General features: G+C 40.0%; 56 protein-coding genes, 4 tRNA genes, 1 pseudogene and 1 riboswitch (1 of these 62 running past the window's edge). Of the genes and pseudogenes, 58 read left to right on the top strand and 3 right to left on the bottom strand.

Annotated features, from left to right (window positions below; all coding sequences use genetic code 11):
• Both rpoD and EO111_RS00775 read left to right on the top strand, forming a co-directional pair.
• A protein-coding gene (rpoD, locus tag EO111_RS00780; protein WP_127010209.1) for an RNA polymerase sigma factor RpoD crosses the window boundary here: on the top strand, positions 1–911 show its 3' portion. It extends 322 nt beyond the left edge of the window; only the last 911 of its 1,233 coding nucleotides appear in the window; its start codon lies beyond the left edge, outside the window; its stop codon occupies positions 909–911.
• Between the two features lie 303 nt (positions 912–1,214).
• Positions 1,215–1,997, top strand: a complete 783-nt coding sequence (locus tag EO111_RS00775) for a basic amino acid ABC transporter substrate-binding protein (RefSeq protein ID WP_127010208.1) — start codon at positions 1,215–1,217, stop codon at positions 1,995–1,997.
• 567 nt (positions 1,998–2,564) lie between these two features.
• Here EO111_RS00775 and EO111_RS00770 read toward each other — a convergent pair.
• Positions 2,565–3,512, bottom strand: coding sequence for an L-lactate dehydrogenase (locus EO111_RS00770; RefSeq protein WP_126940595.1), 948 nt, complete (start codon positions 3,510–3,512; stop codon positions 2,565–2,567).
• A gap of 426 nt (positions 3,513–3,938) precedes the next feature.
• Between EO111_RS00770 and EO111_RS00765 the strand changes: the two genes are divergently transcribed.
• The 39 genes from EO111_RS00765 (at position 3,939) to EO111_RS00575 (ending at position 40,105) form a co-directional block, all read left to right on the top strand.
• Positions 3,939–4,832, top strand: a complete 894-nt coding sequence (locus EO111_RS00765; RefSeq protein WP_126940544.1) for an epoxyqueuosine reductase — start codon at positions 3,939–3,941, stop codon at positions 4,830–4,832.
• A complete protein-coding gene (locus EO111_RS00760; RefSeq protein WP_126940543.1) occupies positions 4,819–6,003 on the top strand; it encodes a multidrug effflux MFS transporter in 1,185 nt (394 codons plus the stop codon). Before EO111_RS00765 ends, EO111_RS00760 begins: the two co-directional genes overlap by 14 nt.
• Before the next feature lie 353 nt (positions 6,004–6,356).
• The gene (rplU, locus tag EO111_RS00755) at positions 6,357–6,668 is read left to right on the top strand and encodes a 50S ribosomal protein L21 (RefSeq protein WP_009352881.1); all 312 of its coding nucleotides are present in this window, start codon (positions 6,357–6,359) and stop codon (positions 6,666–6,668) included.
• Positions 6,669–6,673: 5 nt separating this feature from the next.
• The gene (locus EO111_RS00750; RefSeq protein ID WP_127010207.1) at positions 6,674–6,988 is read left to right on the top strand and encodes a ribosomal-processing cysteine protease Prp; all 315 of its coding nucleotides are present in this window, start codon (positions 6,674–6,676) and stop codon (positions 6,986–6,988) included.
• A gap of 12 nt (positions 6,989–7,000) precedes the next feature.
• Positions 7,001–7,288, top strand: coding sequence for a 50S ribosomal protein L27 (gene rpmA, locus EO111_RS00745; protein ID WP_009353004.1), 288 nt, complete (start codon positions 7,001–7,003; stop codon positions 7,286–7,288).
• A 296-nt stretch (positions 7,289–7,584) separates the two neighbouring features.
• The gene (gene hydG, locus EO111_RS00740; RefSeq protein ID WP_127010206.1) at positions 7,585–9,003 is read left to right on the top strand and encodes a [FeFe] hydrogenase H-cluster radical SAM maturase HydG; all 1,419 of its coding nucleotides are present in this window, start codon (positions 7,585–7,587) and stop codon (positions 9,001–9,003) included.
• A gap of 82 nt (positions 9,004–9,085) precedes the next feature.
• The gene (guaA, locus tag EO111_RS00735) at positions 9,086–10,621 is read left to right on the top strand and encodes a glutamine-hydrolyzing GMP synthase (protein WP_126940540.1); all 1,536 of its coding nucleotides are present in this window, start codon (positions 9,086–9,088) and stop codon (positions 10,619–10,621) included.
• Positions 10,622–10,735: 114 nt separating this feature from the next.
• Positions 10,736–11,770 carry a rod shape-determining protein gene (locus EO111_RS00730; protein ID WP_127010205.1) on the top strand — a complete coding sequence of 345 codons (1,035 nt, stop codon included), beginning with the start codon at positions 10,736–10,738 and terminating at the stop codon, positions 11,768–11,770.
• The gene (gene mreC, locus EO111_RS00725; protein ID WP_009352838.1) at positions 11,770–12,687 is read left to right on the top strand and encodes a rod shape-determining protein MreC; all 918 of its coding nucleotides are present in this window, start codon (positions 11,770–11,772) and stop codon (positions 12,685–12,687) included. The genes EO111_RS00730 and mreC overlap by 1 nt, the downstream gene beginning before the upstream one ends.
• The gene (gene mreD / locus EO111_RS00720; protein WP_127010204.1) at positions 12,684–13,175 is read left to right on the top strand and encodes a rod shape-determining protein MreD; all 492 of its coding nucleotides are present in this window, start codon (positions 12,684–12,686) and stop codon (positions 13,173–13,175) included. The genes mreC and mreD overlap by 4 nt, the downstream gene beginning before the upstream one ends.
• A 12-nt stretch (positions 13,176–13,187) precedes the next feature.
• Complete coding sequence (gene mrdA / locus EO111_RS00715; protein ID WP_127010203.1) at positions 13,188–15,086, top strand: penicillin-binding protein 2; 1,899 nt, start codon at positions 13,188–13,190, stop codon at positions 15,084–15,086.
• Positions 15,087–15,095: 9 nt separating this feature from the next.
• Positions 15,096–16,199, top strand: a complete 1,104-nt coding sequence (rodA, locus tag EO111_RS00710; RefSeq protein ID WP_127010202.1) for a rod shape-determining protein RodA — start codon at positions 15,096–15,098, stop codon at positions 16,197–16,199.
• A 37-nt stretch (positions 16,200–16,236) separates the two neighbouring features.
• Complete coding sequence (locus tag EO111_RS00705) at positions 16,237–18,120, top strand: TIGR03960 family B12-binding radical SAM protein (protein WP_127010201.1); 1,884 nt, start codon at positions 16,237–16,239, stop codon at positions 18,118–18,120.
• Complete coding sequence (locus tag EO111_RS00700; RefSeq protein WP_127010332.1) at positions 18,092–18,781, top strand: TIGR03936 family radical SAM-associated protein; 690 nt, start codon at positions 18,092–18,094, stop codon at positions 18,779–18,781. The genes EO111_RS00705 and EO111_RS00700 overlap by 29 nt, the downstream gene beginning before the upstream one ends.
• Positions 18,782–18,790: 9 nt before the next feature.
• Positions 18,791–20,209 (top strand): Rne/Rng family ribonuclease, encoded by a 1,419-nt coding sequence (locus tag EO111_RS00695; protein ID WP_127010200.1) that lies wholly within the window; start codon positions 18,791–18,793, stop codon positions 20,207–20,209.
• Positions 20,210–20,321: 112 nt separating this feature from the next.
• On the top strand, positions 20,322–20,885 hold the full coding sequence (locus tag EO111_RS00690; RefSeq protein ID WP_127010199.1) for a manganese efflux pump MntP family protein: 564 nt from the start codon (positions 20,322–20,324) through the stop codon (positions 20,883–20,885).
• 467 nt (positions 20,886–21,352) lie between these two features.
• Positions 21,353–21,443: transfer RNA gene (locus EO111_RS00685), tRNA-Ser, on the top strand.
• Between the two features lie 212 nt (positions 21,444–21,655).
• Entirely contained in the window at positions 21,656–22,294 is a 639-nt protein-coding gene (locus tag EO111_RS00680; RefSeq protein WP_126940533.1) for a trimeric intracellular cation channel family protein, read from the top strand.
• Positions 22,295–22,356: 62 nt separating this feature from the next.
• Positions 22,357–24,087 carry a DUF4127 family protein gene (locus EO111_RS00675; RefSeq protein ID WP_206168565.1) on the top strand — a complete coding sequence of 577 codons (1,731 nt, stop codon included), beginning with the start codon at positions 22,357–22,359 and terminating at the stop codon, positions 24,085–24,087.
• Positions 24,088–24,139: 52 nt separating this feature from the next.
• The gene (locus EO111_RS00670) at positions 24,140–25,243 is read left to right on the top strand and encodes an acyltransferase (RefSeq protein ID WP_127010198.1); all 1,104 of its coding nucleotides are present in this window, start codon (positions 24,140–24,142) and stop codon (positions 25,241–25,243) included.
• A 494-nt stretch (positions 25,244–25,737) separates the two neighbouring features.
• Positions 25,738–26,592, top strand: coding sequence for a D-amino-acid transaminase (gene dat / locus EO111_RS00665; RefSeq protein WP_009352893.1), 855 nt, complete (start codon positions 25,738–25,740; stop codon positions 26,590–26,592).
• Entirely contained in the window at positions 26,592–27,113 is a 522-nt protein-coding gene (locus EO111_RS00660) for an ECF transporter S component (protein ID WP_009352874.1), read from the top strand. The genes dat and EO111_RS00660 overlap by 1 nt, the downstream gene beginning before the upstream one ends.
• A 282-nt stretch (positions 27,114–27,395) precedes the next feature.
• The gene (locus EO111_RS00655) at positions 27,396–28,442 is read left to right on the top strand and encodes a methionine ABC transporter ATP-binding protein (RefSeq protein WP_062401334.1); all 1,047 of its coding nucleotides are present in this window, start codon (positions 27,396–27,398) and stop codon (positions 28,440–28,442) included.
• Positions 28,423–29,076, top strand: coding sequence for a methionine ABC transporter permease (locus EO111_RS00650; protein WP_126940530.1), 654 nt, complete (start codon positions 28,423–28,425; stop codon positions 29,074–29,076). Before EO111_RS00655 ends, EO111_RS00650 begins: the two co-directional genes overlap by 20 nt.
• Before the next feature lie 10 nt (positions 29,077–29,086).
• Positions 29,087–29,896 carry a MetQ/NlpA family ABC transporter substrate-binding protein gene (locus EO111_RS00645; RefSeq protein WP_052847057.1) on the top strand — a complete coding sequence of 270 codons (810 nt, stop codon included), beginning with the start codon at positions 29,087–29,089 and terminating at the stop codon, positions 29,894–29,896.
• Positions 29,897–30,095: 199 nt separating this feature from the next.
• A complete protein-coding gene (locus EO111_RS00640) occupies positions 30,096–30,359 on the top strand; it encodes a YerC/YecD family TrpR-related protein (protein ID WP_127010328.1) in 264 nt (87 codons plus the stop codon).
• Between the two features lie 52 nt (positions 30,360–30,411).
• The gene (locus EO111_RS00635) at positions 30,412–31,188 is read left to right on the top strand and encodes a TSUP family transporter (RefSeq protein ID WP_126940529.1); all 777 of its coding nucleotides are present in this window, start codon (positions 30,412–30,414) and stop codon (positions 31,186–31,188) included.
• A gap of 11 nt (positions 31,189–31,199) precedes the next feature.
• Positions 31,200–31,970 (top strand): SDR family NAD(P)-dependent oxidoreductase, encoded by a 771-nt coding sequence (locus EO111_RS00630; RefSeq protein WP_009352933.1) that lies wholly within the window; start codon positions 31,200–31,202, stop codon positions 31,968–31,970.
• A 78-nt stretch (positions 31,971–32,048) separates the two neighbouring features.
• A complete protein-coding gene (locus EO111_RS00625; RefSeq protein ID WP_127010197.1) occupies positions 32,049–33,224 on the top strand; it encodes a hypothetical protein in 1,176 nt (391 codons plus the stop codon).
• A 17-nt stretch (positions 33,225–33,241) separates the two neighbouring features.
• Positions 33,242–33,586: a YkvA family protein gene (locus EO111_RS00620; RefSeq protein ID WP_009352977.1), complete on the top strand. Its 345-nt coding sequence runs from the start codon at positions 33,242–33,244 to the stop codon at positions 33,584–33,586.
• 52 nt (positions 33,587–33,638) lie between these two features.
• The gene (locus EO111_RS00615; RefSeq protein ID WP_062401323.1) at positions 33,639–34,049 is read left to right on the top strand and encodes a thioesterase family protein; all 411 of its coding nucleotides are present in this window, start codon (positions 33,639–33,641) and stop codon (positions 34,047–34,049) included.
• A 3-nt stretch (positions 34,050–34,052) separates the two neighbouring features.
• Positions 34,053–34,871 (top strand): glutamate racemase, encoded by an 819-nt coding sequence (murI, locus tag EO111_RS00610; RefSeq protein WP_062401321.1) that lies wholly within the window; start codon positions 34,053–34,055, stop codon positions 34,869–34,871.
• An 8-nt stretch (positions 34,872–34,879) separates the two neighbouring features.
• Entirely contained in the window at positions 34,880–35,419 is a 540-nt protein-coding gene (locus EO111_RS00605; protein WP_009352952.1) for a hypothetical protein, read from the top strand.
• 10 nt (positions 35,420–35,429) lie between these two features.
• Positions 35,430–36,086 carry a coenzyme F420-0:L-glutamate ligase gene (locus EO111_RS00600; protein ID WP_009352865.1) on the top strand — a complete coding sequence of 219 codons (657 nt, stop codon included), beginning with the start codon at positions 35,430–35,432 and terminating at the stop codon, positions 36,084–36,086.
• 50 nt (positions 36,087–36,136) lie between these two features.
• Positions 36,137–36,236: riboswitch (TPP riboswitch) on the top strand.
• Positions 36,237–36,508: 272 nt separating this feature from the next.
• Positions 36,509–36,700, top strand: a complete 192-nt coding sequence (gene thiS, locus EO111_RS00595; RefSeq protein WP_009352953.1) for a sulfur carrier protein ThiS — start codon at positions 36,509–36,511, stop codon at positions 36,698–36,700.
• Positions 36,701–37,276: a sulfur carrier protein ThiS adenylyltransferase ThiF gene (gene thiF / locus EO111_RS00590; protein WP_127010196.1), complete on the top strand. Its 576-nt coding sequence runs from the start codon at positions 36,701–36,703 to the stop codon at positions 37,274–37,276.
• Between the two features lie 10 nt (positions 37,277–37,286).
• On the top strand, positions 37,287–38,078 hold the full coding sequence (locus EO111_RS00585; RefSeq protein ID WP_009352895.1) for a thiazole synthase: 792 nt from the start codon (positions 37,287–37,289) through the stop codon (positions 38,076–38,078).
• A gap of 16 nt (positions 38,079–38,094) precedes the next feature.
• Positions 38,095–39,291 carry a 2-iminoacetate synthase ThiH gene (thiH, locus tag EO111_RS00580; protein ID WP_127010195.1) on the top strand — a complete coding sequence of 399 codons (1,197 nt, stop codon included), beginning with the start codon at positions 38,095–38,097 and terminating at the stop codon, positions 39,289–39,291.
• Positions 39,278–40,105 (top strand): thiamine phosphate synthase, encoded by an 828-nt coding sequence (locus EO111_RS00575; RefSeq protein ID WP_164723936.1) that lies wholly within the window; start codon positions 39,278–39,280, stop codon positions 40,103–40,105. The genes thiH and EO111_RS00575 overlap by 14 nt, the downstream gene beginning before the upstream one ends.
• 200 nt (positions 40,106–40,305) lie before the next feature.
• On the opposite strand, the gene EO111_RS00570 is transcribed toward EO111_RS00575, so the two are convergent.
• Positions 40,306–41,847: an RNA-binding domain-containing protein gene (locus tag EO111_RS00570; RefSeq protein ID WP_127010194.1), complete on the bottom strand. Its 1,542-nt coding sequence runs from the start codon at positions 41,845–41,847 to the stop codon at positions 40,306–40,308.
• Between the two features lie 364 nt (positions 41,848–42,211).
• Between EO111_RS00570 and EO111_RS00565 the strand changes: the two genes are divergently transcribed.
• The 16 genes from EO111_RS00565 to EO111_RS00490 all read left to right on the top strand — a co-directional run bounded on the left by EO111_RS00565 (position 42,212) and on the right by EO111_RS00490 (position 55,451).
• Complete coding sequence (locus EO111_RS00565) at positions 42,212–43,150, top strand: glycosyltransferase family 2 protein (protein WP_062401317.1); 939 nt, start codon at positions 42,212–42,214, stop codon at positions 43,148–43,150.
• Between the two features lie 22 nt (positions 43,151–43,172).
• Positions 43,173–44,021: an NlpC/P60 family protein gene (locus EO111_RS00560; protein WP_127010193.1), complete on the top strand. Its 849-nt coding sequence runs from the start codon at positions 43,173–43,175 to the stop codon at positions 44,019–44,021.
• A 75-nt stretch (positions 44,022–44,096) separates the two neighbouring features.
• Positions 44,097–44,807: a metal ABC transporter ATP-binding protein gene (locus EO111_RS00555; RefSeq protein ID WP_009352919.1), complete on the top strand. Its 711-nt coding sequence runs from the start codon at positions 44,097–44,099 to the stop codon at positions 44,805–44,807.
• Between the two features lies 1 nt (position 44,808).
• Complete coding sequence (locus EO111_RS00550; RefSeq protein WP_127010192.1) at positions 44,809–45,612, top strand: metal ABC transporter permease; 804 nt, start codon at positions 44,809–44,811, stop codon at positions 45,610–45,612.
• A gap of 127 nt (positions 45,613–45,739) precedes the next feature.
• Positions 45,740–48,349 (top strand): alanine--tRNA ligase, encoded by a 2,610-nt coding sequence (alaS, locus tag EO111_RS00545; protein WP_127010191.1) that lies wholly within the window; start codon positions 45,740–45,742, stop codon positions 48,347–48,349.
• A gap of 53 nt (positions 48,350–48,402) precedes the next feature.
• Positions 48,403–48,663, top strand: a complete 261-nt coding sequence (locus EO111_RS00540) for an IreB family regulatory phosphoprotein (protein ID WP_009352873.1) — start codon at positions 48,403–48,405, stop codon at positions 48,661–48,663.
• Positions 48,663–49,073 (top strand): Holliday junction resolvase RuvX, encoded by a 411-nt coding sequence (ruvX, locus tag EO111_RS00535; RefSeq protein ID WP_126939628.1) that lies wholly within the window; start codon positions 48,663–48,665, stop codon positions 49,071–49,073. Before EO111_RS00540 ends, ruvX begins: the two co-directional genes overlap by 1 nt.
• A gap of 10 nt (positions 49,074–49,083) precedes the next feature.
• The gene (locus EO111_RS00530) at positions 49,084–49,356 is read left to right on the top strand and encodes a DUF1292 domain-containing protein (RefSeq protein ID WP_009352989.1); all 273 of its coding nucleotides are present in this window, start codon (positions 49,084–49,086) and stop codon (positions 49,354–49,356) included.
• A 233-nt stretch (positions 49,357–49,589) separates the two neighbouring features.
• On the top strand, positions 49,590–50,597 hold the full coding sequence (mltG, locus tag EO111_RS00525; RefSeq protein ID WP_127010190.1) for an endolytic transglycosylase MltG: 1,008 nt from the start codon (positions 49,590–49,592) through the stop codon (positions 50,595–50,597).
• Entirely contained in the window at positions 50,587–51,183 is a 597-nt protein-coding gene (locus EO111_RS00520) for an O-methyltransferase (RefSeq protein ID WP_127010189.1), read from the top strand. The genes mltG and EO111_RS00520 overlap by 11 nt, the downstream gene beginning before the upstream one ends.
• Before the next feature lie 4 nt (positions 51,184–51,187).
• Positions 51,188–52,420, top strand: a complete 1,233-nt coding sequence (locus EO111_RS00515; protein ID WP_009352930.1) for a U32 family peptidase — start codon at positions 51,188–51,190, stop codon at positions 52,418–52,420.
• Positions 52,421–52,447: 27 nt separating this feature from the next.
• Positions 52,448–52,672, top strand: a complete 225-nt coding sequence (locus tag EO111_RS00510) for a DUF4911 domain-containing protein (RefSeq protein ID WP_127010188.1) — start codon at positions 52,448–52,450, stop codon at positions 52,670–52,672.
• Between the two features lie 78 nt (positions 52,673–52,750).
• Entirely contained in the window at positions 52,751–54,838 is a 2,088-nt protein-coding gene (locus EO111_RS00505; RefSeq protein ID WP_127010187.1) for a DUF4261 domain-containing protein, read from the top strand.
• A 268-nt stretch (positions 54,839–55,106) separates the two neighbouring features.
• A tRNA-Pro gene (locus EO111_RS00500) sits at positions 55,107–55,183 on the top strand.
• Positions 55,184–55,194: 11 nt separating this feature from the next.
• A tRNA-Gly gene (locus tag EO111_RS00495) sits at positions 55,195–55,268 on the top strand.
• A gap of 106 nt (positions 55,269–55,374) precedes the next feature.
• Positions 55,375–55,451 (top strand) — tRNA-Arg (locus EO111_RS00490).
• A 1,136-nt stretch (positions 55,452–56,587) separates the two neighbouring features.
• Here the strand turns inward: EO111_RS00490 and EO111_RS00485 are convergent.
• Positions 56,588–57,223 (bottom strand): nicotinamide mononucleotide transporter, encoded by a 636-nt coding sequence (locus tag EO111_RS00485; RefSeq protein WP_240642196.1) that lies wholly within the window; start codon positions 57,221–57,223, stop codon positions 56,588–56,590.
• 214 nt (positions 57,224–57,437) lie between these two features.
• On the opposite strand from EO111_RS00485, the pseudogene EO111_RS00480 reads away from it, so the two are divergent.
• A pseudogene (locus EO111_RS00480) lies at positions 57,438–57,671 on the top strand (Abi family protein); the annotation flags it as partial.

Genomic DNA, 57,671 nt, shown 5'->3' with positions numbered 1-57,671 from the left:
ATGATGAAGAAAAAGAGATTAATCTTGATTTATCTATTCCTGAGGGGATGAATATTGATGATCCAGTGCGTATGTATTTAAAAGAAATTGGACGTGTTCCATTGCTATCTGGTGACGAAGAAATCATTTTGGCACAACAAATTGAGGCAGGTAATCAAGAAGGAGCTACCTATAAAGAAGTTCGTTTAGGTAGTAGCGCGAAACAGAAATTAATTGATGCTAACTTGCGTCTTGTGGTAAGTATTGCAAAACGCTATGTAGGCCGTGGTATGTTGTTCTTGGATTTAATTCAAGAAGGCAATTTGGGGCTTATTAAAGCAGTCGATAAATTTGACTATACAAAGGGATATAAATTTTCTACCTATGCCACATGGTGGATTCGCCAAGCCATTACAAGGGCGATTGCTGACCAAGCTAGAACCATTCGTATTCCAGTACATATGGTAGAAACGATTAATAAATTGGTGCGTATTCAACGTCAATTATTACAAGACTTAGGCCGTGAACCAAGTCCAGAAGAAATTGCTGAAGGTATGGGCATCACAGTGGAGCGTGTTCGAGAAATTCAAAAAATTTCTCAAGAGCCAGTCTCTTTAGAAACGCCAATTGGGGAAGAAGAAGATTCCCATTTAGGAGATTTCTTGGAAGATAAAGATGCAGTAGCTCCAGATGATGCGGCTAGCTTTATTCTATTGCGAGAACAAATTGTTGAAGTATTTAGTTGTTTAACAGATCGAGAACAACAAGTGTTAGAATTACGCTTTGGTTTGAAAGATGGGAAGCCACGTACATTGGAAGAAGTTGGTCAATTCTTTAATGTGACACGGGAACGGATTCGTCAAATTGAAGGAAAAGCTTTAACAAAACTGCGGAATCGTGGGAAACGAGATAAAATTAAAGACTTTTTATAATGCCTAATATTAAGTAATAGTAGTTAGTATTGTAGGTAGGGATTGTAACTAATTGTGAAATAATTATGCTGTTATAGTCTTACGTATTAAAATAATGAACCTAGGGGGAAGTTGATATGTTTTGTTCAACTTCCCTTTGATGTATTTGATGGTATTATAGTAAATATCTTTTGTAGAGTAAAATAAAAATAGTGATATACTTATAAAGAGAAACTTTATAAAAAATACTTGCTATTTAATAATTGTGTGGTATAATTTATGTATAAATAATCATAAGTAGTGAATATATTCTGGGAGGTAATTATGATTAGCATGAAAAAACTAGGTCTTATCCTATGTACAGCTGTTCTTAGTGTAGGTTTGCTAGCTGGTTGTGGTAGTGATAAAAAAGAAGCGCAGTTAACACAAACAGCAGGGGTGTTGAAAGTTGGTTCTGAAACCACATTCCCTCCATTTGAATTTGCAGAAGAAAATACTAATAAATATATTGGTTTTGATGTAGATTTAAGTGAAGAAGTAGCCAAACGGTTAGGCTTAAAATTAGAGTTTGTCAGCATGGGATTCGATGCGTTGATTCCTGCTACACAATCTGGCAATATCGATATGATTGCAGCTGGTATTAATGCAACTCCAGAACGTGAAAAAGCATTAGCATTCTCTGAGCCATACTTCAAAGAAGGCGGTTTCATCACTATCGTTCGTAAAGATAATACAGATATCAAAAAAATGGATGATCTTGCTAATAAACGTGTAGGGGTTCAAATTGGTACAGTACCTGTGGAAATGGCAAAAGCAATCCCTGGTACAGATGTAAAAGAAATGGATTCTAATAGCAATATCTTCATGGCATTACAAGCAGGTACGATTGATGGTGCTATCATTGACCAAGCAGTGGCTATGTATTACTTGAAACAAGGTGCAGACAAAGATCTTAAATTGGTAGGAGAAGGCACAGATGCACCTCCATTCGTATTAGGGTTCAATAAATCTAACACAGCATTACGTGATAAAGTTAATGAAGCTTTGAAAGCAATGCGTGAAGATGGAACATATGATAAAATTTACTCCAAATGGTTCGCTAAGTAATTCCGCTATGTAGCCTGTGGCGCGTTTATTAGCAAATGGAAGACCGCAACATATTCCTTCTCAAACTGATACAGTGGTTAGGTTTGTTCAGGAACATGTTGCGGTCTTCTTGCGTTTGTGTGAGTTAGTAAAAAGGGGGCCACAATGGCTACTACTCGTAACGGCACCGCTCAGGGGGTGGAAGAGCACGACATATTCCGACCCGAACTGATACAGTGGTTAGGTTTGCTCCGGAATATGTCGTGCTCTTCTAGCATTTGTCTTATTTTGGCATAGGGAATACCACAAAGGCTACTACGCATAAGGGCCTTGCTCAGGGGTGGGGGATGTGGAAGAGCACGGTATACTCCTCACAAACGGTATTTCATAATGTGTCGTCTCTTGTTCAGCTATGTAGCTCGTGGCGTTCTATCCGATGTAGTGAAAGGAAAGACCGCAATACACCTCCTCAGAAACGGTATTTCATAATGTTTCTTCGGAGGTATATTGCGGTCTTTTAGGTTTATAATATAGTATTCATAAAGGATCGCCACAGGGCTACTACGCATGACTGCGTTCCTCAGGGAATTATAGTGTGTGTGCTAGTTTAATATATTCCCGAATGCGTTCGCAAGAGTTGTGGAAGGCTTTTTGTTCGTCAGCGGTTAGGTGCAATTCCAAGATTTCTTCGATGCCGTTTTTGCCGATGATGGCAGGGACGGAGGCAAAGACGTTGTGTTCGCCGTATTCGCCTTCTAGTTTACAGGATAGAGGTAATACTTTTTGTTCATCGTGGAAGTAAGCACGGATGATTTCTGTAACGGATGCAGCGATACCAAACTCTGTGGATCCTTTTCCGATGAGGACGAGGTAGCCACCGTATTTCATTTGTTCTACTAGGGCATTTTCATCAAAGGTTGGGAAGCGGTGAGGAAGCTCCTGTTGGAGTTCTTTTAAAGGTTTGCCAGATACTGTGACGTGAGACCAAGGGACCATAGCGCTACCACCGTGTTCACCCATAGCATAGCAAGATAAAGAGCGACGATGTACGTGGATTTGTTCAGCTACTAATCGTTGCAAACGAGCAGAGTCTAAGGATGTGCCAGAAGAGATGATTTTGTGTTTTGGGTAGTTTAGATATTCTTGTACATAGGCCGCTACTACGTCAGCTGGGTTGGAAATGCTCACGATGAAACCGTTGAATCCCGATGCTTTCACACGAGGAAGGAATTCACGCAATACTTCTATGGTGGACCCTAGTGTATCTAGTCGATCTTGTTCTGGGGATGGTAGAGGGCCTGCAGAAATAACGAGGATATCGCAGTCTCCGATATCTTCAGGTTCGCAAGGGATAGCTTCTACACGATGTGGTAAGTAACTTACCGCATCATTAATATCGGTGGCTTGAGCAATAGCTTTGTCTTTATCGATGTCTACCATGTATAATTGGTCAACCTCACCTTGTGTAGCAAGGGAAAATGCCACGTGGGAGCCCACATGACCAGTGCCGATAATGGCAACTTTACGTAGTTCTATAGACATATTGTTCCTCCTGTGTTGAATAATTAAAGTAATTAGTAATATGTTATAGGATAAAACTTTTGAGTTCATTTAGTCAATACGTCACTTGCTAATCTATGCAGCTTGCAGCGTGTTAATTGAATAGGGCAATGGGAAGAGCACGGTATACTCCTCACAAACGGTATTTCATAATGTTTGTTCGGAGCACACCGTGCTCTTCTTGTTTTTTGATTCGGTCAGTAAATCTCGCAGCAAGGCTGCTACGCTTAACTGCATTCTTTAGTGAGCGGGATTAGTTTTGAGTTTTTTGGTAGTACTTCCATAGAAAACTGTGAGTTAAAATAAAGTTTCTTGAAATACATAGTCTTTGTTCGTAATTAGTATGATATATGAGTGGCTGTTTATATATAAAACCTATGGATTGTATAGTATAATGAATGCATGACAAATTTAGAACTTGAAGAATTAGCGATACAATTAAATATTCCTGCGGTGGGGGTGGCGTCTTGGCCTTTGCCGGCGGAGGCGTCGTTACATTTGGATACGCCCTATCCTTGTCCGTTTACGAATGGAAGTATTGAAGAACGATTGCAGGGGTCCACGACTATTGCTTCACCGAAGTCCGCGATAGTCTGTTTGTTTCCTTATTATATGCCTAGGGAAGGAGTGACGAATTTAGCTAGGTACTGTTGGGGCGATGATTATCATGTTGTGGTACGACAGTATTTGGAACGACTGGTGGATATTTTGCGTGAGCGCTATCCTGACGAAATATACGAGATTCATTGTGATACGTCACCTTTAGCGGATCGGTATATGGCATACTTGGCAGGCTTAGGGTTTTATGGGTGGAACCAAACATTTATCAACCCTACGTGGGGCTCCTATACTGTTATTGGGACTATTATGACGACGTTGGAATTGTCTCCTTCTGTACCGCTTGCACAGAGCTGTCTGCAATGTGGTGCTTGTTTGCGTGCTTGCCCCGGTAAGGCCTTACAAGGAGATCATTTAGATTATCGAACCTGTAAAAGTTATCTTACCCAATGTAAAGGGGAACTTTCAGAGGAAGAAGAACGAATTATTGGTAAAACACCTCTCATTTTTGGGTGTGATGTATGCCAGGAGGTGTGCCCCCACAATCGAGATATTCCTATGACGCCTATACCAGAGTTTCAACAGGTTACATCCTACATTGAGGTGGAGGAATTAGAAGGAATGACGAATAAGGAGTTTAAAGCGAAGTACGGCCACAAAGCATGGGCTTGGCGAGGAAAAAAAGTGTTGCTTCGCAATGCGGAGATTGTTAGAAAGGAAAAGCATGAAGGAAAGTAAGTCTGTTTCATTGTTTTTAATTATATTCTTAGGATTGCTCACAGCGGTAACGCCATTGGCGACGGATATGTATTTGCCAGCCTTGCCGATTATGCCTGGAGAATTGGATACATCGGCATCAAATATTCAAATGACCATCGGCATTATGACCATCGGTATTGCAGTGGGACAACTCTTTGCAGGACCTATCAGCGATGTGCTAGGTCGCAAGAGACCGCTCATTGTGGGAAACTTACTTTGCGTAGTAGCTACCATGGTTTGCGCTTATGCACCAAATATTGAAGTACTCTTGTTGGGTCGATTTTTGCAAGGTGTGACGGGTTCCTTTGGGGTAGTTATCTCTAAGGCTATCGCTCGTGACCATGCATCGGGACCGGCTCTGATTAAGTTGCTGGCATCATTGATGATGGTCAATGGCTTGGCGCCTGTTATCGCTCCATTAGTGGGAGGACAAATTTTGGCATATGAAACGTGGAGATTTATTTTCGTCGTTTTAGCAGGCTTTGCGATTCTTCTTCTCGTGGGGTCCATTCTATTCCGTGAAAGCTTACCAACAGAACAGCGCGTAGCAGGGGGGATTCAAGAGGCCATCAAAAACTATAAGATGCTATTAAAAGACAAAGCTTTTTTAGGACAATGCGGTATTCAATGCTTTGCTTTTGGAGCCTTTTTTTGTTACATTAGTGGATCATCCTTTGTGTATCAAAATATTTTTGGGTTGGATGCGCAACAATTTAGTTATATATTTGGCATCAACAGTTGTGGTATCATTTTGTTTAGTATAATTAGCTCTCGTTTGAGTAATGTTATTAAGGATTACCAATTGTTGCACGGTAGCTTGTGTGTGCTATTCCTAGGATCCACTTTGTTCTTAGGAGCTATGGCACTGAATATACCATTCTTAGTGGTGACCACAATTTTATTCTTTACCGTAGGGACGGTGTCTCTATTCGGGGCGGCTAGTTTTTCTATGGCTATGGCAAATTACGGTCACCTAGCAGGTAGTGCATCTGCCTTATTAGGGTTTTTCTCCATGATGTCTGCGGGTGTTGTGTCACCTATCGTGGGGATCGGAGGGTCATATACGGCAATTCCAATGGGAATCACAATGGTGGTTTGCTCGTTAACGGCGTTGCTCTGTTATTATCGATTTGCACGACCTACCATATAGGGATTTCATTATCATACTAGTACTTACAAATATATAACTTTAGTGCTAGCATGTATATCGGTATTGGAAAGAATGAGAACACGATTACAGATGTATATAGGCGGGCTATTCTACATTAGTATATGCTTGGTGGCTAAGCAAGATCTTGCAAGGTGTAAAGAGGAAAGGTTTCTTTCAAAAATATAGATAGAAAAGAGGTTTCTTTCGTTGACATAAGCGGTGCTTGTCATGTATAATAATTGAGTCATAGTTTGGGTACGCCCAACTATTGCAAGCCGCATGAAGAGGTCAATAATATTTGGCTTCGGCTAGATAACCGCATTCAGCGAGTACGAATACAAGGAGGTGTCATAATGTACGCAATTATTAAAACTGGTGGTAAACAATATCGCGTTTCCGAAGGCGATGTAATCACTATTGAAAAATTGGATGTAGCAGCTGAAGGAACTGTTTCTTTTGACGAAGTTGTAACTGTAGTTAAAGACGGTGATGTTAAAGTTGGTACACCACTTGTGGACGGTGCAAAAGTTACTGGTACAGTACTTGAACATGGTAAAGCGAAAAAGATCTTGGTTTTCAAATACAAAGCGAAATCCAACTATCGTCGTCGTCAAGGCCATCGCCAACCATTCACTAAAGTTCGCATCGAAAAAATCGAGGCGTAAGTATCATGACTCACATTGATGTGAAACGTAATCGATTTGGGCAAATCATAGAATGTCATTTTCGAGGACATGCTGAAGCAGGTCCCTACGGAGAAGATATTGTATGTGCCGCTATATCCATGCTTTCACAGACATCGATCTTAGGTCTTCATGAGGTAGCTAAGCAATCCATGGAGTACCAAATAGAAGACGGTGAGTTACATATCCTACTTTCAGAACCTGTTACTGAAAGAGGACAAACTATATTAGAAACGATGCTTCTTGGTATCAAGAATGTGGCGGATCAATATAGTGATTTTGTTAGAGTGAGTGAACAATAGGAGGTGAACTACATGTTATTCAATATCCAATTACAACTATTCGCATCTAAAAAAGGTGCTTCCAGTACAAAAAATGGTCGTGATTCCGAGTCCAAACGTCTTGGAGTTAAATGCCATGACGGTTCTACTGTAAAAAGTGGTAACATCCTAGTTCGTCAACGTGGTACACATTTCCATCCAGGCGCTAACGTAGGTATCGGCAAAGATGATACTTTGTTTGCATTGGTTCCTGGCCGTGTAGCATTTGAACGTGCTGGTCGTTATAACCGTAAAGTTTCTGTATACCCTGTAGAAGCTTAATCATAACACATATGAAAGGTCACTAGATAGTAATATCTGGTGGCTTTTTTTGTTTGCATGAGGCAGTAAACTTTCAAAATGAACAAATGAATAGATGTATATTTCTGTTTATGCATACATAGTATTAATATTTGCTTTCATAATGTACACTAATTTTATATACATCAATTCATAAGTGGAGTATAATAAAAGAAAGGCTATATCTAATAAAATCGGTATAGTGCTTATGTTAGGATAAAGCCTAGAAAGATGTAGGCTATCATAGATCTACTAAGTCAGTAGAAAAGGAGTTTACTATGTATGATGTACGCTCTTCCAAGGCGGAAGAATTTATTAATCATGAAGAGATTCTAGCCACTTTACAATATGCAGAAGAAAATAAGGAAAACCGTCCTTTATTGGATGCTATATTAGAAAAGGCAAAAACTCGTGTAGGATTAAACCACCGTGAGGCGATGGTACTGTTAGAATGTCCTTTGCCAGAATATAAGGAAAAATTATTTGCTTTAGCAAAAGAGATTAAACAAGCGATTTATGGCAATCGTATTGTATTATTTGCTCCTTTGTATTTATCAAACTATTGCATCAATGGTTGTGTCTACTGCCCATACCATGCAAAAAATAAAACCATTACTCGCAAAAAATTAAACCAAGATCAAGTCCGTGAAGAAGTGATGGCCTTAGAAGCCATGGGGCATAAACGGATTGTTATTGAATCTGGCGAACATCCATTGGAAAATCCATTAGAATATATTTTGGAATGTATCGAAACAATTTACTCTATTAAAAAAGATAATGGAGAAATTCGTCGTGTCAATGTCAATATTGCGGCGTGTGAAGTAGAAGATTATCGAAAATTACATGAGGCAGGTATTGGTACGTACACATTGTTCCAAGAAACATATAATAAAGAAAACTATGAAGCCCTTCATCCAACAGGCCCTAAGAGCGATTATGCATACCATACAACGGCTATGGATCGCGCTATGGAAGCAGGTATTGATGACGTGGGCATTGGCGTCCTTTATGGATTGGAACACTATAAATATGACTTCGTAGGCTTGTTGATGCATGCAGAACATTTAGAAGCGAAGTTTGGGGTAGGTCCGCATACTATCAGTGTGCCTCGAATTTGTCCAGCTGATGATATCGATGTAGATGATTTCAGTAATGCTGTACCAGACGATATTTTTGAAAAAATCGTAGCTTTGATTCGTGTGTCTGCACCGTATGCAGGTATGATTATGTCTACTCGTGAAAGTCAAGCTATGCGTGAACGTGGTTTAGCCTTAGGTATCTCGCAAATTTCTGGAGGGTCTCGTACATCTGTCGGTGGCTATGTAGAAGAAGAACCAGAAGAAGAAAATTCTGCTCAATTTGATACGAGTGACCGCCGTTCCTTGGATGAAATTGTGGAATGGTTATTGCAATTAGGATATGTACCAAGTTTCTGTACGGCTTGCTACCGTGAAGGACGTACAGGTGACCGCTTTATGGCACTGGCTAAGAGTGGACAAATTTCCAACTGCTGTCAACCGAATGCGTTGATGACATTGAAAGAGTATTTACTAGACTATGCAGATGAGGAAACAAAAGCTGTTGGTGCGGCTGTTATCGACGTGCAATTAGACTCCATTAAAAATGATCTAGTGAAAGAAAAATCCAAAGCTTATATTGCGCAAATGGAAGAGGGAGAACGTGACTTCCGATTCTAGTCAAAACTTAGTGCATAGGGTATAATATTTAATATATAGTGTTTATATTGAAGTTATAAACAGAAGATTGTGGGAGGACAGAATGGAACAAAAAGAGATGGTTGTTGTCGTTGACTTTGGTGGTCAATATAACCAACTGATCGCGCGTCGTGTACGTGAAAATAATGTGTATTGTGAGGTATATCCATACAATAAAGCATTAGAAAAAATTAAAGAATTACAGCCAAAAGGTATCATCTTCACAGGTGGTCCTGCTAGCGTATACGAAGACAGTGCTCCCAAAATGGAAGCGGAAGTATTTGAACTTGGCATTCCAGTATTGGGTATGTGCTATGGTATGCAATTTATGGCACATACATTAGGTGGTCATGTAACGTCTGCGGAAACACGTGAATTTGGTAAAACTCCAACTCATGTGGACGTGTCCTCACCATTATTTAAAGGACTTTCAGAAGAAGAAATCGTATGGATGAGCCATGTGGATTATGTGGCAAAAGTGCCAGAAGGTTTCAAAATCGTGGCACATACAAAAGATTGCCCTGTAGCAGCTATGCAAAACGAAGAGCGTCGTTTATATGCTATGCAATACCATGCAGAAGTGTTGCATACAGAACATGGTAAAGAAATGTTGCACAACTTCTTGTATGAAGTATGTGGATGCACAGGCCAATGGACGATGGCAAACTATGCAAAAACTGCTATTGAAGAGATTCGCAATACAGTAGGTGATGGCAAAGTATTATTGGCATTATCTGGTGGTGTGGATAGCTCCGTAGCAGCGGCGTTAATCTCCAAAGCTGTAGGGGACCAATTAACTTGTATCTTCGTTGACCATGGTTTGATGCGTAAAAACGAAGGTGACGAAGTAGAAGCGGCGTTCAAAGATTCTGGTATGCACTTCATTCGTGTGGATGCAGAAGAACGTTTCTTAACAAAATTAGCAGGTCTTGAAGATCCAGAAGCGAAACGTAAAGCTATTGGTGAAGAATTTATCCGTGTCTTCGAAGATGAAGGTCGTAAAATTGGTTCCGTTGATTACTTAGCACAAGGTACGATCTACCCAGATGTAATCGAGTCTGGCACTGGCGAAGCAGAAGTCATTAAATCTCATCACAATGTAGGTGGGTTGCCTGCAGTAGTAGATTTCAAAGGCTTAATCGAACCACTTCGCAACTTGTTCAAAGACGAAGTTCGTCAATTAGGTGCTGAACTTGGTTTGGCAGATTACCTAGTATGGCGTCAACCATTCCCAGGACCAGGTCTTGCGATTCGTGTCATGGGTGAAGTGACAAAAGATAAACTAGATGTATTGCGTGATGCGGATTACATCTTCCGCGATGAAATTGCAAAAGCTGGTTTAGATCGTTCTATTAACCAATACTTTGCTGTGTTAACAAGCACACGCACAGTAGGTGTTATGGGTGACTTCCGTACCTATGATTACACATTGGCATTGCGCGGTGTAACTACAACTGACTTTATGACAGCTGATTGGGCGCGTATCCCTTACGATGTATTGGATACTATCTCCCGCCGCATCGTGAACGAAGTAAATCACATTAACCGTATCGTGTACGATATTACAAGTAAACCACCAGCTACTATTGAGTGGGAATAAAGTAAATAGACTGAAAGCCAGTAGAACTTAGGAACTGCTGGCTTTTTTATTTATAATCTCCTTAAAGTATGTTACAATTAATAGAATACGGAATTCTTTATAAGGAGAGATTCGATGAAATTATTTTCTTCATTAGGAAGAGATTTAGGAATAGATATTGGGACCTTTCATACGCATATTTTTGTGGAAGGTCGAGGGGTGGTTGTATCAGAACCATCCATCGTGGCAACGGATGCAAAGCAAGAGAATATCGTCACCGTTGGGGAAGATGCACAACGCTTGTTATTGCGTAATCCAGAAACATTAGCCCCTATGAGTCCTCTGAAAGAGGGCTTTATTGTGGACTATCGTATTGTGTTGTCCATGTTAAAGTATTTTATGAACAAAGCGTCCAAGGCGGTTCGTAGATCTCGTGTCGTCATGGCAGTACCTTGTGGGATTACCGATGTAGAGCGAAGAGCGATGACAGATGCTATTATTCAGGCGGGAGCTCGGGAAGCTCATTTGCTGGAAAGTCCAGTAGCAGCAGCGATTGGTGCAGGGCTTCCTATCTTTGAGGCCCGTGGTAGTATGGCTGTCGATATTGGCGGTAGTACTACGGATGTAGCTATTTTATCCATGGGTGGTAAAGTAGCGAGCCGCACATCACGGATTGGTGGTAATGAATTAAACGAAGCCATTTACCATTATATACGTAATGAGTTTTCTATTATGGTATCCGATGAAACAGTGGAAGACATTAAGCAAACTCTTGGTTGTGCGATCGCTCCATCTATCGAAGGGGAATACACTATCGTAGGTCGTCACTCTGAAACGGGACTCACCAAACGCTGTATGATTCGTAAAAGTGAAGTCTATGAAATTTTGCGACAACCTATTGCAGATATGGTGGCTGTTATACGCAGTATTTTGGAAAAAACACCACCTGAATTAGTGGCAGATATTATGGAAAGTGGCATGCTCCTTACGGGAGGTACGTCCTTACTTGAAGGGTTAGACCGCCACATCCAAGAGGAGCTAGGCATTCCTGTACGCATTGCAGATACGCCCGGCGATACGGTGGCACTTGGTTTAGGAAGAGCTGCCGCAGATGTGCAACGTTTAGAACGATTGTTAGTGGCAAGTAAATTACGAAAGGGGCGATCTTAATGCAACAATCTGAACGCAAATGGTTGACTATGATCGTCATTCTTTGTACTGTACTAGGTGTTTTTGGATATGTGTGGAAACAAAGAACACAAGTTCCAGTGGTAACAGTAACTCTAGAAAATTTGATGGCCCCATTTACCTATGGAGCTAGTCGTTTCTTAGAAGGAATACATACGGGGATAGCGATTATTGATGATGGTATTCTACGTGTGAAAGATATGTCTGATATAGAGGAACGCAATGCAGAATTAGAGCAAAAGCAAGTGGCCTATGACGAATTGGTGGCAGAGAATATTCGTTTACGCCAATTGTTACAATTTAAAGGAGAACAACCTCAATTTGCTTTATTAGCAGCCTCTGTAGTGACTCGTGATAGAGGGGCTTGGACGGATACATTCACTATTAGTAGAGGCCGTGCAGATGGGGTAGAGCCAAATATGGCAGTCATTGCTCCCCGCGGGGTCGTAGGCTTTGTGTCAGATGTATATGAACATTCTGCACGGGTACAAAGTATATTAGATCCAAGATCTGCTACTGGTGTTATCGTGCAACGACCAGAATCTAGAATTGCATCTATACTGAAAGGGAATGGGAATCGCCCTATGGAGCCACAAATGGTGAACATTGCCTTAAATGGTGATGTGCTAAAAGGCGATACAATTGTAACTTCAGGGTTTGGAGGTATGTATCCAAAGGGATTATTATTAGGTCATGTGAAAGATATTGTGACTGATGAAGAAGGTTTTGTGAAACATGCAATCATTGAGCCTACGGTAGACTTTCAAAGTTTAGAAGAAGTATTCGTCATTACCAAATCCTTTACAGCGCGACCAGAAACGCCAAAATTAGAGCCAAAATTGATTCCTCGCACGCAACGAGATCAAGTAGAAGGTGCTAAAGGGACGGTGCAACAATGAAGCGATTTGCCTGGACATTGATGTTAGTAGGTGTGATTATTATCCAATCTTTAGTCGTACCTAGATGGTTTCCCTACTCTTGGGCACCTCATTTGTTGCTAGATATTGCTTTAGTCGTTACTATACTGAAAGGACGTTCCTCTGGACTGCTATTAGCTGTTGTAGGGGGTATTGTCCAGGATGTGATGATTGGTAATTATTTTGGATTACATGTGGTATCCTATGCCGCAGTGAGTTATGCCTTAGGGTCTATACATTTGACTATTTATGAAGAACAATGGTATGCCAGTGCTGGGTGGATTGGAATAGGAGCGGCGTTAGTGATGCTAGTGCAAATAGGCTTATTGTGGATTGTGCAGGAGCCTATTATATTGACCACCTATATTTGGAATCATGGCATTCCTTCGATAGGTATTGATGCCTTAGTGGGAATCTTAGTGCACAAACTAGTATGGCGCTGGGAAGAAAAAGATGAATACATGTGGTAGAAAGGAGAGGCTATGTTAAAAGCACTATATAAAAAGAAAAAAACTACACGCTTTGATGTGTTGTTAACTATAGTCATCCTCGTTTTTGCTGTTTTATTAGGACGTGTATTTTACTTACAAGCTATTGAAGGTGATTATTACCGTGGAAAAGCAGAGGGGAACCGGTTACGTATCTTATCTATGACGGCTACTAGAGGGTTGATGTATGATCGAAATGGTCAAATTATCGTCGGCTCACGACCTGCTTATATGGTATCTATGTTGCCAACTGGAAAACAGGCAGATCCAAAAGTGTTAGAACAATTGGCTGCTTATTTGCAAGTGCCAATGAAAACCTTAGCAGATAAAATAGAAGCTCATAAAGGTGGTTATGAACCAATTAGATTAGCTAGTGATGTAACCTTAGATAAGGTCACAAAAATTGAAGAACATCGTCACGAATTACCAGGTATTACAGTAGATGTAGAACCACTTCGCTATTACCCTCATGATACGATGGCATCTCAACTATTGGGCTATGTAGGAGAAGTGAGCGAAGAAGAATTGGCAAAAGTAAAGCAAGCAGAATTAGAAGGCACAAATTCTGGAGGCCCTATTGGAGCGGGTACGATTTTAGGAAGATCGGGCCTTGAGAAAATGTATGACTCTGTCTTGCGTGGTGTTGATGGTGGTCGTCAAGTAGAGGTAGATGCCAGCGGACGACCTGTTGAAGAAGTAGGGCGTAAACATACAGTACCAGGGCGAAATATTCATTTAACAATTGATTTGAATTTGCAAAAAGTGGCTGAAAAAGCTGTGTATGATCAATTAGCTACTCTTAGGTCACAAGGTATTCCTGCAAAGGGTGCTGCCGTTGTGGCCCTAGATCCTAATACAGGAGCTGTATTGGCGATGGTTAGTGCCCCAGGATTTAATCCGAATTGGTTTGCCAAAGGGATTACCACAGAACAATGGAACCAACTCAATACTGATGCGAATCATCCTTTTGAAAATAAAGTAGTTACTGGTGAATATCCACCAGGATCTCCTTTTAAAATTATTACTGGCGCAGCTGCATTAGAATTGAAAAAAGTAACTCCTAATGAAATGATTTACGATAGTGGTAAACACTGGTTAATTGATAAGCGAAATGCAGAGGGAGAAGCCTTGGGCTGGCTTGACTTTAATAAAGCCTTAGCCAAATCTGATAATGTGTATTTCTATGAAATGGGTAATCGCTTAGGTATAGAAAATATTGATAAATATGCTAAAATCTTTGGATTAGGAGAAAAGACAGGTATTAAGCTCTATGATGAGGGTCGTGGTAACTTAGCTAGTCCAGAATATAAGAGGAAAGTATTTAATCAAGATTGGTATTTAGGGGAAACTTTTGATGCTGCTATAGGTCAGTCTTTTACCTTAGTCACGCCTATACAGATGGCAGTGGTTATGTCTGAAATTGCCAATGGAGGGATTCGTTACCAACCGTATGTGGTGAGCCGCATTGATAATGCAGATGGAACGCCAGAAGAAATCTTTGGACCTAAGAAGCTAGGCGTTTTACAAGTGTCTAAAGCAGTTATGGATATTGTTCGTAATGGTCTTAGAGATGTAACGTTGGAAGGTGGTACAGCAGGGGAAATTTTTAAAGGATTATCCCTAGCAGTAGCTGGTAAAACAGGAACTGCAGAGAATGCTACTGGTACTGACCACGGTTGGTTCGTCGCCTATGCACCTTATGACAAACCCCGTATTGTTGTGGTAGCTCTTGTGGAGCAAGGTGGCTTTGGATCTAGCTCAGCCGGCTCTATTGTACGTCCGATTTTAGAAGAATATTTTCATATTCCTAAACCGGTTGTTGCACCAGTGAACGGGAAAAAAGGTGATTCCAAAACGGGCACATCTTCTATAAAAGAGCAAAAAGTAGACTAGGAGTATACTATGTGGCAGAGAATTATACGAGAATGGGATTGGATTTTGATGCTGTCTACGATTAGCCTTATCATCATAGGATGCATTGTGATTGGTAGTGCTACGCATGTGAATCGCGAAGGTTTACAACTAACGGGACTGGTATCAAAGCAATTACTATTTTTTGGATTAAATATCATAGCCATTGTAGGTCTACAATGGCTAGATTATGAGCGTTTGCGTCCCTATGCTAAATGGATTTATGCAGCTACCATCCTCATGTTATTGGCTGTTATGATCGTGGGTACATCAGCACTGGGTGCGCAGCGCTGGATTCAGATTGGTCCGATTACTATCCAACCATCAGAGTTTACAAAACTGATGATGATCATTAGCCTTGCCAATATGTTGGAAAGTCGGGTAGAAAAATTAAATTCCTTTAGAGAACTGTTACCAGTATTCTTGTTTTTAGGAATTCCAGCACTACTAGTATTTAAGCAACCTGACTTAGGAACATCCTTAGTGTATGTGGCTATTTTGGCAGGCATGCTTTTTGTTAGTGGTATTCGAATGCGATTAGTGCAGATTATGGTAGGTACCATGGTGGCATTAGCTCCGCTAAGTTGGTTTGTTTTGCAAGAGTATCAAAAACAACGGATTATGGTATTTTTAAATCCCAATGTAGACCCATTTGGAGCCGGATATCATATTATCCAATCTAAAATTGCAATCGGTTCAGGTTTGCTATTTGGAAAAGGCCTTTTTGAAGGAACCCAAAGCCAGCTGAACTTTTTACCAGAAAACCATACAGATTTTATTTTCTCCGTGGTCGGAGAAGAATTGGGTCTTCTTGGGTGTTGTGTGGTCTTAGGATTATTGTTAGTGGTTGTATATCGTAGCTTTTTAATTGCCAAACGATCAGTAGATCCCTTTGGTATGCTAATTGCTACAGGTATTGGGTCTATGTTTTTGTTTGAAGTCTTAGTCAATGTAGGTATGACGACAGGTATTATGCCAGTAACAGGAATCCCATTGCCTTTCATCAGTTATGGTGTTAGTGCTTTGACCACCAATTTATTGAGTATAGGTTTATTATTGAATATAGTAATGCGTCAGAAAAAACGCATGTTTTAATTGTTAGAAATGAGGCTTATGCCTCTAGTGAGGTTGTATGATTCACTTAGATCCATCATGGTTACAACATGTGGAAAAACCGGCTCGCTATACCGGAGGGGAATGGAATAGCATTGTAAAAGACCACAGTACAGTGGATGTGACAATGGCCTTGGCATTTCCTGATGTATATGAAGTAAGTATGAGCCACTTAGGAATAAAAATTTTATATGGTTTGTTAAATGAACGTCAAGATGTGGTGGCTGAGCGTGTCTTTGCGCCTTGGCACGACATGGAAAAGGAAATGCGAGACCGTAAGATTCCTTTATTTTCTTTGGAAACCAAAACGCCAATTCGCGAATTTGATCTATTGGGATTTACATTGCAATATGAAATGAGCTATACCAACATCTTGAATATGCTGGATATGGCAGAGATCCCTTTCTATAGCAAAGATCGAGATATGTCTTTCCCATTGCTATTAGCAGGGGGACCTTGTGTATATAATATTGAGCCTATTGCAGATTTTTTTGACATCGTGTCTATCGGTGAATCGGAAGAATGGCTTGTGGAATTTGTAGAACTATTTAAAACAGAAAAAGCGAAAGGTTTTCCAGGCGGTAAAGGGGCATTCTTGCGCAAAGCAGCCTTAATTGAAGGGACCTATGTACCTGCTTTATATGAGCCAGAATACACAGAGGACGGTCATTTTAAAGGGTTAAAAATTTTGGCAGAGGAAGCGCCGGCAGTTGTAAAAAAACGTATCGTAGAAGATGTAGAACACTCCTATTATCCGACAGCACCTATTGTGCCATATTTAGACGTAGTCCATGATCGGGCTGTATTAGAATTATTCCGTGGTTGTTTGCGAGGCTGTCGTTTCTGCCAAGCTGGTATGTTATATCGTCCTGTTCGTGAAAGAACGCCGGAACGGTTATTACAAATGGCAAAGGATATTATCGCCAATACCGGATATAATGAAATTTCTTTAATGTCTCTAAGTTCTGCAGATTATTCTAAATTGCCAGAATTAGTAGATATGCTGATGGAAGAATTTAAAGATAAACAAGTCAGTGTTAGTCTACCATCTTTGCGTATTGACGCATTTTCTATTGATATTGCAAAAAAAGTGCAGCAAGTGCGTAAAAGTGGCTTAACCTTTGCTCCAGAAGCAGGCTCTCAGCGTATGCGTGATGTGATTAACAAAGGTGTTAGTGAAGAAGATTTGATGGCAGCTTGTGAAAATGCTTTCAAATCTGGTTGGAACACAGTGAAATTATACTTTATGATGGGCTTACCGACGGAAACCGATGAAGACGTAGCAGGCATTGCTGACTTAGCTTATAAAGTATTAGATTTGCACCGAGATATTACATGCAAACGCAATGGCAAGGTGACAGTGAGTTGTTCTTTCTTCGTACCGAAAACACACTCCCCTTACCAATGGTATGGTCAACAAGATGTAGAGGAAATTCATCGTAAACAGAGATATTTAAAATCTCTTATCAACAATCGGAATATTTCCTATCATTATCATGATGGACATACAGGGTATTTAGAGGCTATCTTTGCTCGTGGAGATAGACGATTAGCGCCATCCGTCATAGAGGCATGGAAGCATGGCTGTAAATTTGATGGCTGGACAGAGTATTTTAAATACGATACCTGGATGCAGGCTTTCAAAGACACGAATATTGATCCAGATTATTATGCTCGCCGTGACCGTAGCTTTGAAGAGGCATTGCCTTGGGAACATATTGATGACACCGTAAGTAAAGCCTTTTTACAACGTGAATGGGAGCGTGCTGTAGAAGGCACGTTGACGTGGGATTGCCGTCGTAAGCCATGTAATGGCTGTAATGCTTGTCCAGAGCTAGGCACACCAATTATTGATTATAAGGAGGGTGGACGTGTTGAGAAAGTTACGTTTGGCCTTACATAAGGGAGAAGAACTTCGCTTTTTATCCCATTTAGATTATGCCTCCGCCATAGAGCGTATGATTCGTCGTAGTGGGATTAAAATGGCTTATTCTGAGGGATTTAATCCACATATGAAGATTAGTTTTTCCTCTGCCCTTGCCTTGGGTATTACGGCTAGTGCTGAATATTGTGATATGGATGTCTTAGAAGAAGGGTCATTAGAAGAATTGATGAGCCGACTTTCACAATCAGCGCCAAAAGGCTTAGAAGTGTTGGATGGACGATTCATGCCGGATAAAGTGAAAAAAATGATGGCCATATGCAATTATGCTGTCTATGAGGTGACAGGCCCGGCTGTAGAACACGCAAATTGGGAACAGTTGCTGGAACCTTTTAATAGTGCAAATGAAGTATTATATGAAAAAGTAACACCGAAGAAAACAAGAATGATTGATGTGAAACATTTCATTAAAGAACCCTTGGTAGCAAAGGTAGACGGAGACATGGTAACAATTCGTATGGCTATTGGCGTATATCCAGAAGGGACTATGAAGCCAGGGGATATGTGGAAATTGGGTAAAGAGCAATACGGTTGGCCCGTAACAGATAGTTATTCTATTCACCGTGAAGCGATTTTGATTGAAACGGATGGGGCTTGTATTACGCCTCTAGAAGTGGAATAAGGAGAGACTATGAATCGATTATATGCCAATGTGATGAAAGAGGAAACCCGTCTTGCCATTGTGGATGAGACAGGGGATTTACAACAAATTATATATGAACGACCACAGCTATCGAATCGCGTAAATCATATGTATAAAGGGGTAGTGAAAAATGTTCTACCTGGCATGAGTGCAGCTTTCCTCGACATTGGCATCGGGCAAAATGTGTACCTAAACCTACAAGAACAAGGGAAACAGAAAAAAGTACATGTAGGGGAAGTCTTATTAGTTCAAGTTGTGAAGGACGCCATGCTGGGAAAAAGCGCTCGTGTCACTACTGATGTTAGTTTGGCTGGTCACTATATGGTATTATTGCCACAAGATCAACAGATTCATATTTCTAAAAAGATTACAGACCCAGAGTTGCGTCAGTCTTTGAAAGATATGGCGCAACCTTATTTAGAGCGAGGTGTAGGATTTATTTTGCGCACCGCAGCTATGGGTGCTAGTGAAGAAGAAATTGCTCGTGATATGGCCTATTTACATCAGACTTGGGAACACTTGCAAAAGCGCTATAAGGTAGCACAGAATGGAACGGAAATCTATGGAGACGCCAACCTATGGTATCGTGTGATCCGAGACTATGTAGGACCTACGGTAGGTTCTATTATGGTGGATGATGCAGCTGCTTATGAAGAGTTGCAACAATTATTAGGTGCAGGACGGTTTGGTAAGCCTGTAGAAGTCAGCTTTTGGAATCAGAAGGAAGATATTTTTAAAACGCATGGTATTGAAGAACAGATTGATGCTCTTTTAAATCATCGTATTGATCTACCCTCTGGTGGTTCCTTACAGATTGATCAAACAGAGGCACTCACTGTGATTGATGTAAACTCTGCTCATTACAGTGGTAAGAATGAACAAGTGGGACAGGTGGCAAAACGTGTGAATCAAGAAGCGGCCCATATGATTGCCAGACAATTGCGATTGCGAAATCTTGGGGGAATCATCATTTGCGATTTTATAGATATGCCTAAACAGGATATGGAAGAACTAGTACAGTTGATGAACCACTTAGTGAAAAAGGATCCTATTAAAACCGTCGTATGTGGTATTACTTCCTTAGGTTTGTTGGAGTTGACACGGAAACGGGAGCGCCAAAGTATTCCATCTATCCTCTTTGATACTTGTTCCAGTTGTGGTGGTACTGGACATGTACTAAAAGGAGAAACTGTGTATTTGCAAATCTTACGACGTCTGCGGGAATTGTATCGATTTGGTCGATTAAAAACGGATGTATCCATTGTGGTGCATCCAGATGTGGGGCAATTCTTTACAAAACAAGTATTGGAATCGTTACGTGCAGAGTTGCAAAGAACTATACAGATTGAAAATGATACCACAATGGGATTAGAAGCCTATTCCCTATTAGCCTTATGTGATGTATAATAATAAAATTAGTACTAAAAACAATTACAGTTCTCTATATGAAATGTAATGTTTTTAAGAAAAAGTGCTTGGGATTGCCAAGCACTTTTGTTGTTATTTGCAGGAGGGACTTGTGTCATACCTTGAAATATTGATTTTGTCGGTAGGTCTTGCCATGGATGCCTTTGCGGTTTCTATTTGTAAATCATCACAAATGAAAGATGATCCTACTTATAAGAAAGTATTATTAGCATTTCTATTTGGCGCCTTTCAATGCATGATGCCTATTATAGGGGCAGCCGTAGGAGCTCAGTTTTCGCAGAACTTTGATGAGTGGGACCACTGGGTTATTTTTATTACCTTAGGCTATTTGGGTATTAATATGATTCGTGCCTCTCTCAACGATGAGGAAGAAGATAAAACAAAGGTGGATTGGAAAGAAATGTTAGCGTTGTCCATTGCCACTAGTATCGATGCATTGGCAGTGGGAGTCACTATTGCCTTATTACATGCGGATGTACTCACTACGTCAGTTACCATTGGTGTGATTACCTTCTTAGTATGTCTGGTGGGCATATTTAGTGGGTACCATATGATGAAAGCATTCCGTGAAAGAGCGGAAATGGCTGGGGGCGTTATATTGATCCTGATTGGAGTGAAAATATTGCTGCAGCATTTGGGGTACTTGCCTCGCTAAATCGTCTCTTGTGTTGCTATTCTGTCCGTGGCTCTTTATTGTTAGTGTAAGGGAAAATCGCCGCACATTCCTCCACAAACTGATACAGTGGTTAGGTTTGTTCCGGAACATGCGGCGCTTTTCTAGCGTTTGTGCTATTTAGGTAATTACAGTGCCACGGAACGTTCTACGCGACATGGCGTTCCTCACGGGATGGGGGTACACCGTGCTCTTCTTGCATTTTTGTGATTTAGGTGTAAAAAATGCCACAAGGCTACTACACCTAATGGCATTCCTCCACAAACTGATACAGTGGTTAGGTTTGCTCTGGAACATGCGGCGCTTTTCTAGTGTTTGTGCTATTTAGGTAATTACAGTGCCACGGGACGTTCTACGCGACGTTCTACGCGACATGGTGTTCCTCACGGGGGAGAAAAAAGTGCTTGACGGAATATATTTAGTGGTTTATAATAGTTAAGTATTCACTTGGAGAGGTGTCCGAGCGGCTTAAGGAGCATGATTGGAAATCATGTGTGCGGTGATACCGTACCGAGGGTTCAAATCCCTCTCTCTCCGCCAAGGTTTAAAAGCGTTTATGCACTGCATAGACGCTTTTATTGTTATATCATTGTATTTTGTGACAAGATACTTATAACTCTGGAATAGAGTGTAAAATTCCTCATCATGAGGGTAATAAAAAAGGGCGGATACAACCGTCCTTTTCGCTTTATAAAATGTCTAGTATCTTGCTCAAAAGAATGGTACAATAATTCCGTATGAGGAGGCTTTGTATGGATTTTTTATGGTTATTATTTGACATTATTGGAACAATTGCCTTTGCGATTTCTGGCGCACTTTTGGGGATTCAACGGCGTATGGATATTTTTGGTATACTGATTTTGGCGCTGGTAACTGCTATTGGCGGTGGGATTGTACGAGATGTTATGGTAGGACGCATACCGCCCACATCTTTGCAAACGGGCTTATATATTTCTATCACGTTAATTACGGTTGGGATCATGTTTATCATGTATCGTTATGGCTGGAATCGTTATATTGAAGGTAAAGGTGCGACGAAAGTGTATCTGATAGCAGATGCTTTAGGTTTGGCTTCGTTTACAGTGACAGGAGCGACTATTGGGATAGCTACAGATCCAACTAACTTGGTGCTCACCGTTGTGTTAGGTGGAATTACAGCTGTGGGTGGCGGTATTATCCGAGATATTTTAGCACATCGCACGCCGAGTGTGTTGAAAGAAGAAGTGTATGCCTTGCCAGCTTTATTAGGTGGGATTGCCTACTTCGTAGTGTATGGTATAGGACATCAAATAGTGGCATCCTATGTGACATTCCTTATCGTTTTTATCATTCGCATGATAGCCATTGAATATCATTGGAATCTGCCGCGTATTGATCGGATTCATCGATAATTTACATATGACTAATCAAGATAATAAGCAAAGAATACTATAAAATAGGAGATATATAAAACATGAGAAAACAACAATGGCGACATAAGTTTGCGATTATGGCTACAGCGGTGGCAACTGCGGTATTGAGCCATGCGAGCACTGCAGAGGCTACGACAGTACTCTATGTACCACAAGATGACCGCCCCGTGAGTTTAGCCTATACGGTGGCTACGGCTCAAGATGCAGGATATACGGTGTTAACACCACCTCAATATTATATTTCAGGTCGTAACTTTCAAGGAAATGCAGAAGCCATTTGGAAGTGGGTTGATGAGAATATTAGTAAAGCAGATGTGCTTGTGTTAAGTACAGACTCTTTAATCTATGGAGGCCTTGTAGATTCTAGAAAACACAATTTAGATTTACATACCTTGGAATATCGAGTGCATCATATTGAAGATTTGCACAAAAAATATCCTAATATACCAATGTATGCATTTGGTACGGTGATGCGCTCTCCTCGTGCTAGTGGTGGCGGTGTGGAGCCAGCCTATTATGATCAATATGGTCCGACTATTTTCCGTATTGCTGCTTTACAAGATAAATTGGACAGTCAAAAATTGACGGCAGATGAACAAAAAGAGTTGTTCATGTTGCAAGCTACGGTGCCAGTGGAATTTTTACAGGACTGGTTCCATCGTCGTCAAAAAAATATGGAAATTAATCGTCAATTAATTGATATCACTAAAAAAGGTGTATTTAAATATTTTGCATTAGGTCATGACGATACTAGTAGTTTATCTCAATCGGCTATGGAAGGTCGTTATTTACAAAAATATAGTAAAGGACTTTCCCCTACGCAATATGGTAGTTTCCCAGGAGCAGATCAATTAGGATTGTTATTAATCGCTCGTGACCATGTGGATCGCAATCACTTGACGCCGACATTTGAGGTTATTTATCCATTAGGTGGTGGTGGTGAGACAGTACCGCATTATGAGGACCAAAAAGTAGAAAAAACAATTGCTGAACATGTAGTGGCCGTAGGTGGCACGATGAAAACTAAAGGAAAACCATCTGTGTTACTAGCGGTAAATACGCCATTAGGTACAGTGACAGGTGAGTCAGAAGCTTTTGAAAACTTCCCTATGATTTCTAGAAGTACCAATGAATTTTTAGACCATATTCAAGCAGCTATGAATCAAGGAGTACCTGTTAGTATTGCAGATATTGCCTATTCCAATGGATCGGATAATACATTGGTCTATGGATTGTATCAACGGGATTTACTGTATAAAGTTAGTGCTTATAATGGATGGAATACGGCAAGTAATACTATTGGCTATGCCATAGCACAGGGTATTTTAGGAGTGCATATGGATGATCAAAGTCATCGAAATATGTTGACACAACAATATTTGGATAATTGGGCATACCAAGCAAATATTCGTAAAGATGTGTATCGTATGCAAGATTCCATTCGTACAGATAATGTGAAATATACAGGAACCTTAAATGAAACTTTGGAAAGTTATATGGGTGAGCGAGTGCAAGACTTTGCAGCGACTTATTTAAAGTTGGATCCACGCACTGTATCCGCTCGATTCCCATGGGGACGATTATTCGAAACAGATATTACCGTGTATCGTGAACCTGTAGCTCCGTTACAAAAAGAGTTGCGTTTACGCCGTGAAGCAGAAGCAAGAGCTAAAGCAGAAGCTGAGGCAAAAGCAAAAGCGGAAGCAGAGGCAAGAGCTAATAAAGCAAAAGCAGACGCAGCAGCTGCAAAAGCAAAACAAAAGGCTCAATAAGGTAATACAATACAAGGAGAGAGGGGCGTAGCCCCTCTTTTTTGGAGGAATTATGAGAAAACCAGCTATACCGGCCATTACCTATATGCGGGGACTATGTATGTTAGGTGTGATCGGTATCCATGTAGGGTCCTATGCATTAGCGAACCCTACGATTAATATACATCTATTAGGACTGTTAGAAATTGTGTCTCGCTTTACAGTGCCTGCCTTTTTCTTCTTGTCTGCCTTCGGGTTGTTCTATCATACATCGGTGGAGGATGATTTTTCTTATTCTGACTTTTTGCGCCGTCGCACGCAGGTGGTGCTCTATCCCTATATTGTGTGGACTATCCTATATACGGCCTACAATGCGGTATTAGCTCATAACGCATGGGGACTGATGCCACATGTGTTAGGGTTGACTCTACTTTTTGGAAATGGTATGTATCACCTGTATTTTCTAGTCATACTTCTTTGGTTTTACGCTTTGATGCCACTTTGGCGATGGGCCCTACGGTCTATACTGAAAGCTCCCATAGTGCTGATGACTATATTGTTTTTTGTGCAAATGGCAGTGAATTATTGGTCCTCTTATATGGCAGGCTCTGTACAATTTTCGCAAGAATGGTTGCAGTATATCTTTAGCATGCGCCTCAATTATTTTGTAGGATTTTATATATGGATTTTCCTACTAGGCGGGCTCCTTGCAGAACGATTTGATGCGATGCTAGAATGGATTGATGCCCATGGTTTCGGTATCACAGTGGGATTTATCCTGTCCTTAGTGGCTATGTTAGGCTCCTATTACTATGTAATGGCAGAGTGGGGATATACTCGATTAGAGGCTATCTACACAGTGCATCAGCTAAGTCCTCAAGGATTGGTGTATACAGGTATGGGTTGTATCTTTTTTGTGTGGGCGTTCACCGTGTCATCTATGAGTGACATAGTGGAAACCTTTTGGACAGAATTGGGAAATGCGTCCTATGGTATTTATTTGGTGCATCCATTTATGTTGATTCTGTTAGATAAAGTTTTGCAAATCGGCGGATTAGGATATACAACAACGACAGTCGTGCTTATGTATGTGAGCGCAGTCATCTTGTCTTTTGGAGTGACAAAAGGATTAGAAACATTGCCGAAACAAGTACGGGCTTATGTATTAGGCAAGTAAGTCGTTTCTTGTAATACTATGCAGCCTGTGGCGTTTTTAACTTAATAAGCAAAGGGAAGAGCACGGCATACCTCTCTCAAACGGTATTTCATAATGTTTGTTCGAGGCACGCCGTGCTCTTCTTGTGTTTGTGTGATTTAGGTAATAAGGAATGCCACAAGGCTGCTACTTGTAACTGCGTTCCTCAGGGGATGGGAAGAGCACGGCATATTCCTCCACAAACTGATACAGTGGTTAGGTTTGCTCCGGAACACGCTGTGCTCTTCTTGTGTTTGTGTGATTTAGGCAGTGAGGAACGCCACAAGTCTGCTACTCGTAAACGCGTTCCTCAGGTGGAGGGACGTTATTTGCAAACTTGCGCGTTGCTTAGTTTGCGTTAGTGGTAGATTGTTTGCTTCTACAGGAGATTTGATGTAAAAGGTGTAGAATTTTATACTTGTCTGTACTATAATGAAGATAATACTTGATTCGTATGTATACTATGAGGTGTTACTATGAAAGAATTAACATATTTTAATGGCGAGATGGTAGAGTCTGGCGCTAAGGTGGTTAGTCTTGATGATAGAGGATATTGTTTTGGTGATGGTGTATACGAGGTAGTGCGGGTGTATAATGGTCGCGCTTTTGCCTTTTCCTATCATCAAGATCGCTTGTATCGTTCGATGCGTGAAATGGATATTCCTGTGCGCATGCCTCCTGATGAGTTGCAAGAGTTGCACGAAATCATGATTGAACAAAGTGAAATTACTGATGGATATATTTACTTACAGATTACTCGTGGGGTAACACCACGTCATCATGCGTTTGAGCGTTCTAAATTAGAACCGCAAATGTATATGTTTATTAAACCGATTACAACGGATTTAGGGGCCTTGCAAGAAGGTGTAAAAGCCATTACCTTGCCTGATGAACGGTGGGCTCGTGTAGACATCAAAACACTAAACTTAATTCCTAATATTTTGGCACAAACAAAAGCCGAGAAAAAAGGTGCTTATACAGCTATTTTAGTGCGTGATGGCATTGTTACAGAAGGGGCTACATCTAATGTATTTGTGATGAAAGATGGTGTGTGTTATACGCATCCAGCCAACCATCATATTTTAAAGGGTATCACCCGTCAGTTAGTGGTAACTCGTGTAGCACCAACAGCAGGGATTACGATTATTGAGCGTGAATTTGATGAAGCTTTCCTAAAAGATGCAGACGAAATCTTCTTCACCGATACCATTGGTGGCATTATTCCGATTACCACCTTGAATCGTGAACCTGTAGGTGATGGTAAACCAGGTAAAGCAGCAAAAGTATTAGCTGAACAATTACAACATTTAATGGAAGAAGGGTTAGCATAATGTCAGTCAAAACGATAACAGGAAGTGCCTTACTCTTAGCAATTGCTTTGCTAAGCCAAGGATTTCTTCGCATGATTATTCCTATGCACGGTTTAGTGCAATTTTTAGTAGGCTCCATCGTAGGTGCTTGTACGGCATTGGCTACCTGGCGCTATGGTTTGTGGAGTGGATTCGTTGTAGCTTGTGTAACGCCTCTCATGGCATTTTTACAAGGTATGTTGACCATACCTTTATTTGTACCTGTGGTGGCTATTGGTAGCATGGCATATGCAATTACTGTAAAGGTATTAGGAACAAAACGTGTATGGATGACAGCAATTACAGGGGCCATTGTAAAGAGTGTAGTTCTTTATGGACTATTCTTGGCTTTATTCCAGTTGATGCCGGGCATTCCTGAAGCGATGCAAAAAGGCATCTTGTTCAGCATGGGCTGGCCACAGCTGATTACTGGTAGTTGCGGCATTTTCTTGGCTGCTTTTATTGCAAAACGTGGTGGTATTAAGCTACAGAAACAAGACTAGCTAGTATGTGAATTGTATGTAAGGGAGTGTATTTCATCATTATATAATAAGTATATAGTGAGTTAACATAGGGGCCCCTACCTAGGCGGGAGCACGTTTGTTATAAAGAGTAAGCACCTCTAAATATGGAGTTATAGATTTAAGCTATAAAAGACGATAGGCAAGTAGTATAGTGGGAATTATTGACAGTCTGTCTACTCACATTGTACAATTTATGCATACCCAAGAGCTCTTAGGTTACTGAGGGCTCTTTTTTATTTAGTTTGAAAAGGAGAGGATTTCATGATAGAACTTAAACAGATTCGAAAAGTCTATGAAGGTGCTGTCCGCGTGGAAGCCTTGAAAGAAATTAATGTAACTATAGAAGAAGGCGAAATTTTTGGCGTTATTGGTCAATCTGGGGCCGGTAAATCTACCTTGATTCGCTGTATCAATATGTTGGAACGTCCTACATCTGGATCCGTTATTGTGGACGGTGTAGATTTAACGAAGTTGAACACAGTAGAATTACGTGAAGAACGTAAACACATTGGTATGATTTTCCAACACTTTAATTTACTTTCATCCCGCACAGTGTACGACAATGTAGCATTTCCATTGGAATTGCAAGGATTGTCAAAAGAAGAAATTAGAGAACGTATTTTACCAATTCTAGACATCGTGAAACTGTCGGATCGTTTAGACAACTATCCGTCTCAATTATCCGGTGGTCAAAAACAACGTGTTGGTATTGCCCGTGCCTTAGCAAGTAATCCAAAAGTGTTATTATGCGATGAAGCTACGTCAGCTCTTGACCCACAAACAACAAAATCTATTTTAGCCTTGTTGAAAGACATCAATCGTCGATTAAACTTGACCATTGTCTTGATTACTCATGAAATGAATGTTATCAAAGAGATTTGTGATCGTGTAGCTGTTATTGAAGGTGGTACGATTATTGAAGAAGGTCCTGTAGTGGATGTATTTACAGAACCAAAAGAAGCCACAACGAAAGAATTCGTGTCTGCCATCATCCGTCATGACTTGCCAGAAGATGCCATTGCTCATTTAACATTGAATGAAACTTGGGTAGAAGGGGCTAATCCGATTGTACGATTGACTTTCAAAGGCAATGTAACAGATGAACCTGTAGTGGCAAGCATTATCCGTAAATTTGATACAGATGTAAGTATCTTGTTTGGTGGTGTAGATTATATTCAAGATATGAGCTTTGGTCATTTGATTGTAGAATTAAAAGGGGAGCGTGCTAAATCAGAAGCGGCTATCGACTACTTACATAATTTACCAATTGGAAGCGAGGTGATCGGTTATGTCACAGCAAATCATTAATTTATTGCTACAAGGTTTCTTAGAAACTGTACAAATGACGGTGATTTCCACTGTAGTAGCCGTTCTATTAGGTGTTCCATTGGGCGTAATTTTAGTCATCACCAGCCGTGGTCATATCATGCAAAATGAAGCGGTGAATAAAGTGCTAGGTGCTATCGTAAATGCCACACGTTCCATTCCGTTCATCATTTTAATGGTAGCCATCATTCCATTTACTCGATTAGTAGCAGGTACATCTATTGGTACGACTGCAGCTTGCGTGCCATTGACATTGGCGGCCATTCCATTCTTGGCTCGTTTAGTAGAAACAGCGATCAAAGAAGTGAATGGTGGTGTTATTGAGGCAGCTCAATCTATGGGGGCGACGCCATTACAAATCATTTGGAAAGTGTTGTTGCCAGAAGCGTTACCAACATTAATCGATAATATTACAGTCCTAATCGTTAACTTAATTAGCTATTCTGCTATGGCAGGTGCTATTGGTGGTGGCGGTCTTGGGGATATTGCGATTCGCTATGGATACCAACGTTTCCAAGGAGATGTGATGTTAGCCACTATCATCATCTTAATTGTATTAGTACAAGTCATCCAAAGTGTAGGTGACTATTTATCCCGTAAAGTGAATAAAAAATAAAGGAGATATTATGAAGCGTATTTTAGTCGGCTTATTAGCCATTGCATCTTTAGTGTTACTATTAGCAGGATGTGGTAAAGAAGAAGCAAAACCAGCAGCAGATGCACCAATTAAAGTAGGTGTAACAGCAGGTCCTCATGCAAAAGTTATGGAATTTGTAAAAGGTGAAGCAGCAAAACAAGGATTGAACATCGAAATCGTTGAGTTCAGCGATTATATTCAGCCGAATATTGCCTTAGATCAAAAAGAATTAAATGTGAACTCTTTCCAACATCAACCATTCTTGGATAATACAGTAAAAGATAAAGGTTTGAAAATTCAATCTATCGGCAAAACAATCTTATTACCAATGGCAATTTACTCTAACAAATATAAAGATTTGAAAGATGTGCCAAATGGCGCTACTGTAGCGATTCCTAACGATCCTACCAATGGTGGTCGTGCCTTGCTATTATTACAACAAGCAGGTTTGATTACATTAAAAGACGGTGGCACTGTAAAATCTTCCGTAGCAGATATTACAAGCAATCCTAAAAACATTGATATTCGTGAATTAGAAGCGGCACAAATTGCTCGTTCCCTAAATGATGTTGATGTAGCAGCAGTGAATACAAACTATGCAATTCCAGCAGGTTTGAACCCACAAAAAGATGCTGTTGTAGTGGAAAGCACAGATTCTCCATATGCTAATGTAATTGCTGTTCGCACAGAAGATGTAAATAATGAAACATATAAAAAATTATTGTCCATTTACCAATCTGAACCAGTACGTAAATTCATTCAAGAAGAATTCAAAGGATCTATTATCCCAGCGTTCTAAGTGAAAAGAATCAGCAAACAATTATACAACAGAGGTTAGTTGATATACGAGTATCAACTAACCTCTATTTTTTTGTACAAGAACAATGAATTAATGATATATGTATGATATTTCCTATGGTATAATGGTAGTGAAATAAAGTACATTCTGAATAGAATTATGAAGGAGTAGAAGGTTGAATCAAAAACTTAAGAATCCAATGCATGACCAGTTATTTCGGGCAGTCTTGTCGTTGGAAACACTAGAAGAATGTTATGAATTTTTTGAAGATATTTGTACCATCGGAGAGTTGAAATCAATCTCTCAACGCTTAGAAGTGGCACGATTGTTGAAAGCAGGTACAGGGTATGAGCAAATTGTAGAATTAACAGGAGCTAGTACGGCGACCATAAGCCGTGTGAAACGGTGCTTAAATTATGGTGCCGATGGATATAATAAAATTTTGCCTCGTATTGAGGACTAGAAGATACAATAAGACATCAAAGTGATGTATATAAGAGAGGAGGGCTCACACTATGGAAGGTGATTTACTCATAGGTATTATACTATTTTTTGCAGGAGCCCTAGCGGGGTTTATTGATTCTATTGTAGGTGGAGGTGGGTTGATTTCGTTACCTGCTTTGATGTTGACGAATATGCCGGTGGCCATGTGCTTAGGGACCAATAAATTATCTAGTGTCTTTGGATCTGGCACAGCAATGATTAACTTCGCCAGAAACAAATTGGTAGATTGGACATTAGTGAAATGGATCATGCCATTCACTCTGCTTATCTCTATGGTAGGCGCCTATATAGCAGTCTATGTGCCAGGCACATTTTTAAAACCCCTGATTATTGTATTATTGTTGGCAGTATTCATTGTGGTGCTTACCAAAAAAGATTGGGGTACCATAGCACAAGTGGAACGTAAATCAGGATGGAAATTACTTGCTTATGTAGCAGTGGCTATTGTTATCGGCTTATATGATGGATTTCTTGGACCTGGCACAGGGGTGTTTTTAATATTCTATTTCTTGTTTATGGGTTATGATTTCTTAGGCGCATCAGGAAATGCCAAAGTACTAAATACAGTGAGTAACTTTGGGTCCTTGATGGTGTTCATCTATATGGATCAAGTGAACTATGGCTATGGTTTAGCAGTTGCAGCGGGACAAATTATTGGCGCTACTGCGGGATCAAAGTTAGCCATGGTGAAAGGCGCAGGACTAGTGAGATTTTTGTTTATCGCTATGTCTCTGACAATGTTAATGAAATTGTCCTATGACTATTTACTTTCACAGGGGATTATATAGTAGGAGTAACTATGCAAAAATTTAGTGATAATCAAGTAGCATTAATTAGCGGCGGCACATCGGGTATAGGCTTTGCTACTGCAGAATTGTTGTTAAAGCAAGGCTGGTGTGTGGTGATTAACGGCCGCAATGAATGGGATGGACAAGAAGCGGTTGTAAAATTGCGCCGTATTTCCTCGAAAGTACGATTTGTGCAAGGAGATGTAAGTAAGGTTATGAATTGCCGTCGTATTGTGGAAGATACGATTCGTTTGTTTGGCAATTTAAATGCCTTAGTAACGGCAGCTGGGTATTATGAAGAACGACTATTGGAAGATGTGGATGAGCAAAACTTTGATGAGATGTTTGGAACGAATGTAAAAGGTACTGTCTTTTTATGCCAAGCCGCAGCACCGTACTTGAAACAAGTGCATGGTAGTATTGTGACTATATCAAGTGATGCAGGACTACAAGGTAATGTGGCGTGCACTGTGTACGGAGCATCCAAAGGGGCTGTAGTGAGTTTTACGAAATCACTGTCCTTAGAAATGGCACCTCATCGTGTTCGCGTTAATTGTGTGTGTCCTGGTGATGTAGATACTTCATTAGTGGCAAAACAATTAGCCAATGAACCATCGGGTGATATTGTGAAAGCTAAGGAAGAAATGGCTTTACACTATCCATTAGGACGGATTGCTCAACCGCGAGAAGTTGGCGAAGTCATTGCTTTTCTTATCAGTGAGAAAGCATCTTTCGTGACGGGTGCAGCTTGGACTGTAGACGGTGGACTAACAAGTTGGTAATTCATTGAGAAATTTGATACAATAAGGGTAATAAGTACATTTACATTTAATGTTTTGTGGTCAATATAGGAGACAAATATGGAGCAGTTGGAATACAATAATGCAACACTTCCTCAAGCAACGAATGTACAAGAAGAAGTAGAAATGATTTGCCGTTGGGCAGCAGCTCGTGCAGCTGGTATCGCGGCATTACCAAAATTTAATTATGTAGGTTTATTGGCTAATGATGTGTACATGGTATCACGCATTGCTCAAGTATATGGCGTATGCCCTGCTAAAGAAGGGGTGACTGGATTTTTAGTGGGTCTTGGTGGTAGTGCTGTAGCAGCGTTAGTATGTACAGTCGTGCCAACAGTGATTCTTCGCGTCCCTGTGGCAGCGGCTATTACCTATGGTATTGGTAAAATGGCTGCCAAATGGATTGAAGATGGTATGCCAGCATGTCCGAACTATGAAGAATATCGTCAACGTTTAGTAGATATTTATGAACATAATAAAGAAACAGTCATCACATTGGCGAATACACCACTTCGGGATAAGCCGTTGGGTAATGAAACTGTAGATTTCTTAGATGATGTACAGGTGTCTGGTAATGATTACTTAGCAAGTGCCAAAGGCTTTGCAGGTTCTTTTGTTGGATCTGATTTGTTGGCTAATGTAAGTGCTGTAAAAGATCTAGCAGTAGGAGCCGTATCCATCTTGGCAGCTACGGTGAAAGACACATTAGAGAAAAGTGGTAATGAAGAATTACTAGATAATGCTCGTCATGCTGCAAAAGGCGTAGGCTCTTTGCTTAAAATTTTAGCAACTGAAGCATTATCTTTAACTGGTGCCGTAGCAGGTACATCAGCATCTAAAGCAAGCGTATATACAAAAGCCGCTTATGAAAAAGCAGATACGGTGCGACAAACATTAAATGATTCCTTACAAACTAAAGTAGAACCAGTGGTGGAAAAAGCCACAGCTGTTATGCAAGATGTAAAAGAAGTGGTAGAACCAAAATTACAACAAGTAAAAGAAAAGGTAGAACCAAAACTTCAACAGGTAAAAGAGGTGGTAGAGCCGACATTACAGCAAGTAGAAGAAAAAGCTTCTGAATTGACAGCCAAAGCGATTGATCACGCACAAGAAGCGGTGCAAGACATTCGTGAAAAAGCGGAAGTTGTGAAGGAAACAGCAGTGGAATTGGCAGAACAAACAAAAGAAAAAGCCATCGACTTAGCAGAACAAGCAAAAGACAAGTTCAAACAATAATCAGAGAGGTTATAACTATGAATATCTTACAAATCCTTAAGTATGGAAAAACCTTTACATCTGATGCCTTTATGTCCACTGTGAATCGCATGGGTCGTAATATTATGTTTGCACGAAAAGCTGTTATGTTATATTATTGTTTACGTGATACAGATACACCAGCATTTGTAAAGGCCGTTATTGCAGGCGCTTTAGGATACTTGATATTGCCTATTGATTTTATCCCAGATAGCGTACCAGGTCTTGGTTGGGTGGATGATGTGGCAGTATTAGCAATTGCTATGAAAGTAGCAAATCGCTATATTAAGGCTTCCCATAAGGAAAAAGCACAAAAATTTGTGCCTATCGGATCAATTGATTAATCAGTAAAGGGGCTCTTTGGAGCCTCTTATTGCATAGGAAAGGTAGTATACGATGATTTCTACATCTTTACGTGTCCGATTTTATGAAACGGATATGATGGAGATTGCCCATCATACGAATCATTTACGGTGGTTTGAAATGGGGAGAATTGAATATTTTCGCCGCTGTGGTATTAGTCTATGGGACATGATGCAAGAGGGCATCGTCTTTCCTATTACAAAAGTGAGCTGTGAGTATAAGGAAGTGGCACGCTTTGATGATGTATTGCGGGTGGAATTAACAGTAGCCTCTTTGTCGCGGGCGCAATGTACTTTCACATATCGGATTATCCGTGACAGTGATAATGCATTGATCTGTACAGGGGAAACACAAAATGTGTTTACTGCTAAAGAAACAGGTAAAATTATTCGCTTGCCAGATATATTTTTTAAACCCATGAAAGCCGTAGCAGAGGAGGAGTAGGGAATGACGCCCATACAGAAGGAATTACCTATTGGAGTATTCGACTCTGGAATCGGTGGATTGTCTGTATTATCTGTGCTAGCACAAGAATTTCCGGAAGAAGATTTTATTTATGTTGGAGATAGTGCAAACAATCCAGTAGGCAATAGGCCGATTGAGGAAATTGAAGGCATTGCTACGAAAATTGCAGAGTTTTTAGTGGCCCAACCAGTGAAACTAATAGTCATCGCTTGCAATACATTTTCTGTGGTAGCCTTGGACAAACTATCCAAACAATTTGATGTACCTATTGTGGGGATGGCACAGGGGATTCATGATGCTCTGCGTATTAAGGTTAAACAGAAACGTAAAGGACCTTTAGGCATTATGGCTACGGTAGCGACTATTAATAGTCATAAACATATGGATGCAGTCCATACCTTGAAGCCTCATGTAAAAGTAGTAGAACAAGGCTGTAAAGATTTGGCGGCCTGTATTGAAGAAGGTCATTTAGATGATGCAGTTTTACGACATTGTGCAAAAGAATATGTACAGCCTTTGGTAGAGGCAAATGTGGAAGTGGCCATTTTAGGATGTACCCACTATCCCTTAGTAGAACCCATACTGCGTGAGTTGGCTAAAGAACAAATTTGCTTTGTAGACCCTGCGTGGGAAACATCTGATGCTGTAGGAGCTATTTTGTACGGAGAAGATTTGGAGCAGACATCAGGTAGAAAAGGTTCTATACAAGTTTGTGTTACTAGCCATGCGGATCGAGTAACGTCTATCGTACAAGATATTTTCAAGGATACTAGCTTAACAGCTAAGCTCATTACTCTATAGGAGGAACTATGTATATTTACACATTAATAGATACCCTAGTGTGGATAGCCTGTATCATTGCTATCATTTATATTGCCTACCGCATATTTGCATGGCGCCAAGGCAATGAAGACATTGTGATCATGGTGAAACGTCGCACTCCATTTGTGGTAGAAGACATTAGTTTTGATCAAGTAGTGTTATCTACGGATATTCCATTTGTGAACAGAGGTAAACAATACGGAACCATCATGGATATGTTCCCTCGTCATTTATTACCACAAGAACAATTTGACAATGTGCGAATTCAATCGTGGTTAACCGATGCAAAGGCAGAACGTCATGATGGCTATTGGGAAGCGTTAGTCTATAAACAACGACAAGGCAGTACCATTCGTTTGCGTCTAGTGATGACGGCTAATAGTGGTAATATTCGTAAAGACTTAGTGGGATTCCCAGACATGCCTATCGATATCTACCATCAAGTAGTAGGTCGTGAGGCATACCGTATTTCAAAAACTAGAATTACTCTAACTGCAGAAGAGTTAGAAGTAGCAATGCGTAAATAGGAGGTACATCATGGCAGAATTAGAACTATTACCAATCCCTACGCGCATTTTAACGAACAAAGATGATATCGTAGAGGCTATCGTAGAATTTGCAGGTCCTTATATTGGACCAGAAGATATTGTGTGCGTAGCAGAATCCGTCGTGGCTATCACGCAAGGGGAGTTTACACGACCAGAAGATTTAAAAGTATCTTGGCAAGCTAAATTTTTAAATCGCTTTATCCATCCTGATGGTTCTATGGCATCTGTGTATGGTATGCAAGCAGCTATGGATAAAGAAGGGGAATGGAAAATGATGTTTGCCTTCCTCTGTGGAGCCGTAGCTAAAGTGTTTAAAAAATCTGGCGTCTTCTATCAAATGGCACGGACTGCATCCTTAACAGATGATGTGACAGGGACTATGCCTCCATTTGATAAATGCATTGTATATGGACCAAAACAACCACATGCAGTAGCCGATGCTATTATGAAAGCAACAGGTGCCTATGGGGCTTGTGTAGCGGACGTGAATGATTTAAAACGAGCGGCTATCTTAGGACATAGTCGTGGATTGAAACCGCAGCAAATTGCACAAATTTTAATCGATAATCCATTTGGCAATGATAGCCAAATGACACCTATCGTTGTGATTAAAAATTATGCCTCTGTGTCTGCACGGAGACGATAAAAGTTGTTGATACTTAGACTTGCAAATTGAGGCGTATCAGCGTATACTGAAAGAGAACTTTGGGGAGCCTAGTGGCTGAGAGTAAACGAAAGTTTTGACCCATAACCTGATTTGGATAATGCCAACGTAGGATAAGTTTGATTCGTCATACTGAGGACATCCAACAGGATGTCCTTTTTTGTGCTTTTATAGGATGGTATATCGTATATGAGTATGCATGGAAGGTGTATCTAAGTGGATGTACAAGGGGAACAGAATAGTGAGACGATAGAGTGCTACAGCATGAAGGGGCATACCACCGCGGGTATGGTTTTTCGTGCTGTTTTTTTATACTAGTATGTGGTGAAGGAGCCATGACGGATAATTGGTATGATACTAGTTTGAAATAGGTATATAGCATACGCTATAGTTAGGAGGATATGATGAAAGTAAATGGAGCAACGTATCATTATGAGGGGCAAACAGTGCAAGAAGTACTGGCAGCCCTAGCGTTTCGAATGGATCGCATCGTAGTGGAATATAATGGGAAGATTCTTTCTAAAGCAGACTGGGAATCGACTCGTGTGAGTCCTGCAGACACAATGGAAGTAGTAACCTTTGTAGGAGGTGGCTAAATGGTATCTTTACAAGATAAAAAAGTTCTGCTCATCGGTGTAGGCGGTGTTGGATCCCATGTGGCAGTGGCATTGTGCCGTGCTGGAATTGGTCAGTTAGAAATCGTAGACTTTGACGTTGTGGATGAAAGTAACTTAGGCCGTCAATATTATGAGGTGAATGATGTAGGAGTTTTAAAAGTGGAGGCTATGAAAGGCCATCTCAATCGGATGAATCCAAACTGTGAAGTTATCGTTCATAATGAATGCCTCACACCAGAAAGATTATCTGAATTAATCGATGGCTATGATATGGTTGTAGAAGCAGTGGACAAGGCTGTCACAAAAGCGTGGATGACAGAAGTTATTTTGACCCATCCAGCAGAGCCATTATTAGTAGGCTGTTCAGGTATGGCAGGTTGGGGGGATAGTAATGGTATCCGCCGTGAACGAAGACATCATCGTTGGTATCTATGTGGCGATGGAGTGAGCGATATCGATTCTATCGGAAAAATTACTGCCGCTCGTGTCATGGTGTGCGCCGGACATATGGCAAATGCTGTGATTCAACTACTACATGGGGAAGATATTGATTAAGGAGGAACCTATGACACGTTCAGTAAAAGATATGGAAACACAAGATACATGGACCTTAGGGGGACATACATTACATTCTCGATTTATCTTGGGGTCTGGTAAATTTTCTATCGACTTAATCGAGGCTGTCCTAGAAGAAGCGGGCGCAGAAATGATTACCTTAGCCCTACGTCGTGCGGTAGGTGGAGAAGTGGAAAATATCCTAGATGCTATCCCAAAGGATACTATCTTAATCCCTAATACGAGTGGCGCTAGAGATGCTGAAGAAGCGGTGCGTATAGCAAGATTATCCCGAGCTACAGGTTGTGGAGATTTTGTAAAAGTAGAAATTATGAAAGATTCAAAATATTTATTGCCACATAATGGGGAGACCATTAAAGCTACAGAAATATTAGCAAAAGAAGGATTCATCGTTATGCCATACATGTATCCAGACTTAGAAGTGGCTCGTGATTTGGTGAATGCTGGAGCCGCTGCGGTGATGCCGTTAGCGGCGCCAATTGGATCTAATCGTGGATTGCAGACAAAGGAATTTATCAAAATTTTAGTGAATGAAATTGATTTGCCTATCATTGTAGATGCTGGTATTGGTGCTCCATCCCAAGCAGCAGAAGCAATGGAAATGGGCGTAGCTGCAATCATGGCAAATACAGCCGTAGCTTCTGCGGGCCATATTCGAGGTATGGCGAAAGCATTTGGTTTAGCCATCCAAGCAGGAAGATTGGCATATTTGTCAAAATTAGGGCCTACTCTTGAAACCGGTGGTAGCGCTTCATCTCCGTTGACTGGATTTTTGAGATAATAGGAAAGGAATAGCCATGTCTAGTACCACCAGATACCATATAGATGATCCATGTTGGAAGTATCGCCCCCACATGGATCAAATTGAAAGTCCTATTTTAGAGACGGTATTGCGAGAACGTGAGCAATATACGTACGATCGATACACAGCAGATGATGTGCGCCGTGTGTTGCAAGAAGATACCATTGATGTAGAAGGACTGAAAATTTTATTATCTCCTACAGCAGAACCATTTTTGGAAGAACTAGCGGAAAAAGCAAAGGCCGTACGAACACGATACTTTGGCAATTCTGTGTATTTATTTACACCGTTATATATTTCAAACTATTGCGATAACCTATGCGTGTATTGTGGCTTCAACTGTAAAAATCAGATCCATCGGGCGAAGTTAGATGAAGCAGGTATTGAAGAAGAGTTAAAAAATATTGCCAAAACAGGATTACAGGATATTTTAATTTTGACTGGGGAAAGTGAACGCCATAGTCCTATTTCTTACATTGGGCGTGCCTGTGAATTAGCAAAAAAATATTTTAAGGTAGTGGGCGTAGAAATTTATCCTGCCAATGTAGACGATTATGCGTACCTACGAGAATGCGGTTGTGATTATGTGACCGTATTCCAAGAAACGTATAATTGGGAAAATTATAAAACATTGCATTTGTTAGGAAATAAAAGCGTATTTCCCTATCGACTTGAAACGCAAGAACGAGCTTTGCGAGGGGGTATGCGGGGAGTAGGTTTAGCAGCCTTATTGGGATTGGATGATTTCCGAAAAGATGCCTTTGCCACAGCCTTGCATGCCCATATGCTACAACGTGCGTATCCTCATGGAGAAATTAGTATTTCCTGTCCACGCCTGCGGCCTATCGTCAATGATGATACCATCAATGCAGGGGACGTAGGAGAAGCTCAATTATTGCAAGTCATCTTGGCATATCGCTTATTCCTACCTTATGCAAATATTACGATTTCCACTAGAGAAACAGCCAGGTTCCGCAACGGGGTCCTACCATTAGCAGCGACGAAACTGTCAGCAGGTGTCAGCACAGGTATTGGTGAACATTCCTCAGAAGAAAAGAAACAAGAAGAAGGGGATGCACAATTTGAAATTGCTGACAGTAGAACTGTAGCAGAAGCCATGGAAGATGTGAAAGCCTTAGGAATGCAAGTGGTGATGAGTGATTATATCGATGTGCTCTATGAAGAAAAATAACCAATCTATAGACACCTTAGTGTTGATTACAAATCGCCAGTTACTGAAAGATGACATTAGCTTAGCCACATATGGTGTAGCACTGTCTAGAGGGATAGAAAGAATACAAAAGTATGGCAAGCATTGTATTAATCATACAGAAGAAAGCAGTTTAACGTATAATATACGTAGAGCATATAGATCTACAGTAAAAGCGAATCTTCATAGTACTAAATTGCCTGATGCGAGGGCAGATAGTGCTGAACCAGACAACTGGATGAGAAATCACAGTAGTCTGTACACCCTGTGCCGTGACACTGATTTACCCTTTGAGGAGTATCTCCAACTCTGCGATGCCATCGGGGATACCGTAGTACACCATGGAAAAGTTATTACGAATCGAGAGCAATTAGCTATTGTTTTGGCAACAGCAAAACGAATCCATCTACCCACTAATCTAATACGCTATTGGCAATCCGAACAAGAAGAACTATGGATTATCTTGCAACAACATTTTCAGGACATAACTATGTGGAGCACCGTTCACAACGAAGATGACATCAAGTTATTAGCATCCCTAGGAATCCCTAATTTGGAGTACGTCTTAATCAGTCCCATCTTTCCCACACAATGCAAAACAGGACACCCTGGCATTGGCGTTAAGCGGGGGAAGGAACTGTTGAAACTAATTCGGACACATTACCCACAAGTACAAGGTATTGCTTTGGGAGGTATCCACGAGCACAATTACCAAACGTGTTTGCAACATTCTTTCACTGGCGTAGCTATTATGTCTGATTTCATGAAGCGAGTGCATAGCAATATCGACACATAAGAACGAAGGTAAAAATAGTATAAAATTATTGAGAGAAATAAAATAGAAAAAGAAGGTCATCTTTTATTACAATGAGTGAATAGAAATTATTGTAAAGAAGACCTTCTTTTATGTTCTACCGTATGATAAGTAGAAGATGATTATAATGAAATTTAATGTTTTAGTAAAAAGTGCATATGGGTAAAAAAAGAAGATATCTGCTATGAATCAGATTTATCTTTATAAAATAGATGTTTTATAATATCATAAGTTTCTCCCCAATGATGAATCACTTCTACTGAAGAAACTGCTTTAACATAAGTTCTGTTTTTGTATGCGCCCATCTTTACAATTAAATTTTGTTCAGATAACTTGTTAAGTATTCTTGTTAAGCGAGCAGAGGTTATATCAGGGTGAGCATTGGCAATTTCTTTTTTTGTAAATTTAATAGATGATTTATTTGAAGTTGGAGGATTGCAGATAAATGTATACACTTTTTTCTCATCCTCTTTTAGATTAGAAACGTCTACTAGAGGTTCTGCTATCCATAATTTTAAGTACGTTCTTTCTAAGTCGCTTTTTAATTCAGGAACTTTGAATCTATTTTTTACTACAACATCAATTATTTTTTGACTGCCGCTACCAGCATGTTCAGAGGCGCCCATTCTAGTGAATAAGCTAACGAGAAGAGGATTTCTGACCAAGGATCTACCGCCTCCAGTGAAAAATTCTTTTACAGGGATTTTCATAATTCCGGGATTAATAAAAATATAAAAAGGTTCATGAATTTCCGCAATTAAAGCGGTTGTATTTAAAAAGTAGTCCGCATGGATTATCATATTGACAAATGCTTCGCGTAAAGCAATTGTTAAATCTGTAGGGTTTTTTCTGATCGTGTACTCATCAAGTTCAAAATTTCTGTTTACAGATAATAAGAGTTTTTCACTTACTAAGCGATAATAATTAAATAAATTTAAATCTGGAAAATCTAAATTGCCTGACTCAATTCGGAAACTCCATCTTTGTGAATTACCGCGTTTATCAAAAAAATCTACATGATAATGTGGGAATCGATCGATAATAGAGTTGTATTTGCCGAAGAATAATAATCCAGCAACCGTTAGGTGTATCTTATTAGTATTTCGATTTTTACGAAATACGCCAATATTCTCTAAGAAGCTTTGGTTGTCCATTTCTGAGTAGTTTAAACTGGGATATCTCTTAGATAGTATTGATTTATAACTATTAATGCTATCTAAATCTAAATCAGATATATCATAATTATGGAGTAATTCATAATCTAATTGATCAGATTGATTTCTTAATATTGTACTTAATTGCTGTGTATCTACTAAATGATCTTGTGAGTGTAATCTGATATAAGTATGAGCAAGGTTGTTATTAAGATAAACAGGTTTATCTGTAATTGCAGCCTCCTTAATATGTATAATAACTATAGTTTTATCTTCAATAATAGCTGTTCGTATATCTTCATTTTCTATGATATTTAAGCTAACTTTAGATCTATCACCTAGGGTAGAACAGAAGTCGCTTATTATTTTTTCAGCATCTTTTACTCCGGTTAAAACTGGTTTTTTACACTCGTCTTCAGAAATTCCTAAAATTAAATAGCCACCTGTAGTATTAGCGAATGCAGAATATGATTTCCATGCATCTTTGGGGAAGTCATTTTTAGCCTTTTTGTATTCAACTTGTGAAGACTCTTTTAATGATATAATTGCTTCTAATGTAGTTAGTTTCATAGTATTTTTCCTAAAAGTGCTAAATAAATAGTAAATAAAATTAACTGCTGAATGGGGGTAATATCACATTCTTTATATATGTTGTGAAAGAATGAGTTTAAAAGTGCTAAATAAATGTTAAATAAAATCGGGATTCTTGTTATTGAAGGGCAACAAGGAATATGATGAAAAATAATCAGTATCAGAAAAGAGAAATATTCTTATCATCAGTATACAGGATATAAAATGTGTTTGCCACTATATATTATGAATCCTTGTTGTAGCATATGTTCTGCATGTCAGATATCGTCTCCATATACAGCGGAGTTTGCAAAACAAGTCTCAATCCTGTAAAATAGATAGGTAAAGATCATAAGGAGGAGCTATGTTACTGTCAATTGTTGTTCCCGTATTTAATGAGGAAGATAATATTCAAAAATTTTATACTACAGTCAAAGATGTATTGCAAACACTTGACTATGACCATGAAATTATTTTCGTCGATGATGGGTCCAGTGATGATAGTGCAGGCATGCTACGATATATTGGTAATCAAGATCCAAAGGTAAAAGTGCTGTTATTGGCAAGAAATTTCGGTCATCAATTAGCCTTGACCTGTGGATTAGATTACGCCCAAGGTGATGCGGTAATCACTATGGATGGAGATATGCAACATCCACCAGAGTTGATTCCAGAACTAGTGAAGCATTGGGAAGCAGGTGCAGATGTAGTACGTACCATTCGTGATTCCACAGAAGATGCTAGTTGGGCAAAAGCTTTTACATCGAAATACTATTACAAAGTGCTTAACAAATTAGCCAATGTTCCTATCGTGGAAGGTGGTTCCGATTTCCGGTTGATGAATCGAAAATCCTTAGAAACATTGAAAAACTTCCGTGAACATGGTAGATTTTTGCGGGGCATTGTAGGCGACTTGGGGTTCGTACAACATGAATTTCACTTCGTAGCACCCCCACGTTTTGCAGGTACTTCTAAATTTAGTGTAAAAAAAATGATGCGCTTTGCTTTAGACGGCATTACAGCATTTTCTAGAGTACCCTTGCGGTTAGCCTTATATATCGGCTTGCTATGTGGACTATTAAGCCTGATTATGATCGGACACATATTGTTTGTTCACTTCTTCTCTGACAATGTTATCAGTGGTTGGTCTACCCTAGGGGTGGCTATCTTCTTCCTAGGTGGTGTACAACTGGTAGGTATTGGTATCATCGGAGAATATGTGGGACGAATTTTTGAAGAAGTCAAACAACGACCGTTATATTGGGTGAAAGACGCCATAAACTGTCACATACAAGACAAATAATCGTATATAAGAGAGGAGTCCTATGACGAGTAAAAAGAAACAATACCTGGCAGTCGCTCTATTAGTAGGCTTTTTAGGTACTAGTGTACAAGGAGCTTACCAATATGGTGATACAGGCAATGAAATTCTTGGTATTCAAAAGAAACTCATCGCTGCTGGTTATAAAGCTAGGGAAACTAGCGAATATGATGCAAACACAAAGTGGGCTGTTAGATTGTTCCAAAAAGATAATGGATTAACAGTGGACGGAATATTGGGAGCAGTGACCTATAAAAAGTTGATGGGCAAACCACTGCCGGCGACAACAAAAACGGTATCTAAAAAGAAAGAAATTTCAGAAAAAGATGCTAAATTATTAGCCCATATCGATCCAAATAGAGAATCCACAGCTATCACATCTACGTTAAAGCATAAAAAAGACAAAAGCTCTGCCCCACAAGGGCTGACTTTCAAAAAGAAAGGCAAAACATACAAAGGCTTAGAGATTGGATATCAACCTATATCTGGCAATGTGAAAGAGATTTTGACCTATGCTAATACGTTTACGGGAGTGCCTTATAAATTTGGAGGCACTACACCAGCAGGGTTTGATTGCTCTGGATATATTCGCTATGTATTCCAAAAAATTGGTTACGATTTACCACGTCAAGCTGACGAACAGTATACAGTAGGTAAAAAAGTAGAGAAAAGTAATCTACAACCGGGTGATTTAGTGTTCTTTGAAACTTATGAACCAGGGATTTCCCATTCTGGTATTTACATCGGTGATGGACAATTCATCAGTGCCACATCTAGCAGTGGTGTAGCCGTAGCAGATATTGATGATAGCTACTGGGGACCACGCTATGTAGGGGCAAAACGCGTACTATAATACACAAGCTGTAGTGATGATGTCATTACAGCTTTTGCCATATATGCGATAACTAGAAACATAAAGGAGTTAACTATGACGCACGCAGGCATTCACATACAAGATGTACAATTTTCCTATGGATCTCAGACGGTTATCCATAATATGACCATCACCATTCCCAAAGGTGAGTTTGTACTGGTGGTGGGACCTAATGGATCTGGTAAAACCACCTGGCTTCGTATGGTAGCAGGACTATTAGAACCCACAGCCGGACATCTTTGTTTAGACGGCATTAGTCCGAAAGAAGCACAAATGAAAGGACTCATTCACTTAGTGCCACAAATTTATAACAAGAATGCAGCCCAATTTCCAGCTACCGTAGAAGAGGTAGTGGGACTCGCTTTATTTCACGTACCGAAGGAAGATAGAAAAGGACGCATCTTGGATGCTTTGGAATTGGTGGGCATGCAAGATTTCTTGAAACGCCGTATTGGAGAACTCAGCGGTGGTCAACAACAACGTGTCATGTTAGCACAGGCCTTAGCACGGAAACCGAACTATATTTTGCTAGATGAGCCAACCAGTGGTATCGACTTTGAAACAAGCAAAAAAATATACGAAGTGTTGCGATCTTTAAAAGAAGAAAACATCACTGTTATTATGGTCACTCATGATGTGACAGAAGCTATGGAAGTAGCAGATACAATTTTATGTGTGGATGGACATGCTTGTTACTATGGACCTTGTAAAGGCTTTATGGAAAGTCATCAAGGCTCTCGTTTAGCATGGCATTTAGGAGGTTAAGATGGATATTTTATCCTATACATTTATGCAACGTGCCTTTTTAGCGGGCCTCATCGTGGCTCTGATGTGCCCCCTAATTGGTATGTTCATTGTCATTAAACGGCAATCCATGCTCGGCGATGGATTAGGACATATTGCCTTTGCTGGTGTGACGGGGGCATCCTTACTGAAAGTATACCCTCCATTAGGTGCTGTTATATTGACCGTACTTTCCGCCATGGGTATAGAACTCGTGCGTCGCTACCAAAAACAATATGCAGATATGATTATGGCATTATTCTTTTATGCAGGCTTAGCGCTGGCTATCGTATTTTCTACAATGGTAAAAATGCCTAGCACTGGACTATTGAACTTTTTATTTGGCAGTATTCTAACGGTGACTATGACAGATATTTATGGTATCGGTGCGGTGGCTATCGTAGTGGGTATTATCATGAAATTTGTGTATCACTCCTTAATGCTTACCTCCTTTGACGAGGAAATTGCTCGCACTGTAGGTATCAATGTAAATCGTGTGAACATGATTTTTGCCATCTTAACAGCCCTTGTAGTTGTCATGGGGATGACCGTAGTAGGGATTCTATTGATCAGTGCGTTGATGATAGTTCCTGTTGCATCTGCTCATTTATGGAAACGGGGCTTCAAAGAAACCTGGGGTATCGCTACAGTATATTCCGTAATATCCGTCATAGGAGGTTTGTGTAGTGCCTTTTGGCTAGACTTTGCACCAGGGGGGACCATTGTACTGACAGCTATTGGACTCTATGTGGTGACATTCTTAGTGAATTTGGCGAAGTGTAGGTAGCTCTAAAATATAAAATTAGTATGGAAAGTATCATCATCCTATATAAGTCAATGACCTCACCTAAATGCATACTTTCATTAAAATCTGTGGTATAATAAAGGCAATAGACAATTTTAGGAGGGAAACCATGACAGGAAATGAATTACGCCAAGCGTATTTGAATTTTTTTGAAAGTAAAGGACATTTAAAGCAAGAGAGTTATTCTCTTGTTCCAGATAACGACCCATCTTTATTATTAATTGGTGCTGGTATGGCGCCTTTGAAACCATTTTTTACAGGTAAATTAGTACCACCTTGCACACGAATTACGACAAGCCAAAAGTCAATTCGCACAGGGGATATTGAAAACGTAGGACGTACAGCACGTCACCATACATTCTTTGAAATGTTGGGAAACTTCTCTTTTGGTGATTATTTCAAAAAAGAAGCCATCCATTGGGCATGGGAATTTTTAACAGAAGTCATCAAATTGGATAAAGAAAAATTGTACGTTACTGTATATCCAGATGATCAAGAAGCCTATGACACTTGGCATAATGAAATTGGCTTACCAGAAGACCATATCAGCCGTTTAGAAGATAATTTTTGGGAAATTGGCGAAGGTCCATGTGGTCCAGATAGCGAGATTTTCTTTGACTTAGGACCGGAGCGTGGTTGCGATGATCCAAACTGTGCACCAGGTTGTGATTGCGACCGTTTCCTTGAAATTTGGAATCTTGTATTTACGCAATTTAATCGTACAGCAGAAGGTACATACGAACCATTGGCTAAGAAAAATATCGATACTGGCGCTGGTTTAGAACGTTTGGCATCTGTATTACAAAACAAAGAAAGCAACTTTGAAACAGATTTGATTTTCCCAATCATCGAAGCCACAGCGAAAAAAGCTGGTGTTACGTATCATACAGATGCGAATACAGATGTTTCTTTGAAAGTTATCGCTGACCATATTCGTGCTATTGTGGCATTGATTGCAGATGGTGTGTTGCCATCTAATGAAGGCCGTGGCTATGTGCTTCGCCGTATTTTGCGCCGTGCTGTTCGTCATGGTCGTCTATTAGGTATTCAAGGACCATTTTTGGTACCATTAGTAGATATCGTTGTAGATATCTTGGGCGGAGCTATCACGAATATCGTGGAGAAACAAGACTTCGTAAAACGAGTAGTGGCAAACGAAGAAGAACGTTTTAACCAAACATTGGCATCTGGCCTAGACATGTTGAGCCAATTATTGGATACATTGAAAGCTGAGGGCGCTATGACAGTACCAGGTCAAGACGTATTCAAATTGTATGATACTTACGGATTCCCTTGGGAATTGACTGAAGAAATCGCTTCTGAAGCTGGTTTCACTATCGACCAAGCTGGTTTTGAAAGTGCTATGAATGAACAACGTACTCGTGCTCGTGAAGCTCGTGAAGACGTAGACGCAAAAGTAGCTACTCCAGATATTACCCATTTATCTGGCGAACATATTTCTGACGATGAAAATGCCACAGCATCCACAGTATTGTTAATCGGTGAAGGGGCAAAAGCCATTGAACGTGCTGAAGATGGACAGGATGTTACGATCATCGTAAAAACGACTCCATTCCACGCAGAAGGAGGCGGGCAATTAGGTGACACTGGTTTCATCGTAGGTCCATTGGGCAAAGTAGAAGTGCATACAGCGAAAAAATTACCAGAAGGCACTACCTACCATGTAGGTACCGTGGTAGAAGGTAGCATTTCTGTGAATGATGAAGTCACTTTTGAAGTAGATGTAGAACGTCGTCAACATATGGCTCGTAACCATACAGCAACACACTTATTGCATGCTGCTTTGCGCTCCGTATTGGGTACGCATGTAAACCAAGCGGGCTCTTTGGTAACACCAGACTATTTGCGCTTTGACTTTACACACTTTTCCCCAGTGACAGCAGAAGAATTGCAAACCATTACGAACATGGTAAATGAACAAATTCTTCGTGCTTCCACATTGGAAGTAGAAACTATGTCCATTGATGCGGCGAAAGCAAAAGGCGCTATGGCGTTGTTCGGTGAAAAATATGGTTCCGAAGTACGAGTTGTATCTGTGCCAGAATTCTCCATCGAATTGTGTGGCGGTTCTCACGTAGAAAATACTGGTTTCATCGGTCAATTCCGTATCACTTCCGAAGGTGGTATTGGTTCTGGCGTACGCCGTATCGAAGCGGTGACAGGTAAAGCAGCGCTTGTGTTAGCACAACAAGAAGAACAAACATTAAAAGCAGTAGCTTCTCTTGTGAAAGGAAAACCACAAGAAGTAGTAGGTAAAGTGCAACAAGTATTAGACCATGCAAAAGCTGTAGAACGTGAGTTAGATCAAGTGAAAAAAGAATTGAACAGCGGTAACCTTGATAGTGTCTTAGCTGGTCAATTTACAGTAGGCGATGTAACAGCAGTAGTAGCCTCCGTACCAGTATCTGATATGGGCGAATTGCGTGACATGGCGGATATGGTTCGCGATAAAATTGGCTCTGGCGTAGTATTATTAGGTGCAGCTGGTGGCGATAAAGTGAATTTCGTTTGCATGGCTACAAAAGACGTAGTTGGCAAAGGTATCCACTGCGGTAATATCGTAAAAGTAGCAGCGCAAGCGGCTGGTGGTAATGGCGGTGGCCGTCCAGATATGGCACAAGCTGGTGGTAAAGATCCAGCAGCGATGGACCAAGCCTTAGCAGCAGGTAAAGAGGCAATCCAATCCATGGTTGGATAAGTTTACTCATAGATGAGATTTTCACTAGAAAATTCATGATAAGGAGGGATTATATGAATCTTTCAGATAAAACAATGGTGATTAAACCGGTACAAACAACACCGTTGACACCAGAAGAAGTATTCCAACATGTGTTCCAAGCCTTGGCGGAAAAAGGGTATAACCCAATTAGTCAAATCACAGGATATCTCATTTCCGGAGATCCAACGTATATTACAAGTTATAATAATGCTCGTAGTGATATTCGTAGCATCGAACGAGATGAGCTTATTGAAGAACTTGTGAAAGAATATGTGAAAGCGAAACAATTATAATGCGAATTATGGCACTAGATGTGGGAAGTCGGACCATAGGCGTAGCATGCAGTGATGCGCTGTATATTACAGCGCAAGGCATCGAAACTATTCGTCGCACATCTCATGAAAAAGACTTTCAGCGCATTGCGGAGTTAATCCGTGAATACGAGGTAGACACTATTGTGGTAGGCATGCCAAAAAATATGAATGGTACCAAAGGAGAACGGGCTGAAAAAACGGAAGCCTTTGTAGAAAAGATGCAAGAAGTCATCTCCACGCCAGTTGTATTTTGGGATGAACGCCTATCTACAGTGATGGCAGAAAAATCTTTAATTGCTGCTGATGTAAGTCGTAAAAAACGGAAAGAAGTCATTGATAAAATGGCAGCAGTTGTCATTTTACAAGGCTATTTAGATAGTCGTTCATAAGGAGGTTACCATGATCGAACAAGGTTATGAAGGTGAAGTATCTGTGATTGTCATTGAAGACGAAAATGGAGAAGAAATGTATTATGAAGAAGAAATGCTAATTCAACATGATGGAAAAGCATTTGCGATTTTAGTATCTCTTCCTCCAGAAGAAGACACTGAACATGATGAACCAGAAGTGATTATTGCACGCATTGATGAAGAAGAAGGAGAACAAGTTTACGTAGCTCCTACTGATGAAGAATTTGATGCAGTGATTAAATTATACGAAGAAATGGACTAATCGCTAGTCAAGGCTGTAACAGACTGTCGAAAGACAGTGTGGTTACAGCCTTTTCTGTATAAGAGAAGATGGATTACATACATGGTAGGTAAAAAAGTGTTGTACCTAATGGCGTTACGATATATGGTCTAGGTGAGTGTATCGATGATACATTGACCTATACTATATAGAAAAATTGCTATATATACTGCTAAAATGGTATAATATAGTATTCGTTGAAAAAGGAGTGTGCTATGAAACAATATGCAAACTATATCTATAGATGTGTAGCAATTCTAATCGTAATTTTGCTTGGAATCTTAGCAGGTATATATTATATTCCTTGGACTGGTGGTTCAAAGGAAGATGTAGAAACAGTTGTTATCAGTGAGAATCAAACTGGTGCACAGATTGGGGATGTACTCTATGAAAGAGGACTGATCACATCACCTACTCTGTTCCGTGGTGCTCTACGCTTAACGGGAACCATGGATAAGTTACAACATGGATATTATCAAATTCCACACCATTCTAGTTTAAGTGAGATCATTGGCTTGCTCCAACAAGGTAGATTACAAACGGTGAAACTTACCATTCCAGAAGGATTTACCATTGGTGAAATTGGCAAACGCATTGAAGAACAAGGCATCGATACGCAGTATGCATTCATGGAAAAAGGAAAGACCTATACACCTTATGAGTATATGGTGGGAACGAAGCCTGTTACCTATCGGGTGGAAGGATTTCTATTCCCTAGCACCTATGAAATTCCTGTAGGTAGCAAAGCAGAAGATGTGATGGCCATCATGGCGGACGAAATGAATCGCCAATTAACACCAAAAATGCGCCAAGATATTGAAGCACAAGGAATGACCATATTTGAATTTATTACCTTAGCATCCTTGGTGGAAAAAGAAGCGAAGTTTGATGAAGATAGACCGATCATTGCCGCAGTTTTTCGTCAACGCTTAAAAACTAGTATGCCCTTAGAATCATGTGCTAGTATTCAATATATTTTAGGATATCCTAAGCCCTTGATTAGTATTGAGGATACAAAATTGGAAAGTCCGTACAATACATACCTTCATAAAGGGTTGCCACCAGGACCTATTGCAAACCCAGGCATCAAATCCATGGAGGCAGTTTTGTATGCGCCACCAACGGAGTATTTATTCTTTGTAGCTGACAAAGAAGGACATCATCATTTTACGAAAACCTATGATGAACATTTGAAAATAGTGGATCAAATTTATGAAAATTAAAGATATTTTAAATGAACAACGTATTTATGCGCTTTTGCATGATGTGCCAATTTTACGAGAGTCAGAAGTAGAACTCTTTGAAGACTTAATCAGTTTATATAAACCAAAGCGAGTCTTAGAAGTGGGCACTGCTATTGGATACTCTTCGCTGTTATTGGCAAAGCATATGGACAAAGAAGGACAGCTTATCACTATGGAATTAGATGATGTACGCCATGGGATGGCTAGCCATTTCATTTCACAATCAGACTATGCAGAGAAAATCACTCTATTAAAAGGAGATGCTACAGAATTGATTGAAGCCTTAGAAGGTCCTTTTGATTTAGTGTTTTTAGATGGTCCTAAAGGACAGTACTTAAAGCAACTAGAGCTGATTGAACCAAAATTAGCGGAAGGAGCGGTAGTGTTAGCAGACAATGTCTTATTCCGTGGCTATGTGCGGGGAGACAAAGAACCACCACGCCGATTTAAAACCATTGTGAAACGATTGCAAGAATATTTAACGTATGTAGAACAAAAAGAACACTATAACACCACCATTTATCCGATGGGAGATGGTATGAGTGTTAGTGTATGGAAAGGATAAATACATGACAAAACGACATATGGAATTACTAGCGCCAGCTGGTAATATGGATAAATTAAAGATGGCCATTCGCTATGGAGCGGATGCCGTATATTGTGCAGGTCGTGCTTTTGGACTGCGCGCAGCTAGCTCTAACTTTGACAATGATCAATTGAAAGAGGCTGTAGAATTTGTACACAGCCATGGCAAAAAAATCTATGTGACTTGTAATATAATCCCTCATAATGAGGACTTAACTGGCCTTGAAGAGTATTTACAATTCTTGGAAAGTATCAAGGTCGATGCGATCATCGTAGCAGACTTGGGTATTTTCTTGTTGGCAAAACGTGTGGCTCCAGGCTTAGAATTGCATGTGAGTACACAAGCAAATACCACGAACTATTTGACTACAGAGTTCTGGAAAGAACAAGGGGCTGCTCGTGTAGTAGTAGCTCGTGAAGTCAGCATTGAAGATATCAAAACCATGCGTGAGAAAGCAGATGTAGAAATTGAAGCCTTCGTACATGGAGCTATGTGTATTTCCTACTCTGGTCGTTGTTTGTTGAGTAATTACATGACAAATCGTGATGCAAATCGTGGGGCTTGCACGCAGGCATGCCGTTGGAAATATAATTTAGTAGAAGAAAACCGCCCTGGCGAATACTATCCAATTGAAGAAGATGAACATGGTACCTATATCTTTAACTCTAAAGATCTATGCTTATTAAAATATATCCCTGAACTCTATAAAGCAGGTGTAGATAGTTTAAAAATTGAAGGTCGCATGAAGTCTGTACACTATGCAGCTACTGTATCCAAAGTATACCGTGAAGCCATCGATAAATTCCTAGAAGAAGGAGATGACTGGTATGTACGTGATGAATGGTATGCAGAATTAGAAAAAATTTCTCATCGTCCATACACAGAGGCCTTCGCCATGGAAAAACCAGGGGAAGAAGCGCAAAACTATGGTAAATCTTCCAATACGCAAACCCACGATTTCATCGGATTAGTAGAAGGATACAATGCAGAAGAAGGCTATGCCTACATGGAACAACGTAACAACTTTAAAGTAGGGGAAGAAGTAGAATTTTGCCAACCTCATGGACCATTGGTGAAACATGTGATTACACGTATCACTGATGAAGATGGCAATGACATTGATGTGGCAAAACATGCACAAATGAAATTGCGTTTGTACATCGATACACCATTGGAGGAATACTCCATGATGCGTCGTGAAACGAAACAAAAATAATTCCTTACGACATAGGGGAGGAACAAGATGCAAGAACAAGAGATTGTCTTTGATCCAGAGTATGTGTACTTTCAAATTGAACGGACATATACAAATTATGTGAATCGGATTTTAGAAGGCTATGAATACGTAGGGGTCATGACAACGGTGAATGCGGAGGGATTGTGTATGGTTCGTACTACAGAATCAACACGTGAATTGGCAAAAGAAATTTTACAATCCCTGCCGATTTCTGTGACTCTCTTGGAGTGAGTGAATTGTAACAGAGAGACACCACATGAGTTGTACTGGTAGTAAGTATTGGTGATTGAAAGTGGAGATCTAAGAGATATGACAGCAGACAATAAGAAACGAATGCAATATGAGCTATATATTCCAGCCCAATTTGATGAATCTTGTCGAGGTTCTTTAGAAATATTGATAGAACATAAGTTGGCGGATGTAGGAGAGGTTCATGAGGGGGAATCGGTATATAAAAAGAATGGTGAGATTGACCATTGTGTAGTTCGGTTTTCTATGGATGAAGGTTCTGAGTTAGTAGAGGAAATGCTTATCTCCTTGGATGAATTAGGGATTCCTTATGGTGCGAAGTTGTATCAAAATGGAAAGGTCATTGCAGAATTAGGCAATTTGCATCATGTACATGTGATGCTGGATGCTTCCTTAGGGGATACAAAAAAACTCAAACGATTGGATGCTAAAATTACAGCGGCATTGGAAGAAAATAGTATTGTAAGTACAACATGTATCGATATTCCTAAAGGAATGGCAAGATTTGTGTATTATGTAGCAGATAAAGAGTTAGCGGTGGAGGTAATCAATACCTATCTTCGTAGGAGTGACTTAGGAGTAGGTGCTACCATTGATGTCGTCGATTCAGGGCTGACCATTCATGAACGGTATATGTCAGATATATCTCGCGTGTATCGTGGGTTAGTTCCCGATGTATGGAACGTCATTCAAGGTGAATGGAAAGGGATATCACCACAAGAATGGATGCACCTATTAAAGCGATATCCTAAGACACCAGAAGGGCTTAGTTTCTTGCTGAATGTGGAAAATGGAACATACCAAAAAGAATATACTTCTTTGCATGTAACATTTCCATTATTTATACATGATAATAAACAATTTTATTTATTGTCGGCTCGTCAAATGTTAACATTTGATCGGGAGGGACTGAGTACAAGAAAACTAGATATTCAGGGTCCTACGGATAGACCATCACAAGTGCGTGCTACCCCTGCTAGCTGGGATTTATGTTTGTTTGCGGCGACTGGTGAAGGGGAAAATGCATCTAGGTTATACCTTGACTTTAACCCAACCAAATCTGGTACAGTAGGACAAGTATTATACTTTAACGGTGAAACGAAAACGTTGACATTGCTAGGGCCATCTTTTAGTCATGTATTGTTAGTGCTAATGAAAGAAGCTTCTCATGGATCTGGAGATTATCTGATTCAATCTATTATAGAAAAAACTATGAGTTTGGATGTAGATACCATGGATGTACAAAGTGCGGAAAACCAACTCTTGTTTGAAGCTATGCGGAATTTATCTGAAAGGATCTTAGATAGTATAGGCGATATGGGACCTATGATAGGTAAACGCGGTTTTATGGGGATGGTCTTGCTGGAAGATACAGCATTTGATGTGAATCGATTTAAGAAGGACTTGCTTGCAAGATGGGATATTGATTCGATTACCAGTCCAGAAGGGATGAAAGTTCGAGCTGCTATTGCGACAGTGGATGTGGATTCAGTAGAAGAAGATGACATGGAAGAAGCTCATTTCTTAGTGATTGATGGCTATAAAGTAGTAGTTGCCCCATTCTCCTTTCCTATGCCACGACAGGCGGTAGAACAAGGTGGCATGAGAAATTATCTTTGGGAATCTGCTGTAGAGGTAGGAACACGACATACGTACCATGTGGCGATTAGTATTGTGGAAGGTCCGGGTAATCCTTTGGAAGAAGGCATGTTACTAGCCAAGCTACTTTCAGTGGCTACAGAGCAAGAGGGAGCTAGTGCAGTGTACACGAATGGTGTGCTATATGAAGCTGACAAATTCCATGAAGAAACGGAAACCTTACGAGATGATATGTTGCCTATGGCGAATATGATATGGGTAGATATGGATTTTGAAGAGGATGGCACCATCTCCTTATCTACGAGTGGGATGGAACTGTTCAACCAATTAAATGTGGAGTTCCTTCATTGTCCATGGGATCCAGAGAAAGCTTGGAACTATATCCTAAGTGTAGCGGATTATATTTTGACATCTGATAAGCAGGTAAAAGATGGAGATTCTGTTGGTAGAACAAATGAGGAGCAACTAACGGTACATATCAATGAGCCGGTTCATGCGGATGGAAAACAAAGCATACAAATTTTCTTTACTGAAAGTGAAGAAGAATAAATGCACGAGAAGCGGGGCGTTGGAATACTAACGCAGCCGTTTCTCTTAGTTATATATGGAATCTTGGTACAGTGAGTAGGGAGTGCTGTGTTCCATTTCCGCTTGCCATGTACGGTTAGAAAAAAGTTAAATAAATTATAAAAAAATACTTGCATAGATGTGATGGATATGATATTATATATTTGTTGTTACAGCAAGTAGCAAACGGTAGTGAAACAGTGTTTCCCAAGGACAGTTAAGATGAATCACTACTATGGATAGAAGATATCGGGGCATAGCGCAGTTTGGTAGCGCACCTGGCTTGGGACCAGGGGGTCGCAGGTTCGAATCCTGCTGCTCCGACCATTTTCTTATGTGCGGGTGTAGCTCAATGGTAGAGCCCCAGCCTTCCAAGCTGGTTGCGAGGGTTCGATTCCCTTCACCCGCTCCACTTATACATGTGATTGTATTCAATACGCTCCCATACAGAGACAATGTCTATGTGATGGGTTATTTTATTATGTATGGGTAAATTGGATGTGTTTATAATTACATATGGTTCAGTAGCTCAGTTGGATAGAGCAACGGCCTTCTAAGCCGTGGGTCGGGGGTTCGAATCCCTCCTGGATCACCAGAGTACTAAGGATTCTACTTGAAGTAGGATCCTTTTTGTGTGGGAGGGATGCTATCGCTAAGACCTTCGCGTCGCCTATGGCTCCTAAAGGTCTAAGCTTACCGCTATTCCTCCTGGATCACCAAGTATTAGCACTTTGTTTCGACAAGGTGCTTTTTCATTTGGAGGGCCCTTCGCTACGCTTCGGGGTGAACATCGTATCGACTAAGCGTGCGTCGTCGCTATGCTCCTAGCACACTAAGTCGATTACGTATCCCTCCTGGATCACCAAGTATTTAGGATTCTACTTGATGTAGGATCCTTTTTGTGTGGCAGGGATGCTATCGCTAAGTTCTCCGCGTCGCTATGCTCCTAGAGAACTAAGCTTACCGCTATCCCTCCTGGATCACCACTAACAAAGGATTCTATGTTTTCTAGAATCCTTTTTATGTTGGAGGGATGCTATCGCTAAGTTCTCCGCGTCGCTATGCTCCTAGAGAACTAAGCTTACCGCTATCCCTCCTGGATCACCACTAACAAAGGATTCTATGTTTTCTAGAATCCTTTTTATGTTGGAGGGATGCTATCGCTAAGACCTTCGCGTCGCCTATGGCTCCTAAAGGTCTAAGCTTGCCGCTATTCCTCCTGGATCACCAAGATTGGCACTTTGTTTCGACAAGGTGCTTTTGTTTCTGTTTATAATTGTAAGTAGTATTAAATGTTATCAACAGTATGCACGATTTATGCTATAATAAAAATAAAAGAGTCATCAACGTGAGTTGGGCTCATCTCTTCCTATAATAGGAGGAGGTGATAGTATGACCGAGTTTGAAAAGTTCTATTTGATCATTTTAGCTTTGGAATTACTAATTCATTTTATTGATATCTTGAAATAGATAATAAAATGACCTAACGTAAAGAGGTCTGACCACCTCACACGTTAGGCCCATTTCTTTTAAGCTTTGAGATGAGCCTAACGCCTGCGCACGTTGATGGCTCTTCTTATTTATACACGTAGTATAGCATATTCTGAGAAAAAATACTACTGTTAGCTCCTATTAACATTATTATATGCATTTTTTCTCTTTCCAGAATAACAAAACTCCGATGGCGTTAACTATGTAGAATATATACTTCCCTACGTTTGCAAAGTTGCCTTAGGTGAAGGCTTTCAATAGTTGCACGATATTATAAATCATCCAAAATGGCCATTGCGGATCTAACTTTAAAGCGTTGAATAGGTTAGCAATGAGTGAGAATGCGAATACGATCGTTGTTAGAGAGGATAAGAAATTTATATTCTTATTAAAACCGATATAATTAGCTACAATTGAAATGGTAAAAGCGACGATAGTGATAATAGTTCCTACTATATATTTTCGGGACGGAGTCATCGTGTTAGGAATGCCTTCATAAGAGGCTTTCCATTTTTTGATGGCAAATGTATAGATGATAAATGTAATAGGATAGGTAATAATGGCCGCTTTATTTCCCAGTATATAATCTATTGCACCGGAGAGGATTGTATTTACAATGCCTAGATAATTCCCCCAGTTGCTTAATTTCCCTGTAAATCGTGTAGATAACATGGAAATACCAACGTTGATAACAGAAATAAGGCCAAAGGGGATGAAAGTAGTCCAAGGGCCCCAATCTACATACTTTTCAAGTCGAGTATTAAGGTATCCAGCAGAGATAGAGATAGTAACAACAAGTGCAACACCAATGACATCAAACAATTTAAAGGTAGCACTTAGAAATGGACTTTTAGATCCTAATAATATTGACTCCATACCTAAAGGAATGCAGTTCTTTTCAATGCTAACGAAATATATTTATATAAATAGTTTGCATTGTCGATTTTTCCATAAAAATATGATAGACTTTTTGTATGGACAAATTGTATCGCTATATTCATAGTAGATGATAATAGTATTTATAGATGAAATTAATTATTATAAAATTAAAGATGAAGGGCTTAGGGAAACTGCAAAAAAGGTGATTTAAATGGCAATAAAAAAATTTTTATCACGTGAAAGTCTGAAAAATAGATTAAAATGTAGAGGGCTTATTTTTAAGGATGATGAATTAAATAAAGTGCTAGTAGAACAAAATTATTATTCTCTATTTAATGGATTTGAAAACTTGTTCTTAGATACATTAAATCCTAAAATATATAAAAATATTACTTTAGATGACTTTAAAGCGGTGTACTCTTTTGATAAAAGATTTTCTAATATT

The sequence above is a fragment of the Veillonella sp. CHU594 genome, assembly GCF_003992265.1.
In the GTDB taxonomy this organism is placed as follows: Bacteria; Bacillota; Negativicutes; order Veillonellales; family Veillonellaceae; genus F0422.
Note: the sequence above shows the minus strand (reverse complement) of the source record. Positions and strands in the feature narration are given on the sequence as shown.

Bases quoted from the DNA above. Each gene is read 5' to 3' on its own strand.
- EO111_RS00485 (WP_240642196.1), bottom strand. From the start codon at position 57,223: ATGGAGTCAATATTATTAGGATCTAAAAGTCCATTTCTAAGTGCTACC.
- EO111_RS00530 (WP_009352989.1), top strand. From the start codon at position 49,084: ATGATCGAACAAGGTTATGAAGGTGAAGTATCTGTGATTGTCATTGAA.
- EO111_RS00680 (WP_126940533.1), top strand. From the start codon at position 21,656: ATGGATTTTTTATGGTTATTATTTGACATTATTGGAACAATTGCCTTT.
- EO111_RS00575 (WP_164723936.1), top strand. From the start codon at position 39,278: ATGAAGAAAAATAACCAATCTATAGACACCTTAGTGTTGATTACAAAT.
- EO111_RS00625 (WP_127010197.1), top strand. From the start codon at position 32,049: ATGGAGCAGTTGGAATACAATAATGCAACACTTCCTCAAGCAACGAAT.
- alaS (WP_127010191.1), top strand. From the start codon at position 45,740: ATGACAGGAAATGAATTACGCCAAGCGTATTTGAATTTTTTTGAAAGT.
- EO111_RS00505 (WP_127010187.1), top strand. From the start codon at position 52,751: ATGACAGCAGACAATAAGAAACGAATGCAATATGAGCTATATATTCCA.
- EO111_RS00510 (WP_127010188.1), top strand. From the start codon at position 52,448: ATGCAAGAACAAGAGATTGTCTTTGATCCAGAGTATGTGTACTTTCAA.
- EO111_RS00620 (WP_009352977.1), top strand. From the start codon at position 33,242: ATGAATATCTTACAAATCCTTAAGTATGGAAAAACCTTTACATCTGAT.
- EO111_RS00630 (WP_009352933.1), top strand. From the start codon at position 31,200: ATGCAAAAATTTAGTGATAATCAAGTAGCATTAATTAGCGGCGGCACA.
- EO111_RS00655 (WP_062401334.1), top strand. From the start codon at position 27,396: ATGATAGAACTTAAACAGATTCGAAAAGTCTATGAAGGTGCTGTCCGC.
- rplU (WP_009352881.1), top strand. From the start codon at position 6,357: ATGTACGCAATTATTAAAACTGGTGGTAAACAATATCGCGTTTCCGAA.
- EO111_RS00550 (WP_127010192.1), top strand. From the start codon at position 44,809: ATGGATATTTTATCCTATACATTTATGCAACGTGCCTTTTTAGCGGGC.
- EO111_RS00565 (WP_062401317.1), top strand. From the start codon at position 42,212: ATGTTACTGTCAATTGTTGTTCCCGTATTTAATGAGGAAGATAATATT.
- ruvX (WP_126939628.1), top strand. From the start codon at position 48,663: ATGCGAATTATGGCACTAGATGTGGGAAGTCGGACCATAGGCGTAGCA.
- thiS (WP_009352953.1), top strand. From the start codon at position 36,509: ATGAAAGTAAATGGAGCAACGTATCATTATGAGGGGCAAACAGTGCAA.
- thiF (WP_127010196.1), top strand. From the start codon at position 36,701: ATGGTATCTTTACAAGATAAAAAAGTTCTGCTCATCGGTGTAGGCGGT.
- mreC (WP_009352838.1), top strand. From the start codon at position 11,770: ATGCAACAATCTGAACGCAAATGGTTGACTATGATCGTCATTCTTTGT.
- EO111_RS00560 (WP_127010193.1), top strand. From the start codon at position 43,173: ATGACGAGTAAAAAGAAACAATACCTGGCAGTCGCTCTATTAGTAGGC.
- EO111_RS00615 (WP_062401323.1), top strand. From the start codon at position 33,639: ATGATTTCTACATCTTTACGTGTCCGATTTTATGAAACGGATATGATG.
- EO111_RS00750 (WP_127010207.1), top strand. From the start codon at position 6,674: ATGACTCACATTGATGTGAAACGTAATCGATTTGGGCAAATCATAGAA.
- rodA (WP_127010202.1), top strand. From the start codon at position 15,096: ATGTGGCAGAGAATTATACGAGAATGGGATTGGATTTTGATGCTGTCT.
- mltG (WP_127010190.1), top strand. From the start codon at position 49,590: ATGAAACAATATGCAAACTATATCTATAGATGTGTAGCAATTCTAATC.
- thiH (WP_127010195.1), top strand. From the start codon at position 38,095: ATGTCTAGTACCACCAGATACCATATAGATGATCCATGTTGGAAGTAT.
- EO111_RS00635 (WP_126940529.1), top strand. From the start codon at position 30,412: ATGGAAGGTGATTTACTCATAGGTATTATACTATTTTTTGCAGGAGCC.
- EO111_RS00645 (WP_052847057.1), top strand. From the start codon at position 29,087: ATGAAGCGTATTTTAGTCGGCTTATTAGCCATTGCATCTTTAGTGTTA.
- EO111_RS00650 (WP_126940530.1), top strand. From the start codon at position 28,423: ATGTCACAGCAAATCATTAATTTATTGCTACAAGGTTTCTTAGAAACT.
- EO111_RS00660 (WP_009352874.1), top strand. From the start codon at position 26,592: ATGTCAGTCAAAACGATAACAGGAAGTGCCTTACTCTTAGCAATTGCT.
- EO111_RS00670 (WP_127010198.1), top strand. From the start codon at position 24,140: ATGAGAAAACCAGCTATACCGGCCATTACCTATATGCGGGGACTATGT.
- EO111_RS00675 (WP_206168565.1), top strand. From the start codon at position 22,357: ATGAGAAAACAACAATGGCGACATAAGTTTGCGATTATGGCTACAGCG.
- guaA (WP_126940540.1), top strand. From the start codon at position 9,086: ATGGAACAAAAAGAGATGGTTGTTGTCGTTGACTTTGGTGGTCAATAT.
- EO111_RS00760 (WP_126940543.1), top strand. From the start codon at position 4,819: ATGAAGGAAAGTAAGTCTGTTTCATTGTTTTTAATTATATTCTTAGGA.
- EO111_RS00640 (WP_127010328.1), top strand. From the start codon at position 30,096: ATGCATGACCAGTTATTTCGGGCAGTCTTGTCGTTGGAAACACTAGAA.
- dat (WP_009352893.1), top strand. From the start codon at position 25,738: ATGAAAGAATTAACATATTTTAATGGCGAGATGGTAGAGTCTGGCGCT.
- mreD (WP_127010204.1), top strand. From the start codon at position 12,684: ATGAAGCGATTTGCCTGGACATTGATGTTAGTAGGTGTGATTATTATC.
- rpmA (WP_009353004.1), top strand. From the start codon at position 7,001: ATGTTATTCAATATCCAATTACAACTATTCGCATCTAAAAAAGGTGCT.
- EO111_RS00705 (WP_127010201.1), top strand. From the start codon at position 16,237: ATGATTCACTTAGATCCATCATGGTTACAACATGTGGAAAAACCGGCT.
- EO111_RS00520 (WP_127010189.1), top strand. From the start codon at position 50,587: ATGAAAATTAAAGATATTTTAAATGAACAACGTATTTATGCGCTTTTG.
- EO111_RS00585 (WP_009352895.1), top strand. From the start codon at position 37,287: ATGACACGTTCAGTAAAAGATATGGAAACACAAGATACATGGACCTTA.
- hydG (WP_127010206.1), top strand. From the start codon at position 7,585: ATGTATGATGTACGCTCTTCCAAGGCGGAAGAATTTATTAATCATGAA.
- EO111_RS00765 (WP_126940544.1), top strand. From the start codon at position 3,939: ATGACAAATTTAGAACTTGAAGAATTAGCGATACAATTAAATATTCCT.
- EO111_RS00695 (WP_127010200.1), top strand. From the start codon at position 18,791: ATGAATCGATTATATGCCAATGTGATGAAAGAGGAAACCCGTCTTGCC.
- mrdA (WP_127010203.1), top strand. From the start codon at position 13,188: ATGTTAAAAGCACTATATAAAAAGAAAAAAACTACACGCTTTGATGTG.
- EO111_RS00570 (WP_127010194.1), bottom strand. From the start codon at position 41,847: ATGAAACTAACTACATTAGAAGCAATTATATCATTAAAAGAGTCTTCA.
- murI (WP_062401321.1), top strand. From the start codon at position 34,053: ATGACGCCCATACAGAAGGAATTACCTATTGGAGTATTCGACTCTGGA.
- EO111_RS00730 (WP_127010205.1), top strand. From the start codon at position 10,736: ATGAAATTATTTTCTTCATTAGGAAGAGATTTAGGAATAGATATTGGG.
- EO111_RS00515 (WP_009352930.1), top strand. From the start codon at position 51,188: ATGACAAAACGACATATGGAATTACTAGCGCCAGCTGGTAATATGGAT.
- EO111_RS00555 (WP_009352919.1), top strand. From the start codon at position 44,097: ATGACGCACGCAGGCATTCACATACAAGATGTACAATTTTCCTATGGA.
- EO111_RS00600 (WP_009352865.1), top strand. From the start codon at position 35,430: ATGGCAGAATTAGAACTATTACCAATCCCTACGCGCATTTTAACGAAC.
- EO111_RS00775 (WP_127010208.1), top strand. From the start codon at position 1,215: ATGATTAGCATGAAAAAACTAGGTCTTATCCTATGTACAGCTGTTCTT.
- EO111_RS00605 (WP_009352952.1), top strand. From the start codon at position 34,880: ATGTATATTTACACATTAATAGATACCCTAGTGTGGATAGCCTGTATC.
- EO111_RS00540 (WP_009352873.1), top strand. From the start codon at position 48,403: ATGAATCTTTCAGATAAAACAATGGTGATTAAACCGGTACAAACAACA.